Origin of the sequence: Alkaliphilus transvaalensis ATCC 700919, assembly GCF_000621485.1 — a bacterium.
GTDB classification, from domain to species: domain Bacteria; phylum Bacillota; class Clostridia; order Peptostreptococcales; family Natronincolaceae; genus Alkaliphilus; species Alkaliphilus transvaalensis.
Genome location: NZ_KK211288.1, coordinates 57,672 through 115,342, shown reverse-complemented (window position 1 = coordinate 115,342; position 57,671 = coordinate 57,672). Strand labels below are relative to the sequence as shown.

The 57,671-nt window shown below is 34.3% G+C and carries 50 protein-coding genes, 7 tRNA genes, 2 riboswitches and 1 other annotated feature (1 of these 60 only partly in view); of the genes, 50 read left to right on the top strand and 7 right to left on the bottom strand.

What is annotated here, in order from left to right; translation table 11 throughout:
* Nucleotides 1–190 precede the first annotated feature (190 nt).
* Nucleotides 191–1,411 (bottom strand): aspartate kinase, encoded by a 1,221-nt coding sequence (gene dapG, locus T335_RS0118815; RefSeq protein WP_026478894.1) that lies wholly within the window; start codon nucleotides 1,409–1,411, stop codon nucleotides 191–193.
* 216 nt (nucleotides 1,412–1,627) lie between these two features.
* Here dapG and T335_RS21375 point away from each other — a divergent pair, with 216 nt between their 5' ends.
* The 6 genes from T335_RS21375 (at nucleotide 1,628) to T335_RS21365 (ending at nucleotide 7,162) form a co-directional block, all read left to right on the top strand.
* Nucleotides 1,628–1,822 (top strand): hypothetical protein, encoded by a 195-nt coding sequence (locus T335_RS21375; protein ID WP_034328931.1) that lies wholly within the window; start codon nucleotides 1,628–1,630, stop codon nucleotides 1,820–1,822.
* Between the two features lie 122 nt (nucleotides 1,823–1,944).
* Entirely contained in the window at nucleotides 1,945–2,136 is a 192-nt protein-coding gene (locus tag T335_RS0118805; protein ID WP_026478893.1) for a hypothetical protein, read from the top strand.
* A 413-nt stretch (nucleotides 2,137–2,549) separates the two neighbouring features.
* The gene (locus T335_RS0118800) at nucleotides 2,550–3,131 is read left to right on the top strand and encodes a DUF3793 family protein (protein ID WP_034328930.1); all 582 of its coding nucleotides are present in this window, start codon (nucleotides 2,550–2,552) and stop codon (nucleotides 3,129–3,131) included.
* Nucleotides 3,132–3,337: 206 nt separating this feature from the next.
* Nucleotides 3,338–3,811, top strand: a complete 474-nt coding sequence (locus T335_RS0118795; protein ID WP_026478891.1) for a CBS domain-containing protein — start codon at nucleotides 3,338–3,340, stop codon at nucleotides 3,809–3,811.
* Between the two features lie 169 nt (nucleotides 3,812–3,980).
* On the top strand, nucleotides 3,981–5,462 hold the full coding sequence (locus tag T335_RS21370; protein WP_051569421.1) for a glycine betaine uptake BCCT transporter: 1,482 nt from the start codon (nucleotides 3,981–3,983) through the stop codon (nucleotides 5,460–5,462).
* A gap of 170 nt (nucleotides 5,463–5,632) precedes the next feature.
* A complete protein-coding gene (locus T335_RS21365; protein WP_084281504.1) occupies nucleotides 5,633–7,162 on the top strand; it encodes a DEAD/DEAH box helicase in 1,530 nt (509 codons plus the stop codon).
* A 566-nt stretch (nucleotides 7,163–7,728) separates the two neighbouring features.
* Here T335_RS21365 and T335_RS0118775 read toward each other — a convergent pair.
* Entirely contained in the window at nucleotides 7,729–8,214 is a 486-nt protein-coding gene (locus T335_RS0118775; RefSeq protein WP_156943732.1) for a DUF3997 domain-containing protein, read from the bottom strand.
* Between the two features lie 188 nt (nucleotides 8,215–8,402).
* On the opposite strand from T335_RS0118775, the gene T335_RS0118770 reads away from it, so the two are divergent.
* The 3 genes from T335_RS0118770 to ligA all read left to right on the top strand — a co-directional run bounded on the left by T335_RS0118770 (nucleotide 8,403) and on the right by ligA (nucleotide 13,033).
* Nucleotides 8,403–8,621, top strand: a complete 219-nt coding sequence (locus T335_RS0118770; RefSeq protein WP_026478888.1) for a helix-turn-helix transcriptional regulator — start codon at nucleotides 8,403–8,405, stop codon at nucleotides 8,619–8,621.
* A gap of 193 nt (nucleotides 8,622–8,814) precedes the next feature.
* The gene (gene pcrA, locus T335_RS0118765; RefSeq protein WP_026478887.1) at nucleotides 8,815–11,025 is read left to right on the top strand and encodes a DNA helicase PcrA; all 2,211 of its coding nucleotides are present in this window, start codon (nucleotides 8,815–8,817) and stop codon (nucleotides 11,023–11,025) included.
* Between the two features lie 19 nt (nucleotides 11,026–11,044).
* Nucleotides 11,045–13,033: an NAD-dependent DNA ligase LigA gene (ligA, locus tag T335_RS0118760; RefSeq protein ID WP_026478886.1), complete on the top strand. Its 1,989-nt coding sequence runs from the start codon at nucleotides 11,045–11,047 to the stop codon at nucleotides 13,031–13,033.
* A 135-nt stretch (nucleotides 13,034–13,168) separates the two neighbouring features.
* On the opposite strand, the gene T335_RS22545 is transcribed toward ligA, so the two are convergent.
* A complete protein-coding gene (locus T335_RS22545; protein ID WP_169735945.1) occupies nucleotides 13,169–13,342 on the bottom strand; it encodes a hypothetical protein in 174 nt (57 codons plus the stop codon).
* 152 nt (nucleotides 13,343–13,494) lie between these two features.
* Nucleotides 13,495–13,905 (bottom strand): rubrerythrin family protein, encoded by a 411-nt coding sequence (locus tag T335_RS21360; RefSeq protein ID WP_051569420.1) that lies wholly within the window; start codon nucleotides 13,903–13,905, stop codon nucleotides 13,495–13,497.
* Nucleotides 13,906–14,249: 344 nt separating this feature from the next.
* Here T335_RS21360 and T335_RS0118750 point away from each other — a divergent pair, with 344 nt between their 5' ends.
* The 4 genes from T335_RS0118750 to T335_RS0118735 are packed head-to-tail and all read left to right on the top strand — an operon-like array spanning nucleotide 14,250 to nucleotide 17,866.
* Entirely contained in the window at nucleotides 14,250–14,465 is a 216-nt protein-coding gene (locus T335_RS0118750) for a FeoA family protein (protein WP_026478885.1), read from the top strand.
* The gene (locus tag T335_RS0118745) at nucleotides 14,466–16,232 is read left to right on the top strand and encodes a ferrous iron transporter B (RefSeq protein WP_026478884.1); all 1,767 of its coding nucleotides are present in this window, start codon (nucleotides 14,466–14,468) and stop codon (nucleotides 16,230–16,232) included. It abuts the gene before it with no gap.
* Nucleotides 16,233–16,281: 49 nt separating this feature from the next.
* Nucleotides 16,282–16,917 (top strand): SAM-dependent methyltransferase, encoded by a 636-nt coding sequence (locus tag T335_RS0118740; protein WP_026478883.1) that lies wholly within the window; start codon nucleotides 16,282–16,284, stop codon nucleotides 16,915–16,917.
* Nucleotides 16,853–17,866, top strand: a complete 1,014-nt coding sequence (locus T335_RS0118735) for a lysylphosphatidylglycerol synthase transmembrane domain-containing protein (protein ID WP_026478882.1) — start codon at nucleotides 16,853–16,855, stop codon at nucleotides 17,864–17,866. Before T335_RS0118740 ends, T335_RS0118735 begins: the two co-directional genes overlap by 65 nt.
* A 146-nt stretch (nucleotides 17,867–18,012) precedes the next feature.
* Here the strand turns inward: T335_RS0118735 and T335_RS22425 are convergent, their stop codons facing one another.
* Complete coding sequence (locus T335_RS22425; RefSeq protein WP_156943731.1) at nucleotides 18,013–18,171, bottom strand: hydroxymyristoyl-ACP dehydratase; 159 nt, start codon at nucleotides 18,169–18,171, stop codon at nucleotides 18,013–18,015.
* An 89-nt stretch (nucleotides 18,172–18,260) separates the two neighbouring features.
* Between T335_RS22425 and T335_RS0118725 the strand changes: the two genes are divergently transcribed.
* The 14 genes from T335_RS0118725 (at nucleotide 18,261) to T335_RS0118660 (ending at nucleotide 25,851) form a co-directional block, all read left to right on the top strand.
* Complete coding sequence (locus T335_RS0118725) at nucleotides 18,261–18,845, top strand: hypothetical protein (protein WP_026478881.1); 585 nt, start codon at nucleotides 18,261–18,263, stop codon at nucleotides 18,843–18,845.
* 253 nt (nucleotides 18,846–19,098) lie between these two features.
* Nucleotides 19,099–21,159 (top strand): N-acetylmuramoyl-L-alanine amidase family protein, encoded by a 2,061-nt coding sequence (locus T335_RS0118720; RefSeq protein ID WP_026478880.1) that lies wholly within the window; start codon nucleotides 19,099–19,101, stop codon nucleotides 21,157–21,159.
* A gap of 179 nt (nucleotides 21,160–21,338) precedes the next feature.
* Nucleotides 21,339–21,899, top strand: coding sequence for a DUF2179 domain-containing protein (locus T335_RS0118715; RefSeq protein WP_330371307.1), 561 nt, complete (start codon nucleotides 21,339–21,341; stop codon nucleotides 21,897–21,899).
* A 94-nt stretch (nucleotides 21,900–21,993) separates the two neighbouring features.
* The gene (locus T335_RS0118710; protein ID WP_026478878.1) at nucleotides 21,994–22,986 is read left to right on the top strand and encodes a GerMN domain-containing protein; all 993 of its coding nucleotides are present in this window, start codon (nucleotides 21,994–21,996) and stop codon (nucleotides 22,984–22,986) included.
* 188 nt (nucleotides 22,987–23,174) lie between these two features.
* The gene (gene rph / locus T335_RS0118705) at nucleotides 23,175–23,915 is read left to right on the top strand and encodes a ribonuclease PH (RefSeq protein WP_026478877.1); all 741 of its coding nucleotides are present in this window, start codon (nucleotides 23,175–23,177) and stop codon (nucleotides 23,913–23,915) included.
* Nucleotides 23,916–23,937: 22 nt separating this feature from the next.
* Nucleotides 23,938–24,549, top strand: coding sequence for an XTP/dITP diphosphatase (locus T335_RS0118700; protein WP_026478876.1), 612 nt, complete (start codon nucleotides 23,938–23,940; stop codon nucleotides 24,547–24,549).
* Nucleotides 24,550–24,552: 3 nt separating this feature from the next.
* Complete coding sequence (locus T335_RS0118695; protein WP_026478875.1) at nucleotides 24,553–25,020, top strand: YfcE family phosphodiesterase; 468 nt, start codon at nucleotides 24,553–24,555, stop codon at nucleotides 25,018–25,020.
* A gap of 233 nt (nucleotides 25,021–25,253) precedes the next feature.
* Nucleotides 25,254–25,327 (top strand) — tRNA-Gly (locus T335_RS0118690).
* Between the two features lie 9 nt (nucleotides 25,328–25,336).
* A tRNA-Arg gene (locus T335_RS0118685) sits at nucleotides 25,337–25,413 on the top strand.
* Nucleotides 25,414–25,432: 19 nt separating this feature from the next.
* Nucleotides 25,433–25,508 (top strand) — tRNA-His (locus tag T335_RS0118680).
* Between the two features lie 10 nt (nucleotides 25,509–25,518).
* A tRNA-Gln gene (locus tag T335_RS0118675) sits at nucleotides 25,519–25,594 on the top strand.
* 9 nt (nucleotides 25,595–25,603) lie between these two features.
* Nucleotides 25,604–25,678, top strand: a tRNA-Gly gene (locus T335_RS0118670).
* 9 nt (nucleotides 25,679–25,687) lie between these two features.
* Nucleotides 25,688–25,764: transfer RNA gene (locus T335_RS0118665), tRNA-Arg, on the top strand.
* A 10-nt stretch (nucleotides 25,765–25,774) separates the two neighbouring features.
* Nucleotides 25,775–25,851 (top strand) — tRNA-Arg (locus tag T335_RS0118660).
* Between the two features lie 109 nt (nucleotides 25,852–25,960).
* Here T335_RS0118660 and T335_RS21355 read toward each other — a convergent pair.
* Together T335_RS21355 and T335_RS22890 are read right to left on the bottom strand one after the other, a co-directional pair.
* Nucleotides 25,961–26,590, bottom strand: coding sequence for a D-Ala-D-Ala carboxypeptidase family metallohydrolase (locus T335_RS21355; protein ID WP_051569419.1), 630 nt, complete (start codon nucleotides 26,588–26,590; stop codon nucleotides 25,961–25,963).
* 184 nt (nucleotides 26,591–26,774) lie between these two features.
* Nucleotides 26,775–27,404 carry a D-Ala-D-Ala carboxypeptidase family metallohydrolase gene (locus tag T335_RS22890; protein WP_034328925.1) on the bottom strand — a complete coding sequence of 210 codons (630 nt, stop codon included), beginning with the start codon at nucleotides 27,402–27,404 and terminating at the stop codon, nucleotides 26,775–26,777.
* A 308-nt stretch (nucleotides 27,405–27,712) separates the two neighbouring features.
* Between T335_RS22890 and T335_RS21345 the strand changes: the two genes are divergently transcribed.
* The 23 genes from T335_RS21345 to T335_RS0118520 form a co-directional block, all read left to right on the top strand.
* A complete protein-coding gene (locus T335_RS21345) occupies nucleotides 27,713–29,509 on the top strand; it encodes an ATP-binding protein (protein ID WP_051569418.1) in 1,797 nt (598 codons plus the stop codon).
* Nucleotides 29,510–29,853: 344 nt separating this feature from the next.
* Nucleotides 29,854–30,018, top strand: coding sequence for a hypothetical protein (locus T335_RS22420; RefSeq protein ID WP_156943730.1), 165 nt, complete (start codon nucleotides 29,854–29,856; stop codon nucleotides 30,016–30,018).
* A 176-nt stretch (nucleotides 30,019–30,194) separates the two neighbouring features.
* A complete protein-coding gene (locus tag T335_RS0118625) occupies nucleotides 30,195–31,415 on the top strand; it encodes a dicarboxylate/amino acid:cation symporter (protein WP_026478874.1) in 1,221 nt (406 codons plus the stop codon).
* Between the two features lie 44 nt (nucleotides 31,416–31,459).
* Nucleotides 31,460–32,179, top strand: coding sequence for a cysteate racemase (gene cuyB, locus T335_RS0118620; RefSeq protein ID WP_026478873.1), 720 nt, complete (start codon nucleotides 31,460–31,462; stop codon nucleotides 32,177–32,179).
* Nucleotides 32,180–32,276: 97 nt separating this feature from the next.
* Complete coding sequence (locus tag T335_RS0118615; protein WP_051569417.1) at nucleotides 32,277–32,492, top strand: small, acid-soluble spore protein, alpha/beta type; 216 nt, start codon at nucleotides 32,277–32,279, stop codon at nucleotides 32,490–32,492.
* Between the two features lie 250 nt (nucleotides 32,493–32,742).
* Nucleotides 32,743–32,847: riboswitch (glycine riboswitch) on the top strand.
* A 299-nt stretch (nucleotides 32,848–33,146) separates the two neighbouring features.
* Nucleotides 33,147–34,253 (top strand): glycine cleavage system aminomethyltransferase GcvT, encoded by a 1,107-nt coding sequence (gene gcvT, locus T335_RS0118610; protein ID WP_026478871.1) that lies wholly within the window; start codon nucleotides 33,147–33,149, stop codon nucleotides 34,251–34,253.
* 43 nt (nucleotides 34,254–34,296) lie between these two features.
* On the top strand, nucleotides 34,297–35,670 hold the full coding sequence (gene lpdA, locus T335_RS0118605; protein WP_026478870.1) for a dihydrolipoyl dehydrogenase: 1,374 nt from the start codon (nucleotides 34,297–34,299) through the stop codon (nucleotides 35,668–35,670).
* Between the two features lie 159 nt (nucleotides 35,671–35,829).
* The gene (gene gcvH / locus T335_RS0118600) at nucleotides 35,830–36,198 is read left to right on the top strand and encodes a glycine cleavage system protein GcvH (protein ID WP_034328923.1); all 369 of its coding nucleotides are present in this window, start codon (nucleotides 35,830–35,832) and stop codon (nucleotides 36,196–36,198) included.
* Nucleotides 36,199–36,240: 42 nt separating this feature from the next.
* Nucleotides 36,241–37,584 (top strand): aminomethyl-transferring glycine dehydrogenase subunit GcvPA, encoded by a 1,344-nt coding sequence (gene gcvPA / locus T335_RS0118595; RefSeq protein ID WP_026478868.1) that lies wholly within the window; start codon nucleotides 36,241–36,243, stop codon nucleotides 37,582–37,584.
* The gene (gcvPB, locus tag T335_RS0118590) at nucleotides 37,584–39,032 is read left to right on the top strand and encodes an aminomethyl-transferring glycine dehydrogenase subunit GcvPB (RefSeq protein WP_026478867.1); all 1,449 of its coding nucleotides are present in this window, start codon (nucleotides 37,584–37,586) and stop codon (nucleotides 39,030–39,032) included. The genes gcvPA and gcvPB overlap by 1 nt, the downstream gene beginning before the upstream one ends.
* Before the next feature lie 146 nt (nucleotides 39,033–39,178).
* Nucleotides 39,179–39,373, top strand: coding sequence for a hypothetical protein (locus tag T335_RS0118580; RefSeq protein ID WP_026478866.1), 195 nt, complete (start codon nucleotides 39,179–39,181; stop codon nucleotides 39,371–39,373).
* A 209-nt stretch (nucleotides 39,374–39,582) separates the two neighbouring features.
* On the top strand, nucleotides 39,583–40,242 hold the full coding sequence (gene lipB, locus T335_RS0118575) for a lipoyl(octanoyl) transferase LipB (RefSeq protein WP_026478865.1): 660 nt from the start codon (nucleotides 39,583–39,585) through the stop codon (nucleotides 40,240–40,242).
* Nucleotides 40,232–41,110, top strand: a complete 879-nt coding sequence (lipA, locus tag T335_RS0118570) for a lipoyl synthase (protein ID WP_026478864.1) — start codon at nucleotides 40,232–40,234, stop codon at nucleotides 41,108–41,110. Before lipB ends, lipA begins: the two co-directional genes overlap by 11 nt.
* Nucleotides 41,111–41,589: 479 nt before the next feature.
* Nucleotides 41,590–42,918 (top strand): helix-turn-helix domain-containing protein, encoded by a 1,329-nt coding sequence (locus T335_RS0118565; RefSeq protein ID WP_026478863.1) that lies wholly within the window; start codon nucleotides 41,590–41,592, stop codon nucleotides 42,916–42,918.
* A gap of 38 nt (nucleotides 42,919–42,956) precedes the next feature.
* On the top strand, nucleotides 42,957–43,115 hold the full coding sequence (locus T335_RS22415; RefSeq protein WP_156943729.1) for a hypothetical protein: 159 nt from the start codon (nucleotides 42,957–42,959) through the stop codon (nucleotides 43,113–43,115).
* A gap of 260 nt (nucleotides 43,116–43,375) precedes the next feature.
* Nucleotides 43,376–43,861, top strand: a complete 486-nt coding sequence (locus tag T335_RS0118555; RefSeq protein ID WP_026478862.1) for a hypothetical protein — start codon at nucleotides 43,376–43,378, stop codon at nucleotides 43,859–43,861.
* A 313-nt stretch (nucleotides 43,862–44,174) separates the two neighbouring features.
* On the top strand, nucleotides 44,175–46,163 hold the full coding sequence (locus tag T335_RS0118550) for a methyl-accepting chemotaxis protein (protein ID WP_026478861.1): 1,989 nt from the start codon (nucleotides 44,175–44,177) through the stop codon (nucleotides 46,161–46,163).
* A gap of 55 nt (nucleotides 46,164–46,218) precedes the next feature.
* Entirely contained in the window at nucleotides 46,219–47,922 is a 1,704-nt protein-coding gene (locus T335_RS21340) for a sensor domain-containing protein (protein ID WP_051569416.1), read from the top strand.
* A 342-nt stretch (nucleotides 47,923–48,264) separates the two neighbouring features.
* Nucleotides 48,265–48,349, top strand: a riboswitch (cyclic di-GMP riboswitch).
* A 102-nt stretch (nucleotides 48,350–48,451) separates the two neighbouring features.
* Entirely contained in the window at nucleotides 48,452–50,524 is a 2,073-nt protein-coding gene (locus tag T335_RS0118540) for a methyl-accepting chemotaxis protein (protein ID WP_026478860.1), read from the top strand.
* Between the two features lie 111 nt (nucleotides 50,525–50,635).
* Nucleotides 50,636–50,855, top strand: a binding site (T-box leader).
* Nucleotides 50,856–50,992: 137 nt separating this feature from the next.
* Nucleotides 50,993–54,091 (top strand): isoleucine--tRNA ligase, encoded by a 3,099-nt coding sequence (ileS, locus tag T335_RS0118535; RefSeq protein ID WP_026478859.1) that lies wholly within the window; start codon nucleotides 50,993–50,995, stop codon nucleotides 54,089–54,091.
* Between the two features lie 273 nt (nucleotides 54,092–54,364).
* Nucleotides 54,365–55,678, top strand: a complete 1,314-nt coding sequence (locus tag T335_RS0118530) for a helix-turn-helix domain-containing protein (RefSeq protein WP_026478858.1) — start codon at nucleotides 54,365–54,367, stop codon at nucleotides 55,676–55,678.
* 94 nt (nucleotides 55,679–55,772) lie between these two features.
* Nucleotides 55,773–57,200: an AmmeMemoRadiSam system protein A gene (gene amrA, locus T335_RS0118525; protein WP_026478857.1), complete on the top strand. Its 1,428-nt coding sequence runs from the start codon at nucleotides 55,773–55,775 to the stop codon at nucleotides 57,198–57,200.
* 187 nt (nucleotides 57,201–57,387) lie between these two features.
* A protein-coding gene (locus tag T335_RS0118520; RefSeq protein ID WP_026478856.1) for a LacI family DNA-binding transcriptional regulator crosses the window boundary here: on the top strand, nucleotides 57,388–57,671 show its 5' portion. The gene runs 706 nt beyond the window's last position; only the first 284 of its 990 coding nucleotides appear in the window; it begins with the start codon at nucleotides 57,388–57,390; the stop codon falls past the right edge of the window.

Genomic DNA, 57,671 nt, shown 5'->3' with positions numbered 1-57,671 from the left:
AAAAATATCAAAAATAAACAAGTGCCAAAAATAAACAAGTGCCAAAATTAAAGAAGTGACAAAATAAAAAAATCCTACTGATACTCTATGTATTGGTAGGATTTTTTCTATAATTACTTATGATTCTTATAAATACAATGCTGTGTAACATTGAAAATTTAATTGCAAATAGATAAATTATTTAATTGATTTACTGATTTAAACCAAAGGCTTCATGTAAGACATTAACGGCCTTTATTGCATCCTTTTTCTTTACAAGACATGAGATGGTAGAATGGGAATCGGAGCTTTGAAGAATTTTAATCCCTTCCTTTGCCAATGCGTGGACGATCTTTGCCATCACTCCAGGAATCCCTGTTATCCTACTTCCAATAATAGTAACCTTACTACAGTCCTTTTCAATTCTATATTGAAGGTGTAGTTTATCTAGAAGCTTTTCGATTCGTGTTGTTTGATTCTCTTCAATAACAAAGATCTTTTGATTAATGAAAAAATTTATCATATCAATGCTAATATTTGCTTCAGTTAGGGCAGATAATAACTCACTATCTCCTTGTAAATCATCCTCCATTATAATGGATACTTGGGCGATATGATCTTTGTGGGTTATTGCTGTTAAAAGCTTCTTGGGGCCTTCTGAAGAGTAGAGATTTTCGTTAGCCTTTCGATAGTAATGGATACTGGTACCAGGATGGTTTGACATGGTATTCTTAATTTTAACTAAAATATTCCCATTTTGGGCAATTTCCACTGCTCTAGGGTGGATTACTTTAGCGCCCTTTTCTGCCATCTGAAAAACTTCAGAATAATTTATCTCATCAATTATTTTTGCAGTTGGAACCACATTAGGGTCGGCAGTCATAATCCCATCAACATCTGTATAGATTTCTACTTGTTCTGCTCCAAGTGCAACTCCTAAAGCTGTTGCAGTTGTATCACTGCCACCTCGTCCAAGGGTAGTAATCTCTCCTTTTTCAGTTGCCCCCTGAAAACCACATACAACAACAATATAATCTTCTTCTAGATAAGATAATATTTTATTCTCATCAATTGAAAGAATCTCTGCACTACTAAAGCAATTATCAGTTATAATCCCCGCTTGGGCGCCTGTCATTACAACCACCTTGTGGGAAGATAATTCTAATAAAGATGCAAGCGTAACAGCAGAAATGATCTCACCACAACTCATCAAAAGATCTAAATTTTTCAAACTGCAGTTTGGGTTCTCATCTATCACAAGATTTCTTATTGTATCGGTAGCATAGGGGTCGCCTTTACGTCCCATAGCAGAAACGACAACAACAACAGAATGACCTTCTTTTTTTGTTGATAGAATCTTATCTACAACCATTTGTCTTCGATCAGGTGTGGACACAGAAGTACCGCCAAATTTTTGAACGATTATACTCAAAGGAATCACCTCATATTATTTTTACTCTTATCATTAAACTTAACTATATTATTTAATTTATGCTTAAATCTTGTAAGTGTTCATGATTATAGTCAATCAAATTATATCACACAATTGAAAAATACTACTAGAAAATTATCAAGCAATGCACAACTTTTATAGAGCTACATATCATGTAATGAGACCTGAAAATGATAATATTTGGAGGTGTACAATATGAGTGAAGCTGTAAAAGGAACAGGAATCATCGGTGGACTTTTTGGAGGGCAAAGCAGTATGTTGTTCTTCTTCTTGCTACTTGTGATTATATTCTGTAATTGTGGCATATTTAGAGGTAGTGGTGATAGCCTATTATTCTTCTTGTTACTACTAGTTGTATTGTTTAGTGGTGGAAGCTTCTGTAGGTTCTAAAAAACATAGTATTAACAATCGAAAATCCTGATATAAGGCAAGGAACACATTTAAAAGAAAATCATAAAATGTAAAGAACTGAAAAGTTCAGTAATATGAAATTAAAAAGGAAGGTGACATGTATGAGTGAAATAGCAGCTAAAAATATTCTTGGTGGTTTATTTGGTAAAGATACCAGCTTACTATTCTTCTTTTTACTATTAGTAATTATATTCTGCAATTGCGGTCTATTTGCAGATGCTGGTGATAGTTTATTATTCTTCTTCTTACTTTTAGTGCTTCTATTTGGTGGAAGAAGACTTTGGGGTTGCTAAATAAAAGCTATCCTTTACTGAAGGAAGGGGGAATTATTTCCTCCTTTTTTTTATGTAAAGTAAAGAAAAGGCTACTATAGTTGGATACATATTTAATCATATTTATGGTCAATATTTAATTGAGAAGTTGACAGTTAATTTTAGGTTTAATCGGTGGAAAATGAAAACTTTGCTGCTTGTGTTAAAGGGTTATCTCGACTCAGTTTTCATCGTTACATAAAACAAATATAAATTCATATTTATGGTATGATGAAAATTTTCTCAGTTATGCATGATGTAATTTTATCAGTTATATATAATGTAATTTACGCCATTATTTACGAAGATTATTTTGACATTTTAGTCAAAATAGTATATGATTAAAGTAGTAAATTGATAATGATAATCATTAATATTAATGTGAGGTAATGGAGATGAATAATTGCTTTTGTCTTTCTAAACATAATAATTTGTTAAGTTGGTATACAGAACTTTTAGGACCAGTCCTATTAGGGGCGAAACCTGCTGAAATCCTTAGTTTTCCACAGCGAAAAGATAATGATATGATCGTTACCCAAAAGGTAAAGGAGCTCTTTGGCGGTTCAAAACAAATTTATTTTAAAGAAATGTCCTATTGTGGAAAATGTATAAAGCTATTTTTTTATAATCCAGTGATTCTTGATAGAACTTTAAGAGAAAAAAGAAACTTAAAATTTCTACAACTTATGGGTTATCCAAAGGAATATTCCTTCGACTCCTACTTAGCTCACTTAATTAATAAAATCAATTTGGGGATAATTCCAGATGAAATAGGGATATTTTTAGGCTATCCCTTAAAGGATGTTTTGGGCTTTATAGGCCATCCATCTCTAAAACTAACAAAGGTCGATGCTTGGAGGGTTTATGGAGATACTAGACTTTCAGATCAGACTAGAAACTCTTTTAGAGAGGCTAGAGAAGAAATGAAAAGAATGCTTCAAGTTAAGTCTCCTGAAAGTATCGTTTTATCAGCTTAAATTATTTTATTTAATTTAACATCTACAATTGTAGGTGTTTTTTTTATGGCATATAAATGTTCTCTAGAGGAAATATTTATTACATAAAAGGGAAAATTAATATTAAGTGAAGAAATTCAATAATAATTTAATTAATTTGACTAATTTAAGAATTATACTCTATACATCTAATATAAACACTAAATAATAAGGAGGTCTATTTGTTGATGCTATGTAGAGATGTAATGACAAAGGATGTAATTACAATTGATGTTGATGAAACAGTAAAAACTGCAATAAAAAAAATAATGGATTATAAAATAAGTGGATTACCAGTGGTGGATCAGGAGGAAAAGTTAGTTGGAATCATAACAGAAACAGATGCAATACTTAAGAATAAAAAATTAGAGGTGCCAAGATTCTTTCCTAGTTTTTATCCTTTAGTATTTACAGAAAATTTTCCAGAGGGAGAGGGAGAATTAGGGGTACAAATGAAGGAATTGATTGAAGCGAAAGTTGTAGATGTAATGACAAAAAGGGTATATACAGTAACAGAAGAAGACCCTGTAGAAGAGGTTGTAAAAATTATGTCTCGAAAAGGGGTAAAGCGAGTTCCAGTCATTGATGAAGAACAACGAATAAAAGGGATCATAAGTCAGCGGGATATTATTAATGCCTATGCAAAGGATAAGGAAGTATAAAAGATAATGGAATATAAAGAAAACAGAAATCTCTATTCCTTTTTGGGGTATAGAGATTTTAATTTTCCAAGGGGATAAAAAATAGTATAAGTTAAATCAGCCATTCGAATAATAGAAATAACCTATTAATTAAATTATTGTATGTAGGTTAGAAAAAAGGAGGTAAAGTATGGTATTATATATCTCTATTGGTATCGTTCTATTATTCGTGTTATGGGGTATTTTTTTACCTAATCATTTAACAGCTACTGCAGATCAGTTGCTAGATATAACCATCGAAAAATTTGGGTGGTTTTACCTAATCGCTGCCTTCACCTTTTTGATAGTTTCTATCTATTTAGCCTTTAGTAAATATGGAAAAATACGTTTAGGTGCTGATGAAGATAGGCCAGAGTATTCAAATATAACATGGTTTGGCATGCTATTTAGTGCAGGAATGGGAATCGGCCTTGTTTTCTGGGGAGTGGCAGAGCCAATCTATCATTACTTAGAGCCGCCAATGGGAATCACACCTGAGACATCAGACGCAGCATCTATGGCAATGCGCTACTCCTTTTTTCATTGGGGGCTACATCCATGGGCTATCTATACAATTATTGCTTTAGCTTTAGCTTACTTCAATTTTAGAAAGGGACACAATGGGCTTATAAGCTATACTTTCTATCCTTTGTTGGGGGAAGGTGTGAAGGGAAGACTTGGTAAGCTAATTGATGTGTTGGCTATCATTGCGACAGTCTTTGGTGTGGCTACCTCCCTTGGATTAGGAGCCTTACAAATAAATGGTGGTTTAGCTCATATATTTGGCATAGCCAATGCTCCTAAAGTGCAATTAATTATAATAGCTATTGTTACCGTATTGTATATGATCTCTGCTACAACTGGGTTAGATCGTGGGATTAAAATATTAAGTAATGCAAATATTACTGTTGCGGCATTACTCTTGATATTTACCCTATTTTTAGGGCCTACATCTTTTATTTTTGATACATTTACCTCTACTTTAGGGGGCTATCTACAGAATATTATACACATGAGTTTAAGATTAAGACCTTTTGCTGAAAGTAGATGGATTGGTCAATGGACACTATTTTATTGGGCATGGTGGATTGCCTGGGCACCCTTTGTAGGAACCTTCATAGCTAGAGTATCAAAAGGACGTACCATAAAAGAATTTATTTTAGGTGTACTTCTTGTTCCTAGTATTTTTAGTTTTATGTGGTTTTCTGTATTTGGAGGAACAGCCCTAAATTTTGAAATATTTCAGAATCTTGGTATAGCCAATGCTGTTGAAGCCGATGTCACATCAGCATTATTCATTACCTTACAACAACTCCCCCTAGGAATGATTGTATCTCTATTGGCTACTTTACTAATTATTACTTTTTTTATCACCTCTGCTGATTCAGCGACCTTTGTATTGGGTATGCTCTCATCAAATGGGGATTTAAATCCTTCAAAGAAGGTAAAATATATTTGGGGTATTCTACAATCTTCTATTGCTGTTGTATTGCTACTAAGCGGAGGGTTAGAAGGGCTTCAAAAAATGGCTATCATTATTGCCCTACCCTTTGCAATTATCATGAGTTTTATGTGCTACTCATTATATAAAGGGTTATCTGAGGAATACGACGATATGAAAAGGAACAAGTAAAAAATATGATTGAACAACTTTAGAAAGTAGAAAATTGAATAAAAATCAGATAAGAAAAAAATAAAAATAAAAATTAAATAAAAAAATAATTTAGATGTTGATTACTCTAAAAATAGAGTACAATAAGTAGTAGACAAGTTGAGAAAGTATTTTAGTAAAGGAGATTTTAAATGGAATCAAATAAATTTTTAGCTTTAGGAATTAGGGAACAGTTAATTAAACGTTTACTGAAGCAGGGGATTTACGAGCCTACTCCCATTCAAGAGAAGGCAATTCCCCATGTTTTGGAAGGGTCTGATCTAATTGCCCAAGCTCAAACAGGAACAGGTAAAACCTTAGCCTTCATTTTACCTATGCTGGAGAAAGCATCGATGGAGGCAGATTATATACAGGGCTTAATTATAACGCCAACAAGGGAGCTGGCGATTCAAATTAAGAGTGAAACAGAAAAGATAGCCAATGCTCTAGGGATAAATGTATTGGCTGTTTATGGAGGACAAGATGTAGATGCCCAAGTAAGAAAATTAAAGAAAAAAATACATATTGTCATCGGAACCCCAGGAAGACTAATGGATCATTTAAGAAGAGGAACTATTAAATTTGATCGCTTAGATACATTGGTTTTAGATGAAGCTGATCAAATGTTACATATGGGTTTCTTAAGTGATGTAGAAGAAATCATAAGCCAGATTGCAACGGATCGTCAGACTTTATTATTCTCGGCAACAATGCCTAAAGAGGTTAGAAGGTTATCAAAACGATTTATGGTAGAGGCTAAAGAAGTACAAGCTAAAGGCAAAGAAATTACTTTAGATGAGATTCGCCAATTTGTGGTTGAAACGACTGATAGACAAAAACAAGCTTCTTTATTTAAAGTAATTGATGAGACCCAACCGTTTTTGGCAATCGCATTTTGTCGTACTAAAAGAAGGGCTTCTACCTTAAATGAAGCTTTAAAAGTCCATGGCTATAACTCGGAAGAACTACATGGAGACCTAACCCAAGCCAAAAGAGAAAGGGTAATGGATGCCTTCCGAAAAGCTAAGATTCAAATTTTAGTTGCCACCGATGTAGCTGCTAGAGGGATCGATGTAGACGGGATTACCCACATCTATAACTATGATATCCCTCAGGATTTAGAAAGCTATATTCACCGAATTGGGAGAACAGGAAGGGCAGGGGAAAAGGGTAAGGCAATAACCTTTGCAGCCTTAAAGGACAAGCAGGCCCTTAGAAATATTGAAGAAGGAATTAATCGTAAACTGGAAAGATACGACCTACAGATGGAGCTGGATATTGAAAAGCCCAAGGATGAAAGACCAAAGCAAAAGAAAGATTTTAAAGATAAAAAAGATTATAGAGACAAGAAAGATTTTAAAGACAAGAAAGATTTTAAAGAAAAGAATAATGACAGAGGTAGAAGTAAGGACAGAAACAACGAAAGAGGTAAGTCTAAAAATCGATTCAACAGTAAAGATAGAGATAGATCGAATTCTGGTAAAGGTAGAGGAAAAGATCAGGGATGGGCTAGTAATAGAGAAAAGCCTACCGAAGAAGGATGGTCAAATTACAAAGGGAAGCCTAAGGGGAAAGACTCTAATAAAGAAAGAGGAAATGACCAAGGAAAATCCTTTGGAAGATTTAACGATAAAAAGGGTAGTACTGATAGAAGAGGAGCAAATAAGGGTAGAAGGAAATAAATATAGGCTACACTAGCTTGTAAAATATTATATTGAATGAAATAAATCCTAGCAGAAATTCTACTAGGATTTATTTTTAATTATTAAATTAAACTTAATTCTTTTATAGACATTGTATAATGCTACTAAGAAGCCTAAACTCGAGAGCCCACCCAGTACACCGTCTATAAAATGCCAATTATTTACTTGAGAAGGTAAACTTGATTGTATGAAATAGAATACAACAAAGTAAGAAATAAAAAATATAGACATTAATAATATATGTAATTTTTTTCTATTTCTGTTTTTGTCAATAATTTTTAAGCAAAGTCTGAAAAAATAGGTAGAAGCGATGGTGTTTAAAATTGTCATTATAATTAAGGTATCCATTAGCTGTTATCACCATCCTTTCATAATAATAATATAGAATTAAAGCTTGTTTTGCATATTAATCTCTATTTCTACCTTCTGGGTACAAGTACTATTTGGCAAGTTAACCCAATCGGTTTTAAATATTTTTTTCTCTGTATGCTTATGGCAATTCCAGTAAGCATCGCCATAAGAAGTAAGAAACTTATCTTTTAAGTCTATTTATAGTTTATAGGATCGTCTAATCTAAGATTTTCTGGGATGTTTAACTCATCTCTAAGTCGATTAAACTCTTCAAGGTCAGATACTTCATGTAATTCAAGGGCAAAAGTGTCTAGTATGTAGTAAATAGTTATCATTTTATCAGGCATTTCATAACTAATATCTGATAATTTAGGAAGGTCTTTTACCAGTGCATGTCTTTTAGCAAGAACATACTGGTCATCAAATGCAATTTCAACTACTTTTGCAGGGATAGAAAGTTCTTGTTTTCTTTTAAAATCAAATTCAAAATTGTTTTTAGGTTCAATGCGGACTACATCTGCAGATAGCCTAACTAAGTGAAAATTTCCTGGAAGTTCGATACTATAATCTAATAAACCTGGGCCTATACATGCAGTTAGCATTGAACTTATTAGCAGTATCATTATAAAAAATAGTAGTTTTAAGACAAATAACCACCTCGCAATTATTAATACCTTCAATACCTATTTAAGTATATTATAGCGATATATACCATATCAATCAAATTTATTTAATTGTATTTGTAGTAGTAAGGAAATGGTCAGATTCATTTTACTTACTTTTAATTATTTAAGGAAGTGCCACTTTTGTGTTAAAATAGTAAATATAAATTAAATTGGAAGTTATTCCATGCTTTAGGAGGGAATCGATGTCTAAAGTTTCAAATGCACTTACTATGTATTTTTTGCTTTTATCAAGAAAGATGATGGGGGTTAATGAGATTGCAAAAGAGTTAGAAGTATCCCCTAGATCAATTAAGGAATATAAGAATGACTTAGAAAAGGCTGGCATCTATATAGGTTCGATAAGGGGAAGATATGGAGGATATTATATTGATACTAAGCGAAGTTTTGATGGCTTAAGTTAATAAAACAATTATTATCTAAAATATATTAAGCATTAGTGAGTTTTGTCCCAAATAAGGGTGACAATCAAAACAACTACTCCTTCTTCATCATTTAGAAGGAGTTTTTCTCTTCAATTATATAGATTATTGTATAACCTATTTAAATAAGGTAAGATATACATATGTAAAAAAAATGGTTGAAGGGAGCAAAAAAATGGATTTACGACACTTAAACCAACAACAGCGGGAAGCTGTTTGCCATACAGAAGGACCACTACTTATACTTGCTGGAGCAGGCTCAGGTAAAACTAGAGTACTAACCCATCGAATTGCCTATTTAGTTGAAGAAAAAGAAGTATCTCCCTATAAAATTCTAGCAATTACCTTTACTAATAAAGCAGCAAAGGAAATGAAGGAAAGAATACAGAGTCTTTTAGGTGATTATTGTAGAGATTTATGGGTTAGTACCTTCCACTCTTCCTGCGTAAGAATATTAAGGAAGGATATTGAAAACATAGGTTATCATAAAAATTTTGTTATTTATGATACCACCGATCAAGAGGTTGTAATAAAAGAGTGTATTAAAAAACTGGCATTAGACGATAAATTATTTCATCCAAGGTCAGTATTAGGAGAAATTGGTAGAGCAAAAGATCAGCTAATGAATTATAAAGAGTTTCAGCAAACCTATATGAGCGATTTTAGAATGTCGAAAATAGGTAAGCTATATGAAATGTATCAAAACAAATTAAGAAGCAATAATGCCCTAGACTTTGATGATCTCATTATGAAAACGGTAGAACTTTTCCAAACAAATCCCACAGTTCTTAGATTTTATCAAGAAAAATTTCAATATATTATGGTTGATGAGTTCCAAGATACAAATATGGCCCAATATCAATTGATAAGTCTATTGTCAAGAAGCCATAAAAATCTTTGTGTAGTTGGGGATGACGACCAGTCCATCTATGGATGGAGGGGTGCCGATATTAAAAATATTTTAGGCTTCGAACAAGACTTTCCAACATCAAAGGTAATAAAATTAGAGCAAAACTATCGCTCAACAGAAAATATCTTAAATGCTGCCAATTACGTTGTAGCCAATAATAAGCAAAGGAAAAATAAAAAGCTAGTTACTGAAAATCCACAAGGGGAAATTATTCAGTATCACAAAGCTGTTAATGAATACGAAGAGGCTCAATATATAGCTGCCAACATAAAAACCTTGCATAGGGAGGACGGTAAGGGTTACTCAGATTTTGCAATTCTATATCGAACCAATGCCCAGTCCCGTGTTATAGAAGAAATACTATTAAAAGAAGCTATTCCCTATAAACTTTTTGGAGGGACCCGCTTCTATGACCGTAAAGAGATTAAAGATATTTTAGCCTATCTTAAAATGGTGGAAAACCCTGTAGACGATGTTGCCCTACAAAGAATAATCAATGTTCCCAAAAGGGGAATTGGTCTAAAAAGTATTGAAAAAGTAGCAGACTATGCTGCAGAAAAGGGTGAAAGCCTATTTAGTGCCTTTTTAGATGTTGATCACATTAACGAACTTTCCACTAGAGTAAAAGTGCAGGCAGGTAAATTTACAGAAGTTATTGTAGATTTAATCCAAAGAAAACACGAGTTAACCGTTACAGAAATTGTTGCAGAAATTTATGAAAGAACAGGGTATATTCAAGCCCTAATTGAAGAAAATACAGTAGAGTCAAAAGGTAGAATAGAAAACCTTGAAGAATTTATGTCCTTAACTAAGGACTTTGATGAAAATGCAGAAGTAAAAACCTTAGAAGAGTTTTTAGCTAGAACTACCCTCGAGTCTCCTTTAGATCAGCTTGAAGAAGGACAAGAACAAGTTGTACTAATGACCCTTCATAGTGCTAAAGGGTTAGAGTTCCCAGTGGTATTTATTCCTGGAATGGAGGAAGGGATTTTCCCATCAAAAATGTCTCTAGACGAACATAACGAAGAAGAAGAGAGAAGACTATGTTATGTTGGAATAACAAGGGCGATGGAAAAACTCTATCTGTCCCATGCAGTAATGAGGACCCTCTATGGACGGACAGGATACAATAGTATTTCTAGATTTATCAACGAAATACCATCAGACCTAATAGCAAAAGAGAGTCAAAAACCCTATAACCGTAAGCAAGAAGTACGGCAGATGCAGACTTCACCCCTCTTTAGGGGAGACATGCTTAGAAGTCCTCAGCCCCAAAGGTCAGCTGCTACCTCTAAACCAAGCAATAATAGTGGAAACAGTGGAGATTTAAAGGCAGGAACAAAGATTAAGCATCCTAAATTTGGAGTAGGGACAATTGTGGCAGTTGATAAAGATATGTTAAGCATTGCCTTCCCAAATGGAGGTATTAAAAAAATTGCAGCAGGCTTTATACAGTTGGAAATCGTCCAATCATAAACAAAATAGAGGTGAAATGATGGATAAAATAGAAAGAATGAAAGGGTTAATAGCTGAAATAAATAAGCATAATTACCAATATTATGTTAAAGACAACCCTACAATTAGTGATCAAGAATATGATGCCCTATATGACGAATTAGTAGAACTGGAAAGAGAGATAGGTGAGATTCTACCCGATTCACCAACACAACGGGTTGGAGGGGCACCTTTAAAAAATTTTCAACCCCATACCCACTTAGCTCCCCTTTGGAGCTTAGATAAATCTAAAACAGCAGCCGAACTATTGTCGTGGGATACAAGAGTAAAGAAACTTCTAGATGGAACAAACCACCCTATAGAATATGTAATGGAACTGAAGTTTGATGGATTAACCCTTAACTTAACCTATGAAGATGGTCTATTGGTACAGGCGGCCACAAGGGGTAATGGTGTTGTTGGAGAAGGTATTCTAAAACAAGTTAAAACCATAAAAACTGTGCCCTTAGCGATAGCCCATAAAGGGAAAATAGAGGTGCAAGGGGAAGGGATCATGAAGCTTTCCGTACTAGAGAAGTATAATGAAACAGCAGCAGAACCTTTGAAAAACGCCCGTAATGCTGCTGCTGGGGCCCTAAGAAACCTAGATCCTAAAACAACAGCAAAAAGAAATTTAGATGCCTTCTTTTATAATGTAGGTTATTATGAGGAAATGGACTTCAATAATCATTTAGAAATAATTGACTTCCTTAAAAGCAATGAATTCCCTGTTAATGGATACTTAAAACATTGTAAGGATATCAACGAAGTAATAGAAGAAATAGAAGACCTTAAGGAAGAATTGAAGGATTTAGACTTTTTAATAGATGGAATCGTAATTAAAATTAATCATATAGCCACCAGAAAAGCCTTAGGATACACTCAAAAATTTCCCCGATGGGCAATGGCTTTCAAATTCGAAGCACAAGAAGTGACCACGAAATTAAAAGATGTTGTATGGCAGGTGGGTAGAACAGGGAAACTAACGCCATCGGCAGAGCTAGAAGCGGTTGATATTGGTGGTGTAACCGTAAGTCGAGCAACCCTAAATAATTGGGAAGACATCCAACGAAAACGAGTGAAAATAGGCTGTAACGTTTGGTTAAGGCGATCTAATGACGTTATACCAGAAATTATGGGAGCTATAGAAGAGACCTGCGAAGATGCAATACCAGTTACAAAACCTGTAGAATGCCCTGCTTGTGGAAGTGAAGTGGTAGAAAAAGGGGCCCATATCTTTTGTCCAAACTCATTATCTTGTAAGCCACAATTGGTTTCGAGAATTGTCCATTACGCCAGCAGAGATGCCATGGATATTGAGGGCTTTAGTGAAAAGACAGCAGAACAATTATTCGAGAGTCTTGGTTTAAAAGGGATTGCAGACCTATATGACTTAAACTTCCATGACCTTATCAAACTAGAGCGTTTTGGTGAGAAAAAGGCTCAAAACCTTTTAGATGCCATCGAAAAAAGTAAGGACTGTCAATTAGACTCCTTTGTTTATGCCCTTGGTATCCCCAATGTTGGAAGAAAAACAGCTGGAGATTTAGCAAAACATTTTAAGTCTTTAGAGGCTATTAGAGGGGCTAAATATGATGAATTAATTTTGCTACCAGATGTGGGTGATATTGTGGCAAAAAGCATTGTGGAGTTTTTCGAAGATGAAACCATCTCAAAAAGTATAGAAAAGTTATTAGAAGCGGGAGTAAAACCCCAATATGAAGTCCTAGAAGAAGTTGAAAATACAACCTTTAAAGATAAAACTGTGGTTGTTACAGGTACCCTAGAACACTTTAGTCGGAAAGAAATTAAAGACCTATTAGAAAAGCTAGGGGCTAAAGTTGCAGGTAGTGTCAGTAAAAAGACAGACTATGTTATCGCTGGAGAAGAGGCGGGTTCAAAACTGGAAAAGGCTCAAGAAATCATCGATTCAGGAGTTGAAACCAAGTTAAGAATCTTATCAGAAAAAGACTTTATGGATATGACTTAGAAGGTATTCTTATCCCCAATTTTTAATGATCGATCATTAATTAATTGGTTTCATTCATTATAAAGAGCTACTGGCACTCCAGTAGCTCTATATTTTTTCAATTCATTGTACCATTGTACTTTTTCATCTATTAAGTTACGTCCAGAAATATCTTCCTCCAAATAGAAGGACAAGAAGTAGGAAGAAGAATAGTAAACTATCACCAGAACCTCTAAAGATACCACAGTTGCAGAAGATAATAACTAGCAATAGAAAGAAGAATAATAAACTGGTTCTACCTCCAAAAATTGGGCTTACGCAACCTGACATATCTAACACCTCCTTCTAATAATAAGTTTCCTTTTGTACTATATACTATGAAAAGGTGAAAAAATGGTGACTAGGAACCTCAACTAAAAAAGGTTCATGGAAGTAACAATGGGTTACTCACCATGAACCTTTAATTCTTTGGTATGAACTTTTTACTTAGTTTCTTTTAATTCTTCCTTTAGTTTTTGCATTAAAGATAGATAGACCCTCTCGTGTTCTGCTTCTACAATTCTTAAACCTCTAAAATAATCAGCAATTTCATCAAAACCTTCTTCTCGGGCAACTCTTTCATATTCCTTATATAGCGTAGCTGTTTCGTAATGTTCGCCTTCGGCTGCTCTTCTAAGGTTAGTTAAGGTGTCTTGGATTACATTTAAATATTTCAAAATACCAGCTGCGTGTTGCTCTTCTTGATTGGCAGTATCCTGAAAAACCTTAGCAATCTCAGTATACCCCTCTGCTTCCGCTTTTTTCCCATAAAACCTATATTTATTTCTTGCCTGGCTCTCTCCTGCAAAAGCGATCCAAAGATTTTTTTCCGTTTGAGTTCCTTTTAAATTCATAGTAGCCCTCCTTTCACCTAACTGTATGTAATTATTTTAACATAGATTATAGATGCCTGTGGTAATAAATTTTATATAAGTAAAAAAAGTAATAAATGGCTCTAGAAAATTTTTAGTGATAAGTCAGATTAGATAAACATAGCATTAGATTTACACTAGGACTTATTTATTATACTCACTTGAAATTTTTATTAGAAGAATATTATAAATTAATTACTTACTACAAAAATTACAGGTTTAAAACACAGCTTATTGGGTAACCCCTTATTGACTGGGAAAGATTAGTATGATAGAATTATTTACAGATACTATCGAAAATCATTATCAAGTGATGGAGGTGCCTTATGAGTATATATCAATTAAAAAGAAAAAATAGCTGTACAATAGAAAAATTGCCTCAAATCGGTCTATTGAAATCTCTAGGTCTTCGTGAGGGAATGATAGTTAATATTATGTCAAAACAACCTTTTGGTGGTCCTATTGTCGTACAAATGGGAAAACGTAGTATTGCTATTGCAAGAAATATAGCGGAGCAGATCCAAGTTAGGGAGGTAAATTAATTGAGTTGTCATATAGAAGAAGCACAAATAGTTACCTCAGGCGATGAACTGAAGATCTTATTAATGGGTAATCCTAACGTAGGAAAGAGTGTTGTTTTTTCTAAATTAACAGGAATGGAAGTTATGACATCCAACTACGCAGGAACGACTGTAAGCTTTACCCAAGGTGGCGTTACATATAAAGGGAATAAAGGTGTTCTAATCGATGTTCCAGGAACATATTCATTAGAAGCCACATCACCAGCAGAAGAAGTTGCAGTTGCAATGTTAGAACAAGAAGTAGCAGATGTGATCATTTGTGTATTAGATGCCACTAACTTAGAGAGAAACTTAAATTTTGCTCTACAGCTACAGAAGTATAATTTACCAATTGTGTTTGCTTTAAACTTAACTGATGTAGCAGAACGACAAGGGATTTTTATTGATATAGAGGCTTTGTCAAAGGAACTGCAGTCACCAGTTATTCCTACAATAGCCATAAGAAATATTGGTCTGAAGGAGCTGGTGAAAACAACATGGGAAGCAGCTACAGGCGAAGAAAAAATTTATGATGAAGTACCACAAGACCAAGACGAACGTTGGAAAAGGGTTGGAAGAATTATTCAAAAAGTACAAAAGGTTGAACATCGCCATCCTACCTTCTTAGAAAAATTAGGTGATGCCCTTATTCGTCCCTTCCCAGGGATTCCCTTTGCTATCATTATTTTAGTACTGGCCTTAGGGGTTGTTGTAGGTGGTGGAAAAGGTATTAGAGCAGGTGTATTACTGCCCCTTTTGAATAATTTTTATGTTCCTTTTATTACATCCCTTGTGGCTAGATTCGGTATAACAGAGGGATTATTGTTTAATGTTTTAGTAGGGGAATATGGAATGTTAATTAAAGGGATCGAGTGGCCTATCGCACTAATATTACCTTATGTTTTCTTATTTTACGTTGCATTATCCTTTTTAGAAGATAGCGGATACCTTCCCCGTCTAGCTGTATTAGTAGATGGCCTTCTTCAACGGATCGGGATCCAAGGCGGGAATATCGTACCATTAATTATGGGATATGGATGTGCAGTTCCTGCAATATTAGGAACAAGAGCTGCAACAAGCCATAAAGAAAGGGTAATTGTAGCTTCAGTAGTCTCATTGGCTGTACCTTGTGCTGCCCAAACAGGAGCATTTGTTGCTCTATTAGGAGATCGTTCAATATTTGTTTTAATACTGGTGTATCTAATATCTCTTATAGCGATGTTTATCGGAGGTGTTACCTTAAATAAAATGCTACCGGGACATACAGACCCTATATTAATCGAAATACCTAACCTATTAATGCCTGATAGACAATCCTTTTTTAAGAAGATTCTATTACGAACCCGTCATTTTATGGTAGAAGCTGAAATACCAATGCTATTGGGAATTGGTTTTGCAGCACTCGTTGCAGAAACTGGGATATTAAATACTGTGGGAGTGTATATCGAGCCTGTTATTGAAGGTTGGTTAGGACTACCTAAAGAGGCCACTATTGGCTTAATCTTGGGTGTTATTCGTAGAGAACTGGCAGTTTTACCATTATTAGAGTTAGAATTATCGACACTGCAATTGTTGGTAGGTTCAGTAGTTGCTTTATTCTACCTTCCATGCTTATCAGTTCTAGGGGTATTAATTAAAGAGTTTAGAATGAAGACTGCACTTTTAATAGGCTTGTCTACCTTTGTACTTGCCTTCTTTATTGGAGGATTAATTAATCAAGTAGTAACATTATTGGCGATATTTATTTAGTGAAATTATTAAGATAAAAAAACCGATACTGAAAAGGAGAGAGGGCCAGATGAAGATTATACCAACATTTACGGTGGGATTGGAGAGGTTATTCTCTTCTTTTCCTTTGTTGATTAATATTTGCAGTCTATACTACAAAGAAATTGTAAAAAAAGAAATTAAACTAGGTGAAATTTCAAGTCATGAACGGGTACTTTGTATAGGTGGAGGTTCAGTTCCTTGTACAGCTTTAGAAATAGCCAAAAGAACTGGAGCCAAGGTTCAAGTAGTGGATATTGACCCAACAGCAGTTGAAAATGCTAAAAAAGTTGTTAAAAGACTTGGTATGGAGAGTCAGATTGATGTTAAATTAGCTTCGGGACAACAAATTGATACGTCTTCTTTTAATGTTATACACGTTGCATTACAGGCTCAACCCCATGAAGAAATACTTGAAAATGTTTGGAAAAAGGCTCCTTGTGGTACAAGGGTATTAATCAGAAGTCCTAAAGATTGTTTGAGGAAATTTTACACTGCTTTATCAAGGGACTATAGTTGTATTAATTGTAAAAGTATAGAACAAAAATATTGTACAATGAAGGAAACACTACTATTTACAAAGACTGAGGGAGGGCTAGATTATGAAAAAGATGGCTATGGTGCTGGTAGCCTTTCTTACAGTTCTGTTAATTCTATGGTGGGTTGATTATGAAGCGGTAATTCATTCATTGAAGGTTATTGATCTTAAGATTTTGCTAGGGGCTTGTCTAATGCAGGTATTTACTATATTTCTCATTACAAAACAGTGGGAAATGATGGGACGGGAGGTAGGTGTTAATCTACCTTTAAAGAAACTGCTACATGTAAATATGGCGGGAACCTTCGTAGAAAGCGTTACACCATCGGTAAAAGCAGGAGGAGAAGCAACTAAAGTTTATCTACTCAGAACAAAATGTAATATTTCCATTGGACAAGCTACAGCAATGGTGGGGTTGCAGAAGGCTGCCAGTCTTACTGCATTTGTTCTTATTAATCTAGTTTCGATTCTATGGTTTTTTATGACGGTGGGTTTTCAGGGGGCTTATGGTAAACTATTATTAGGGAGCTTCTTATTTTTACTGTTGTTTCTAATGACTTTAATTTTGTTTATGAAAAACCCAGCTAAGATCAAAGGGCTAATTAACCTATTTTTAAGTAAAAAGCTACAGAGTAAAGTATCTAGTGGATTAGAAAGTTTTAGAGAAAATGTTAAGATAGCCATAAAAAATAAAGGGATAAAAGCCTTTTTAAAGCATCTATCTTTTGCGGTGTTTATTTGGCTTTTCTTTGCCATAAAGGCATATATCATCAGTAGAGGCCTTAGTTTAGACTTAAGCTTTGGTATAATTAGTGTAATCACCTATTTAACCTATATGATTGCTATGGTACCTTTACTGCCAGGGGGTCTAGGCACCTTTGAAGGAAGTATGGTATTCCTTTTAAACCCCTTCAACGTAGCCCTACATCAAGGAATGGCACTGGCGCTATTAGTAAGGTTTGTTACTTTTTGGTTTGTCTTTTTATTAAGCTGTATCTACTTAGGTTGTCAATTAATCATAGATCAGTTCATGGAAAGACAACTGAAAAACTCAATGGAGAAAGGTGAAGGTATTTAAATTATAGGCCTTTAGTAGATTGCAGTTATCTAATCTTAGAAGCAATGATAAAATTTGTAGTAACATAGATTGATAAAAAAATTAACAGTTCAACTTCGAACTGTTTTTTTTATGCTTAAAAACTACATATTGCCTGTGGGAATGGCCTATAATAATTTTGAATATTTTTGTTGAGGCTTCTCTGTTTTTTTGATGAAATATGCACAGGAATTTTTCAGTGGTTGAGAGACTGATGTAACGTGGGTTAATGTACAGTTTCCATCCTTTTCATGAAGACAGGGATTGTTGCAACAAATTGTTATCATGAAGACCACCTCCTATGTATATTTTATGATTAATACTCAGGAGCATTCATTGTAATTATTGCTACTTTATAAAAAATCGGGGTGAGATAATGCTTTTTAAAGATTATACTGAAACTGGAGTTGTTTACCATATTGCCACTATTAATGATTTAAACAAAATCCTTCAGCAGGGTATTAAGTACGATGATAAAGTTACATACAAAGAAAAATATTACGATTTTCATCAATTTATAGACGATCACCGTAATCATAATATACCTATATGGGTTAGTAGGAAAAAGGCTATTTTTGCTTCAATGAATTATAAAAGTGTTCCAGTTTTTCATTCCCATTCAGTGGTATTAGCAGTAAAGATCATACCAGAACATTGTTGGATAGCCAATGAAAATAGAGGAAATCAGATCTATGAACCCTTTATACTAAAGGATGTAGAGATGTTTAAATCAGCTTCTAAATATATGAAAAAACAAGGCGTTGCTTCAGTAAGAGAATATTGGGATACTTCCTTAAGCTTTATAGATAATTTAGAAAAAAGATTTGATAAAAAAGATGGATACGATGCAGAAGTATTAATTTTACATTCGATTCCTCCTGAAAATATTGAGGTGAAATATATTATTTCTGATCATAGGGTTTTAACCTTAAGTGAGTGGAAAGAAATTTTCTGTCAATAAATATTTGCTGTTAATATAAGATAAAAATATAATATTTTCCAGTATTACAACTGAGGGTCATTATTACATGTTCATTACAATTGCTGGATTATGTTGAATATGTTTTTATGTAATGATATAACTATAGTAGAGTTGAAAAAATAGAAGGAAAATGTTGAAAATCGCTGGTTTGTAAATTAGTGTCGAAGGGATAAAAGTACGACATCAAGGCAGGATTCGACATATGTAGAAATCGTCAAAGGGGGACAAGTAAATGAGGAAAATTATGTCGATTGTTTTGATTATTCTGTTGCTATCATCTTTTATGGTAGTTAATGGTGCCACCACTGCTAATAGTATGATACAGATGTCCATGGATGGTAGAATGGTTAATTTTAGACCTGTAAAGTTAAGTATTAATAATCAATTAATACAATCGGATGTACCTCCAGTAATTCATGATGATAGAACATTAGTACCCTTAAGGGTGATCATAGAAAATATTAAGGCAGATGTTGTATGGAATGATGCCACAAAGGAAGTAACGGTAACAAAGGATGGTCAGATAATTGTACTTAAAATTAATGAAGGTGTAGCTCGAGTCAATGGCCAAAGTGTTAATTTACCAGATGGCGTTCCACCAAAGTTAATAGACAATCGTACAATGGTTCCGATACGTTTTGTTGCAGAAAACCTTGGGTTAGGAGTAGAATGGAATAGTGGAACCCAAACGGTTATGCTAACCTATGCACCGCCTGTACAAGAGTCGGTGAGGGCATCGGCAATTAACGTCATTTCAAATGGCTATTACCCAGAGGTAAGAATCAAAACTGGTAAAGAAGTTCAATTTAAAGAATCTTTTTTATCGAATCCTACCCGTTTAATTATAGATCTACAAAATGTTAGATTTGACCTAGAGGATAAAAGAAATCTCTTAGCTGACGGGAGCTATCGATTAGCAGTATCCAATAGCTTAGCTAAAGCAGTAAGAGTCTCACAAAACAATAGCCAGACCCGTGTTGTTTTAGAGTTAGAGCAAACTGTTCCCCATAAAGTTCATTATGATCAAGCTTCTGGAGAAATGGTAATTAGTTTCGCCAACAATGTAAGTAATGTAAGGGTAGAACAACAGAACATGAAGGAAGTAGTCGTAATTGAGGGTGGAAATGTAAGTAATTATAATGTTTTAAGACTGAATAATCCTGAACGGTTGGTTGTAGATATAATGGATGCAAACCTAAGTGGATCAAATTATCAACTTGATGTAAATGGTAAGGTGGCAAAAAGTGTTAGGGTCTCTCAATTTGATGCAGCACAGTTTTATACCCCCGATGATCAAGTCGTAAGAATTGTGATTGATCTACAGACTAAAGATAAATATGAAGAATTTCATGTAGATGTTAAAAATAATCAGTTGACTGTCCACCTAGAAGGGAAGCCCTATGAAAGACTATCTTATGAGGCCACCAGTTGGACCACTTCAAGATTAACCTTAAGGGGCAATACAACAACCCAATATCAAGTAAGACGAATTCCTAACACCAATACGTTAGAGATTTTAGTTCCTAAAAATGCAATCGACTTTGAGTTTAGTAATTTAGCTGTTAATGATCATTTAATTAAAAACGTCATAATTGATACTAATGGAAATAATAGTAACTATAAGTTGCTAATTCATCTTGAAAATGAAGTAGAACACCGGGTAGTTTCATCTTTAAATACAAAAGATTTAGTTTTAGAGATTAGGAATACCAATAAATATCGGGAAGTTCTAGTGGTTATCGATCCGGGTCATGGAGGAAATGATCCAGGGGCTATTTCACCTAGATTAAAGATTAAAGAATCTGACATCGTACTGGATGTATCCCAACGTTTAAATAAGCTATTATTAGAGGCTGGATTTAGAACCTATATGACAAGGACTGGAAATACAACTATTTCTCTACAAGATAGAGTTGCAGTTGCTAATCAGTTAAATGGAGATATTTTCGTAAGTGTCCATGCCAATTCTGCTACAAATCATAGTGCAGAAGGAATCGAGAATTATTATTTTGCAACATCTACAAACGGTAGAGACGCTGCCTTAAATAAGAGATTAGCAGAAATTTTCCAAGACGAAATGATTAAGGAGACAGGTGCCCGTAGTCGTGGGGCAAAAGCTCAAAATTTCCATGTCATTAGAGAAACAAGAATGCCTGCTGTATTATCGGAAATAGGTTTTTTATCAAACCAAAGGGAAGAGTCTCTAATGAACTCACCGGAGTATCGACAAAAAATTGCTGTATCAATGTTTAATGCTATTGTTAAGTACTTTGAAGAAACTAAATTTAAATAAAATTAAAATCTGTTAGAGTATTAAGAAATTTTTTTAGCAGGAGAATAGCCAGCCAAATAGTGTAGAAATACATGGGAGCTGGCTTTTCTCGGTAATTAATTGCTAAGATTAACAGATGATAAAGGTCATTCTTATGGGCCTTTTCTTTATGTCCTGATTAAAATGAAGTAAAAGGAAGAATATATAAAATAACAAATAATTTTTTAGGAGGAGCGATTATGGAATTATTAGGTGGATATTTATTTATTTTTTTCGCTAGGTTAACGGATGTTAGTATGGCCACCATTAGAATGATTATGGTGGTCAGAGGAAGGCGTAAACAAGCCGCATTAATAGGCTTCTTTGAAATTATTATTTATGTTCTAGCTATAGGGAAGGTTTTAAGTGGTTTAGATAACCCAATTAATGTAATCGTCTACGCTTTAGGCTTTGCTACAGGTAATTATATGGGGGTTTTTCTTGAAGAAAAGATGGCTTTGGGGAATATTATTGTACAAGTAATTACTGATCACGAAGTAATGAAGTTGGTAAGCACCTTAAGGGGTGAAGGTTTTGGAGTTACAGTGTTTGAAGGCTATGGAAGACAAGGGATGAGACACTTGATTAATGTTACACTGCAACGGAAAAGCTTAGGAAAACTTTATAAAACAATTGATGAGCATGATAAAAATGCCTTTATTACAGTTATGGATACCCGTTCAATACGAGGGGGATATTTTGCTGGAGCTAAGAAGAAATAAGCATACATAAGAAACCTCAATAATATAATATATAAAAGTCCTATGGGCTTTGATTCTAAATTGATCTTATATTAATTGAGGGGGACAATATTTAATGAAAAAGTTCAAATGGTTTAATGTTTTAATTGTCGTATGCCTTGTAACTTTGCTTGCAGCTTGTCAAAATCCCCTGACAATGCTTTTAGGGGATAGGGAAGACCTTGATGTAAGTCTAATCATTGATCATGGAGAGCACGCTCAAGATGGCATGAGGGAAACAGTATTATATTATCGTGATGAAAAAGGCATGTTGATTCCTGTCATGAAAAAAATCCCTTGGGAAGAAGGGATTGCAAGGGGTGCCTTAAGAAAATTAGTGGATGAAGAATTTTTAAGGGAAGATCTGCAAGCTGTGGGTTTACTACCAATTCTGCCAGAAGATACAGAAGTTATAGGCATATCTATTAATGATGGCTTAAGTAAAGTAGATTTTAATGAAAAACTACTTAATTATGCTACCGAGGTTGAAGAACAGGCAATTGTTCAATCTATTGTCTATACCTTAACTGAATTTGAATCAATTGACCAAGTACAGATTTTAGTTAACGGTGAAGTCCTAAATCAATTGAAATTTGGCACAAGGGTAGACCTACCATTACAAAGAGAAAACATTAATTTATCGGGTATTATAGATGATAATAACATTCCTGTTGTAGTCTATTATAAATCTACAAACAACGGAATGGATAGCTATTATGTTCCGGTAACGAAGAGAATACAAGGGTTAAAAGTAGATATAAAATCTGCCATCGTTGCTCAACTAGAAGGAGCACCAGAAGGGTCTGGTTTGTATAGTGAGCTACCAGAAGGTGTTTTAGTAAATGATGTCTTTGTTAAAGAAGGGATTGCCTATATTGATTTTACGGCAGAGATTAAAAGAATGCCCAATAATAAAGACTTACAGCAATCCTTAGTGTATGAGCTGGGTTTTACATTAAAGGAAATTGAGCCTAGCATTTCACAAGTAAGAATTTTATCTGGAGGAAGTGAAATAGAATTATCATCTGGAGTAAATTTAAATTTACCGTCATATACTAATCCCTTTTAATTTGTCTATATAATTTGATTACATATTAAGATACCGGCTATCTACATGTTCTAATACGTAGATTAAGCTGGTATTTCTTTTAAATTAGTGGCAATCTCTTAACTTTTACAACAAAAATATGGAAAGTATGATACAATACTAAATGATAAAACTATATAGGATAACATAAAGAGAGAGGATGGGGTAGTTTGAATAGGATAGATGGAAGAAAATTTGATGAGATTAGACCTGTTAAGATAACAAGAAATTATATAAAACACACGGGTGGTTCTGTTTTAATCGAGATGGGAGATACTAAAGTAATCTGTACAGCAACAATAGAAGATCGGGTACCTCACTTTCTTAAAAATAGTGGTAAAGGCTGGATTACAGCTGAATATGGAATGCTTCCTGGGTCAACCCAAGTAAGAAAAGTAAGAGAATCTAGTAGAGGTAAGGTAGAAGGACGGACCCAAGAAATACAAAGATTAATTGGTAGAGCTCTTCGTTCAGTGGTTGATTTATCAGCAGTTGGAGAACGTACCATTTGGATTGATTGTGATGTGATTCAAGCCGATGGGGGAACAAGAACAGCGTCAATTACAGGCTCTTTTGTGGCTTTGGTAGATGCATTAAATTCCTTAAAGGAAAAGGGCGTAATTGAAAAACTACCAATTAAGAATATGGTATCAGCCATAAGTGTTGGAATTGTAGAGGGACAACCGATGTTAGATCTTTGCTATCAAGAAGATTCTACTGCTAAAGTAGATATGAACATTGTAATGACTGATAATAATCAATTTGTTGAGGTTCAAGGAACCGGAGAGGAATCTCCTTATACTAGGGAAGATTTAATGGAAATGTTACGTCTAGGGGAGCTTGGAAACCAACATTTAATCCAGCTTCAAAAACAAGCCCTTGGAGGGATTATAGCTGAATTAGGTGTTTAAAATACATAGGTAGGTGATGGATATGAATACAAGCGTTGCAATTGTCGCTACAGGAAATCAGAAGAAATTAAAAGAGATAGCTAAAATATTGGAAGATTTCTCCCTTGAGATCAAGTCTATGAAGGATTTTGGTTTAGAGGGACTTGAAATTATTGAAGACGGAGATACTTTTGAAGAAAATGCAATTATAAAAGCTAGGACAGTTATGGAGAAAACTGGACAATTGGCAATAGCAGATGACTCGGGCTTAGAGGTGGATTATATTAATAAAGCCCCAGGGATTTATTCGGCCCGTTTTTCCGGTGAGGGTGCTACGGATGAAAAAAATAATGAAAAATTATTAGGTTTGCTAGAAGGTGTAGACCTAAAAGAGCGAACCGGTAGATTCGTTTGTGCTATGGCAGCAGTTTTTCCTAATGGAGAAACAATTGTTTTAAGGGGAGAGTGTGAAGGATTAATCGGTTTTCAACTCTCTGGAGAAAATGGGTTTGGTTATGATCCATTATTTATCGTGCCTGAATATCAAAAAACCTTTGGGGAGTTAGATTCAGAGATTAAAAACAAAATTAGCCATCGGGGAAAGGCGCTAGAAAAATTAAAGGTAGCATTAGCAGATAAGCTAGGAGGTAAGTAAAGGGTGAAGATTGCAGTCGTTGGGGATAGTCATGGCAAATTGCAATATATAGACGAGGCTATGAAGACTTTAGAAGGGATAGAATTAGTAATTCATACAGGAGACCATTTTTCAGATTTAGAATATATACAGAGGAAGTACAACATTAAGGCTTTGGGTGTTAGGGGAAACTGTGACGCAAAAGGAGAGGCAGAAATTATCGAAGAAATAAATGGTAATCGTGTCTTCCTTTGTCATGGTCATCAGTATAATGTAAAAAGTAATCTCCATACTATTTTTTATCGTGGAAAGGAAATTGGGGCTGATCTTGTCATTTTTGGACATAGTCATGTACCTTGTTATGGCAAGGAAGAGGATATGATTCTACTTAATCCTGGTAGCATTTCAGAGCCTCGAGGAGGTTCGAAACGTAGCTTAGCCATTGTAGAAATTGAAGAAGAAATAAAAGTTAGTTTTATTGAATTTGAATAAAGATAAAAAATGAAGAGAAATTAAGGATTATAGAGTATAATAATCTTATGATGAGTAAATCATATCTATTGGGGAATGAATTGTATTGACCATCCACCAAAAATTTTATATAATGAATTTCGTCCCTTCGATAGGATAAGAAGTTAAGGAAGTTAGATACAGAATTTACTTGACATAATCCTGAGATGGTGATAAAATTATTAAATGTCAGGAAAAAATATTTCTGCGACTATGCGGGTGTAGTTCAGTGGTAGAACTTCAGCCTTCCAAGCTGACCGCGAGGGTTCGATTCCCTTCACCCGCTCCAAAAAAATGTGTGTCCATAGCTCAGCTGGATAGAGCACCGGCCTTCTAAGCCGGTTGTCCGGGGTTCGAATCCCTGTGGACACGCCACATTTTATTATAAAATATGGTGGATGTAGTCAAGCGGTTAAGACACAGGATTGTGGCTCCTGCATGCGTGGGTTCGAATCCCATCATCCACCCCATTTTTATTATTGGGATATAGCCAAGTCGGTAAGGCAACGGACTTTGACTCCGTCATCCGCAGGTTCGAGTCCTGCTATCCCAGCCATTTAAATATGCGGAAGTGGCTCAGTGGTAGAGCATCGCCTTGCCAAGGCGAGGGTCGCGGGTTCAAATCCCGTCTTCCGCTCCAAATTTATGTGTGTCCATAGCTCAGCTGGATAGAGCACCGGCCTTCTAAGCCGGTTGTCCGGGGTTCGAATCCCTGTGGACACGCCATTTTTTTTGAGCGCCCTTAGCTCAATCGGATAGAGTTGCAGACTTCGAATCTGAAGGTTGGGGGTTCGAGTCCCTCAGGGCGCGCCAAAACATATAAAAGCTCGTAGTGGTATAAATTATACTATTACGAGCTTTTTTGTATTAAAGATTAGAGGTTAGATCTTTGCATATTTTATGGGTTTAAGATCTTTAACCATTAATAATTCCACCACCAAGACTGAGAACCATAGGGATATTCGATACGACTATCCATATGCACTGCGGTAGCCATATTATACATGCCGCTAAAACCACATGTTCTAGCGATATTATTAACTTGAGTAACCGTTCTGTTGGCAACAGCTAAATCTGCCGCGATACCATATACGTGCATACTATTACTAGCTCCCCCAACACTGGCATTGTGGCTAATGCTTCTAAAGCCAGATGTAATGGTAACAGGGTTGTTGCCAGCCTTTCGTCTTAAGGCTTCAAGCTTCCACATAAGACGTCTAACGTTTTCTTTTGTTTGGGCAGCACTTACCTTTCCACCAGAAAAACCACTGCCATCTTTAGACTGAAACTCACTCCAGTTAAAATGTCTTGTAGACCCATCGGCAGCTGTTAGCCAGTCTAACTGGGCGTGGGTTTGAGGGCCAACAACACCATCTACAGTCAAACCGTAGGAGCTCTGAAAGCGTTTTACAGCAGCTTCTGTCTGAGCACCAAAAGATCCATCAATACCTACATAAGTTTGTTGAGCACTGTCGGCCGCCCAACCAGCAACCTTAATCTGTAATTCCCTTACATCATCACCTGAATCTCCAACTCTTAATGTCCTTGCCATTTTAAATCTCCTCCTTAATTTTTTTTATGAAAGCACCTAATTGGTTAAGGGCTCTTCATATTAATAAAAAGAACATAGGGATATAAAATGTAAACTTGTAAGCTATTAATTAGAAAAAATAATTCCCCCCAACCCTCTATAAAAGAGAATCAGGGGGAGAATATCATCTTAAGTGATCAATAAACTAGTAATTCCACCACCAAGACTGTGAACCATAAGAATATTCAACACGGCTGTCCAGATGAACGGCTGTACTCATGTTATACATCCCACTAAAACCACATGTTCTAGCAATGTTATTAACTTGGACTACTGTTCTATTGGCAACTCTTAAATCTGCCGCAATGCCATAAAGATGCATACTGTTACTTGTCCCACCAACACTAGCATTATGGGAAGTACTTCTAAAGCCTGAAGTTATGGTAACGGGGTTATTACCAGCCTTACGTCTTAAAGCTTCAAGTTTCCACATTAATCTCCTTACGTTTTCTTGTACTGTAGCGGCACCTACCTTACCTCCCGAAAAGCTACCATTCCCTTTACAACGGAACTCACTCCAACTAAAATGTCTAGTAGATCCATCAGAAGATGTTAACCAGTCTAACTGAGCATGGGTTTGAGGGCCAACAATACCGTCAACAGTTAAACCATAGGAACTTTGAAATCTCTTTACAGCAGCTTCAGTTTGGGCTCCAAAAGATCCATCAATACCTACAAAAGTTTGTTGAACTCCGTCGGCTGCCCAACCAGCAACCTTTATTTGAAGCTCTCTTACATCACTACCAGAATCACCTCGTCTTAAAGTTCTAGCCATAAAATCTCCTCCTTTTAATTTTAATATGAAAAACAATAACCGGTTAAAAGCCTTTCATATTACATAAAAGTGGAGGTAGAGGAAAAATGTAAACCTAAATGAGGTAATTGTTGGATCAGATTTGTCTTCTTTAAAAATTTATAAAAAGGAAAAAATGGAAAAAAAAATATCAAGAAAAATGTAGGAAATTGTTAATAGATGATATAATATAAACTCAAGGGTAAAATTAAAAAACAGTTCAGCTTCTAAAATAGTTTTAGAATAGTAGCTAAAATTTAATACACAGGAATGGTTGGTGGGAGATTTTGTTGACGATTTTTTTACAAAATACAACGCTTATAGTAACATTTACTTTCATTTACATTAAACTACAAGTGTTTTTCGTAGAAAGTAAAGTAAAGAAAGAAATTTGGTTAGTGGTGGCTGTTATATTAGCAAGTACTTTATCGATACTTACCATGTTTAATCCATTTAAGCTTACAGGCTACATATTTGACTTGCGAAGTGTTCCAATATTTTTTATTAGTTATACTTTAGGGTGGAAAGTAGGCCTAGTTTCTATGATTGCACCGGCATTATTTCGCTGGAATGCAGGTGCGGTGGGAGCCTTCCATGGAATTTTTCAAGGAATTATACTTCCTGCAATGGTAGGGTCAATCTTTGCAATGGGGCAAGATCAATCTAACCCCTTTAAAACGATTAAAGTAAAGCGAATTTTAAAAGCCTTCTTTAGCTATAGTCTATTAAAATATCTTTTAATGGGATCTACATTAGACCTCCAACTAACAGAGTGGTTGATCATCACTTTTAATATGATATTATTTTCTACATTTACATTAATTTGTATCGTGGCAATTATAAATGATTTTAATAAAACTAAAAAGGCAGAAAAAACCCTACGCATTAGTGAAGAGAGGTATAAGAAATTAGTAGAGTTACTTCCAGACGGGGTCTTAGTTTATCGAAATAATAAAGTTGTATTAGCCAATACTGCTGCAGCAGAATTGATGGGACTTATCCCTAATGCTGGTGTAGGTCAGTTTAATGAAATTGAAAATAAAGAACAGATGAAGCAAATTACCTGTATAGTTGAAGACTTTGTTCAGGGTAAGATTGATGGTACTTCTGTAGAACATCAAATTGTTCTGAAGGATGGTAAAGAATTGTCTGTAGAGATTAGGTCAATAGCCTTTACATCTGTAGGAGAATTATTTATTATAAACGTTATAAGAGATATATCCAGCATACGTAGAGCCGAGCGGTTAGAGGAAATAGTAAAACAAGAAAAGAAATTGGTGGAAGAAATTGTCCAGTATGATCAATTAAAAACAGAGTTCTTTGCAAATTTGTCCCATGAACTAAAGACACCCTTAAACTTAATCTATAGCACTGTGCAAATTATGGAAATAGAGTCTAAGGATCATGACCAAATCCCTACAGAGAACCTAAACAAAAGAATGAAGGTTTTAAGACAGAATTGTAGTAGGATGATCAAACTATCCAATAACTTAATCGATATTACTAAAATTGATGCAGGTTACTTTAATTTAGAAATGCAAAGGTGCAACATTGTAAGTGTAATAGAGGATATTTCTATGTCGGTGGCTGAGTACATGAAGAATAAAAATATTACGTTGGTTTTTGATACTAATGTTGAAGAAAAATTTATTTTAGTAGACCCCAATGCAATGGAACGAATCATGTTAAATCTTTTATCAAATGCAATTAAGTTTTCTAAGGCAGATAATGAGATTACTATTAATTTGTGGGATCAAGGAGAACAAATCGTTATTTCAGTGAAGGATGAGGGGCAGGGGATTCCCAAAGATAAATTAGAGGTTATTTTTGAAAGATTCCGCCAGGCAGATAAGCTGCTTAACAGAAGACATGAAGGTAGTGGAATTGGTTTGTCTTTGGTTAAATCCTTAGTAAGTATGCATGGAGGAACAATCACAGTAAAAAGCGAATATGGGATTGGAAGTGAATTTATTATTGTATTGCCAACTCAAGATGACATTCCAGCCAATAATCACCCAATAGATGAACATAAGAGTACATCAGTAGAATCCATAAAAATTGAGTTTTCAGATATATATTCTATCTAAGATGGAAGGATAGACTTTTATTTAAAAAAATATTTAAGCGTTTATGTTTATAAATATTCAGGAATTGTGTAAAAATCTGTAAATTTCAATATCTATATTTAGGGTTTTTCATCTGATACTATATAAATATTATAAAAGGTGGCTATAATTATTTGTATAAATTTACTTGTATTGATTTATTGCAAAATTTGTCGACGAAAAAATATCTACTTTTTACAGGAATTCTAAAAGTTTTGCAGAATGTAATTATGCAGAATGTAAAAATACATAAAATTTTCGGAAATATCATTCTTGAGGGTCAGGCCATTTATTTCGTTTAGAAGATTTACTTTGGAGGTTAAAAAATGGAAAAGAGATCTGAACAAATTGAGGTAGAATTGAAAGTGCTTTGTATCAAGATGATTGACATGCTGGATAAGATGAGGGAACAGGGGATTACCTCAGAAGAAGAATATCAAAGGCATGTTGAATTAAAGAAAAAGTTTCTACAAGATAAAATAAATCTATAAGGCAGTAGAGCTGCTTTAAAATTAAATTATAGATTTTCTTGAGACCATAGGGATAGCCTTTGATTTCCTATGGTTTTTTATTTTTTGTAAATTAACTGAATTTTATGAAAAGTTAATATAATATTTCCCTATTTTATGAATAATTTATTAATGAATGAAAATAAAGGGGGTCTATTATGAAACTAACAACGAAAATATTAATCGGTTTAGTTGCAGGAGTTATACTTGGTTTAGTTTTGGGGGGAGCACCTCAGGTGGCTGTAACTTATATTGCACCCTTCGGAACTCTATTCCTAAACTTAATAAGAATGATTATCGTGCCCTTAGTTTTATCTTCTTTAGTTGTAGGAGCCGCCAGTATGGGAGATTTAAAGAAACTAGGGCGGGTAGGGGGAAAAACGATAGTCTTTTATTTAGCTACAACAGCAGTTGCTGTTATAATCGGACTGATACTTGGTAATGTTTTTAAGCCAGGAGCAGGATTATTACTATTGGAGGGGGTTACCGTAGAAGCAAGGCAGGCACCGCCTCTAGTAGAAACACTACTAAACATAATTCCTAGTAATCCTCTAAAGGCCCTTGTAGATGCCAGTATGTTACAAATAATTTCTTTTGCAATATTTATTGGAATCGGAATTACTTCCATCGGAGAAAAGGGGAGACCACTATTAAGTTTCTTTGATAGTTTAGCAGAAGTAATGTATAAATTAACTGCTCTAATCATGAACTTAGCTCCCTATGGCGTTTTTGCATTAATTACGCCAGTTGTCGCACAAAATGGTCCTAGTGTATTACTACCTTTAGGGAAAGTGGTTATTGCGGTATATGTGGGGGTAGTCATTCATAGTCTATTAGTTTATTCTTCCATCGTAAAGTTAGTAGCTAATATGAACCCATTAAAGTTTTTTAAAGGTATTTCACCGGCTGCAACTGTAGCTTTTAGTACTGCCAGTAGTGCAGGAACATTACCTGTTACAATTAAATCTGTAAAAGAAAATTTAGGGGTATCCAATTCAGTAGCAAGTTTTGTATTGCCTTTAGGGGCAACAATTAATATGGATGGTACCGCTCTTTATCAGGGTATTTGTGCCCTCTTTGTTGCACAAATATATGGTATCGATTTAACGATTGCACAACAAGTAAGTATTGTTTTAACAGCAACATTAGCTTCAATTGGAACAGCTGGAGTGCCTGGGGCTGGTTTTATCATGCTTACAATGGTCCTCACTTCGGTAGGGTTACCATTAGAAGGCTCAGCATTAATAGCAGGTATTGATCGAATATTAGATATGGCAAGAACAACAGTGAATGTAGTTGGAGATGGTGCAGTTGCTGTAGCCATTGCAGCTACAGAAGGAGAATTAAAAGACATAGAAGTAAAAGTCGGGTCAAAATAAATTTAAGCTGGTGAAAGCCAGCATATTATTATTAGAGGTGATCTATGAAAAAGGTAATTGGAATTCTAGGAGGTATGGGACCAGAAGCCACAGTCCTTTTATTTGATAAAATCATAAAATATACCCCTGCAGAAAAGGACCAGGATCATATCCCGATTCTAATCGATAATAATGTTCTTATCCCAGACCGTACAGCATTTATATTAGGGAAAGGAACAAGTCCCGTAGATCAATTAATTTTTTCTGCAAAAAGGTTAGAAAAAATGGGGGCAAACTGTATTGTGATACCTTGCAATACAGCCCATTACTTTTGCAATGAGATAAAAAAAGAGATCTCAATCCCCATAATTAGTATGCTTAAATCAACGACTGAAGAGTTGGTAAATCACAATTTGTATGGAAGGAAAGTGGCTCTATTAGCTACTTTGGGTACCTACCATACAAAGATATATGATAATATACTTAAATTAAAGGGAATTAATATACTTAATCTAAAGGATGACCAAAAAAATAGATTATTTGATATTATCTATCAAGTTAAGAGGGGGAATCTTGATTATAGGCAAAAAGAGATGATAAGTATCTTAAAATATTGTAAGAACAATGAATGTAACATCGTTATATTGGGATGTACAGAGCTATCGGTTTATTTTAATAAACTGCTAACTGTCGATGTTTTACAGGAATTAGACATGGACATTAAAATTGTAGACCCATTAGATATATTAGCAAAAAAGGCTGTTGAATATGCTATTTACTCTTAAGAATATTAAAGTCTTCAAAGGGAAAAATAGACTCAAAGGGTGAAAAAAAAGAAATAAAATAACAGACTAATCTATACGCTAATTAGGAGGAATGAAAATGAAACAGCCAGTCGATCCACGGGCAAGGGAAGCTTTAGAGAGGGCTAAAGCAGAGATTGCAGAAGATATGCGGTTATTTGATAGTTCTCAAAATAAAGGGGGACTAACCTCTAAAACTTCGGGATTCATAGGTGGAAGTCTTGGAGGTACCATGACAAGAAGGTTAGTAGAAATGGGAGAACATATTTTAGCTGAAGAATATAAGAAAAAATGATAGTCAAATAACAAACAATCTATTGAAGAAATATACAATTATACAAATATTGAAAAAAAAGCTCATACTCATTCATTTTGCTTAATCATAATAAATTCTAGAAGGGGAGATTGTAATAGTGTTTACAATACCTACATGAAATAGGACTTATTTGACAATAAAAAAGGTTAATATTTTAACTATTGTTTAAGTTTTCAGTCAATTATGCTAGAATTATGTTAAAATCTACTTGATTATATAAAATGACCAAATGAGGATGGCGAGAGATATCTTAATATTAAGATAGCCGAAGGAGCAATATAGAAAGAGCCCACTTTTTATAGAAACTCTCAGGCCCCCGAATCGTTATCTGATGGATCTCTGGAGAGTCCGTAACATCGGCGCCGAAGGTGAAATACATGAATGCATGTAGAAGCTCTCAGGCTAGTTACAGAGGAATGTAGTGGCACTTTTTGTGTTGTCATTACATTCCTCTTTTTCATAGATAAATATATAGATAAATAATATTATAAAATTTCCTAATATTTTTAAAGTAAGGACAATAAAATTCTCAATAAATGACATTCTTCTATCGTTAATGGGCTATATATTAAAAAGAGGAACTTACATCAAGAACAGTAATCGTTATTTGAAAATTTGAGAGGAGGAACAACTATGACAGAACCAAGAAAAACATCCCTATTTGATGTACATAAAAACCATGGGGGTAAAATTATCGATTTTTCAGGCTGGTCTTTACCAGTAGAGTACGACGGGATTTCAGCAGAGCACGAGGCAGTAAGAACAGCAGCAGGCTTATTTGATGTATCCCATATGGGAGAGGTAGAGGTATCTGGAAAAAATGCTTTTGAGTTTGTTCAATACTTAGTCACTAACGATATATCGGTGTTAGAGGATAATCAAATTATATATACCTTTATGTGTTATCCCCATGGAGGAATCGTAGATGATCTTTTAGTGTATCGATTCAATAAAGACCATTACTATTTAGTTATTAATGCTAGCAATGTTGATAAGGATTATCAATGGATGTTAGAGAATGCTAAAGAATTTGAAGTAGAACTTAAGAATGTTTCAGACGAAGTTTCTGAAATGGCTTTACAAGGCCCTAAGGCAGAAGAGATTCTTCAAAAACTAACAGGCACAAATCTTTCAGAAATAAAGTTCTTCTACTGTAAACGAGATGTTAATGTTGCAGGAGCCAATTGTATGATTTCAAGAACTGGCTATACTGGTGAAGATGGATTCGAAATTTATCTTAATCATCGTGATGCTGTAAAGGTATGGGATGCTATTATCGAAGCAGGTAAAGAATATGGAATTAAGCCTGCTGGGTTAGGGGCTAGAGATACCTTGAGATTCGAAGCCACATTACCCCTTTATGGTAATGAAATTAATGAAGATATCACACCACTAGAAGCCGGTTTTGGTATGTTTGTTAAGTTAAATAAAGATAACTTTATTGGAAAAGAAGCCCTTGCAAAACAAAAAGAAGAAGGCTTAAAAAGAAAAATAGTTGGTTTTGAGATGATCGATAAAGGGATTCCAAGACATGGCTATCCTGTTGTAGCAGATGGAAAGGAAATCGGGTTTGTAACGACAGGTTATCTATCACCAACTTTAAATAAGTACATTGGTTTAGCTTTAGTAGAAACTGCTTATACTGAGTTAGGAACTCAATTGGAGATTCAAGTTAGAAAAAGATTAATGAAGGCTAATGTCATTAGTAAAAGATTCTTACAAAAAAATTATAAGAAGTAGTTCCTCCATAATCTAGTGAAATTCAAAGGAAAAGAGGGTTAGTATGAAAATTACCGTTATAGGTGGCGGTCCTGGTGGGTATGTAGCAGCTATTAGAGCAGCCATGCTGGGGGCCGATGTTACACTAGTTAATAAGTCTAAAGTAGGCGGAACCTGCTTAAACTTGGGTTGTATTCCCACCAAGGCTTTATTAGCTACTACTGAAAAACTACAAACCATTAAAGACGCAAGGGATTTCGGCATTAAGGTAAATGGAGAGATAGAGATCGACTTTATGGCAATGATGAATAGAAAAAATAAGATCATTGGACAATTGGTTTCTGGAATAGAATTTCTTCTGGATAAAAGAAAAGTTAGGCTTCTTAATGGAACTGGTAGAGTCATTGAGAAAAATAAAGTACAAGTAAAGTATGAAGATGCTACAACGGAAATAATTGATGCTGACAAGATTATTATAGCAACGGGTTCGGTACCTATTGTTCCACCATTATTTCCTTATGATAGAATAAACGTTTTCACCAGTGATGAAGCTTTATTTTTAGAAGAAGTACCCGAGTCAATCATTATCGTTGGTGGAGGGGTAATTGGATGTGAGTTTGGCCAGTTCTTTACCAAAATAGGTGCTAAAGTAACCATTATTGAAATGTCAGACCAACTTCTCCCTTTTGAAGATCCCGATGTATCTAAGCAGCTACTTCGAGCCTTTAAAAAAGATAAAATTAAAGTCATGACAGGTGAAAAAATAGTTAAGTGTGAAGTTAAAGATAATCGTGTGATTGTCCATTTAGAAAATGGAAAAATAGTAGAAGCTGAAAAAATGTTGGTTTCTGTTGGTAGAAGACCTTATCTTGAAAACCTTGGTATTGATGATGTTGGTGTTAAGTTAGATAAAGGTAAAGTAGAAGTCGATGAAAACCTACAAACTTCTGTAGAAGGTATCTACGCCATAGGCGATGTGGTTAATAGCCCTTTCTTAGCCCATGTTGCTTCGAAAGAAGGGATGGTAGCCGCTGAAAATGCCATGGGTGGAAATAAAACAGTAGATTATCGTGCTGTTCCAAGATGTGTCTATACAGATCCTGAAGTGGCAGCTGTGGGGATCACAGAAAAAGAAGCAAAGGCGAAGGGCATCGAATATCACACTGGTCAATTCGACTTTAGAGCCTTAGGAAAGGCGCAGGCTATTGGAAGTTATCAAGGTTTTATAAAAATTATTGTTGATAAAGAAGATAAAATTATCGGAGCATCTATTGTTGGACCCCATGCAACAGATTTATTAACCGAACTAACACTAGCAGTACATCTAGGTATTACTGCAACACAATTAGGGGATGTAATTCACCCCCATCCGACATTATCGGAGGGGATCATGGAAGCGATCCATGCTGTTCATAATAGTTGTGTTCATGCATTATAGTTATTAATTAGAGGAAATTCCATGTTGAGTAATGCTATGTTAAGTATTAACAAAAATAATTTATTTTTGATATTAATGTGTAATTTCCTCAAATAAATGTATAAAAATAAGGAAAAATAAAAACCTAAAGGTTTAATAAAAATTAAGGAGGAATTTAAAATGTCAAATTTATTATTTTCAACAGATCATGAGTGGGTTAAGGTGGAAGGAAATGTTGCATACATCGGAATTACTGATTATGCACAAAAACAATTAGGGGAAATTGTATATGTTGAGCTACCAGAAGTAGATGATGCCTTTGAAAAGGGAGATTCTTTTGGAGTAATTGAATCTGTTAAAGCAGCTTCAGATGCTTATATCCCAGTGACAGGTAAAATTGTAGAGATAAATGAAGAATTAGTTGACTCACCTCAATTAGTTAATGAAGATGCTTTTGGAAACTGGATTGTTAAGGTTGAGATGTCAGATCTTTCTGAATTAGAGGAATTAATGAATAGCCAACAATATGAAGCTTATTGTGAAGAGTAGTAACTAAAGGTGAACCTTACAACAAGATAAAGGGGGATTAATATGCATAGGTACATACCCAACACTGATGCCGATAAAAAACGTATGCTTGATACCATTGGTGTAAACAGTGTTGAAGATTTATTCCATGACATTCCAAAAGAGCTTCGCCTAGAAAGACCTTTGAAGGTTGAAGGACCTTTATCGGAAATGGAAATGACAAAGCATATGAAGGAACTTACTTCAAAAAACAAAGGTGTTGATGAGCTAGTTTCTTTTTTAGGGGCGGGGGCTTACGATCATTATATTCCTTCAATCGTTAAACATCTTGCAATGAGATCAGAGTTCTATACAGCATACACACCTTACCAACCAGAAATTAGTCAAGGGACATTACAGGTGATTTTTGAATATCAAACAATGATGAGTAATTTAACGGGTATGGATGTATCAAATGCTTCTATGTATGATGGCGGTACTGCCTGTGTTGAAGCTGCCATGATGGCGGTTGAAGCAACAAGAAGAGCTTCAATTGTTGTTTCTAAAACAGTTAATCCAGAAGTTAGAAAAATCTTAAAAACCTATATGAAATTTAGAGAGGTAGAAGTAATTGAAGTTGATATGGCTGACGGAGTTACTGACCTTGATAAATTGAAGGCTGTTGTAGATAAGACCACTGCAGGAGTTATTATACAAAGTCCAAATTTCTTTGGAATTATTGAAGATGTAGTGGAAGTTGAAAAACTTGTTCATGAAAACAAAGCTAACCTAATTATGTCTGTTGACCCAATTTCATTAGGATTATTAAAAAGTCCTGGGGAATTAGGGGCTGATATTGTTGTAGGTGAAGCACAAGCTCTAGGAAACGCCTTAAACTTTGGTGGACCCCATTTAGGTTTTATAGCAACTAAATCTAAGCTTGTACGTAAGATGCCAGGCAGAATTGTTGGTCAGTCAGAAGATGTAGAAGGTAAAAGAGCCTTTGTATTAACCCTACAGGCAAGGGAACAACATATTAGAAGATTTAAAGCTACTTCAAATATCTGTTCTAATCAAGCACTAAATGCCCTTATGGCATCTATTTACTTAATTACAATGGGTAAAAAAGGACTTAAGGAAGTTGCACTACAAAGCACCCAAAAAGCCCACTATGCCTTTAATCAATTGACTCAAAATGGTAAAATAAAGCCTTTATTTAATAAGCCCTTCTTTAAGGAGTTTGCTGTTACCAGTGGGGTAGAAGCCAGTCACATTAATAATGAATTATTAAAGAATAATATCATTGGCGGTTACCAACTGGATCAAGCTTATCCAGAATTAAATAATGGGTTACTTTTCTGTGTTACTGAAAAGAGAACAAAGGCTGAAATTGACCAGCTAGTAGGCTTGTTGGAGGTGATTTCCTAATGAGAAAATACGATCATCTAATATTTGAAATATCTAAAGAGGGAAGAAAAGCCTATAGTCTACCTATTAATGATGTTGATATGGGCAAAGTTGAGGATTTGATTCCTGAAGCTTTTTTAGCAGAAAAGGAAGTTGATTTACCAGAGGTTAGCGAAATTGATGTTGTAAGACATTTTACTAATCTTTCAAATAAAAATTACGGAGTAGATACTGGTTTTTATCCATTAGGTTCGTGTACCATGAAATATAATCCCAAAATTAATGAAGATATGGCGGCATTAGATGGCTTTACTTCTTTACACCCCCTACAGCCAGAGGAAACTGTCCAGGGTGCACTAGAAGTAATGTATAAATTAGATGAAATGCTAGCTGATATCGCAGGAATGGAGAGGGTATCTCTACAACCAGCTGCTGGCTCCCATGGAGAATTGGCGGGATTAATGATTATTAAATCCTACCATGAAAGTAGAGGCGATTTGAAACGTAAGAAGATTATTGTTCCAGATTCTGCCCATGGAACTAACCCAGCAACTGCAGCGGTAGCAGGGTTTGAAATTATAGAAATTAAGTCTGATAAAAACGGGGCGGTTGATCTTGATGCCCTAAAGGCAGTTTTAAATGATGAAATTGCAGGTTTAATGCTTACAAACCCAAGCACACTGGGTTTATTTGAAACAAATATTAAAGTAATTGCCGACTTGGTACACGAGGCAGGTGGATTATTATACTATGATGGCGCTAATATGAATGCTATTATGGGCCTTTCAAGACCTGGAGATATGGGCTTCGATGTAATTCACTTTAACCTTCATAAAACCTTCTCAACACCCCATGGCGGAGGTGGACCAGGTAGTGGACCAGTGGGAGTTAGGGCAGATCTAGTCCCTTTCCTACCAGTACCTGTCATTGAAAAGAAAGATGACAAATATATATTAGATTATGATCGTCCACAGACCATTGGAAAAATAAAGAATTTTTATGGTAACTTTGGTGTGATGTTAAGGGCCTACACCTATATCTTGACAATGGGGCCTGAGGGATTAAAAGAAGCTAGCGAAACAGCGGTATTAAATGCTAATTATATGATGAAGCGACTAAAGGAATATTACTATTTACCAATAGATCAAACCTGCAAGCATGAGTTTGTGCTGGGGGGATTAGGTAAAGATTCGGAAGTAACGACTTTAGATATTGCTAAGAGACTATTAGATTATGGTTACCATCCACCAACGATTTACTTCCCACTGATTGTTAATCAAGCAATTATGGTGGAGCCAACTGAAACTGAAAGTTTAGAAACCTTAGATAGCTTCATTGATACGATGATTAAAATTGCTGGAGAAGCTAAAGAAGATCCAAATCTATTGAAAAATGCTCCCTATAACACTCTTGCTAGAAGAATAGATGAAGTTAAAGCAGCAAAAGATTTAATCTTAAAGTGGAGTTAAGTGGAGCTAATAGATAGGTAGTTGGAGGTGAACAAGTGGTATTTGGGAAGAACGGTAAGGTAGAAGAAGCCTTTAAAGAAAGTATTGAAAACTCCCTTAAAGATAGAAGAAGGAAAATGTGTTCAACCTGAGACCCCCAAAAGGCGATGGCCCTAGTTTGGGGTGTAGGTGAAACCATAGCTGTAGAACACTTAGAAGCAATAAGATCTTATATTGAAATAATTGTTGGAAAAACAATTAGATTAGATTCTGGGGAGATTGTAAAGATACTAAAGGCAGATATTCGAGAAAAGAAAAGTGATTCTATGTTAATCTATCGATACCAATTAGTCACCAATTAACATAATGCTATAAATATCCCCTAAAGGGATATTTATAGCATTGATTACACTAGGAGAATTTTTAAAAAAGTTATTTAATTCATATCTTAACAATTTATGATAAGCATCTTTTACCCTACTGTTAGAAATGAATGTTGAAGGGTAATTATGGTATTAGGTTGTTAATATATGAATTAAATATACGATATACTAGTAAGGAGTTGATCCCTTTGAAATTAAATATTGTTGAATTAGGCCGTTGCGATTATGAGAAGGCCCTAGACATTCAATTTAATACATTAGAAAAAAGACAAAATAAAGAAATAGAAGATACCTTGATTTTAGTAGAACATCCTCCTGTTATTACATTAGGTAGTAATGCAATGGTAAGTAATATTATTGCTTCAGAGGAATTTTTAAAGGGGCAAGGAATCCAATTACATAAAACCAATCGTGGTGGCGATGTTACTTATCATGGACCAGGGCAAATCGTTGGTTATCCAATTATTGATATAAAGTCTAGTAAAATAGGTATTAGAAATTTTGTTAGAAACCTAGAAGAAGTCTTTATTCAACTATTAAAGGAAGAATTTCAAATTGAAGCAGGTAGACATCCAGAACATACAGGGGTATGGGTAGGAGATGAAAAAATTGTTGCTATTGGGTTGGCTGTAAAAAAAGGAGTTACAATGCATGGCTTTGCCTTTAATGTAAATACAAATCTTCAGCATTTTAATTTAATTGTTCCTTGTGGTATAGCCAATAAAGGTGTAACTTCCGTGGAAAAACTAACGGGTAAAGAGACAGACTTTACTTTTATGAATCAATTAGTGACAGAATACTTTAGTCGTGTATTTGACTACACAATAGGAGGTAATTATGGAGGTTAAAAGAAAGCCCCAGTGGCTAAGAATCAAGTTAAAACAAGACCCAAACTTTGGTTATGTTAATAATGTACTCAAGAAGTTTTCTTTAAATACAGTTTGTGAAGAAGCAAACTGCCCAAATCGGCTAGAATGCTTCAATAAAAAGACCGCCACCTTTATGATCTTGGGAAGCCAGTGTTCTAGAAACTGTAGATTTTGTAATGTTACCCATGGAGAATTACAGGCGGTAGATCCTAATGAGCCTAAAAAAGTTGCTAAAGCAGCTCAAGAACTTGGACTGCGCCATGTGGTGATAACATCTGTAACAAGAGATGACCTTCCAGACGGTGGGGCGGCCCATTTTGCTGAGACAGTTAAGGCCATCAGAGAACTAGATCCGTCAATGGTGGTGGAGGTTCTAATACCAGATCTTCAAGGAAAGGAAGAGGCTATTAGAACTGTAGTAGAAGCAAAGCCAGAAATCATTAATCATAACATTGAAACGGTACCCAGATTATATGAAGCAGTTAGACCTATGGCCATTTATCAAAGATCATTAGAGTTATTAGAGCTAGTAAAGGAAATGGACCCTACTATTTATACAAAGTCTGGCATTATGGTAGGGCTAGGCGAAACCTATGATGAAGTTATCTCGACATTAAAGGATTTAAGGGAGGTTTCCTGCGATTTTTTAACGATAGGCCAATACCTTGCCCCAAGTAAGAAACATTATCCTATTGTAGAATATGTAACCCCTGAAATCTTTAAGCAATACAAGGAGGTAGGTGAAGATCTTGGCTTTGGATATGTTGCTTCAGATCCATTGGTAAGGAGCTCCTACTATGCAGCAGATGCATTAGAGAAAAATAGAAATGTAATTAAGTCACGATAAAATTTAAACATGAAAATATATTTAATTGGCTTGCCCTTAGGACATTTCTAAGGGCTTTTATGATGTAAATAGAAGCGTGAAATGACTTAATAAAATTACATTTTTCGACATAATTTTTATATCTTCTATGATATAGTTTTTTTACGTTAAACTTAATTAAATTTATAAGATTTTAGATATTGAAATTTTATTGTATAACTACTATGAGAGAGGATTGTTGACTTTATAAGGTTTAAAGATTTGTCTTAAGTTTGTTAACATGATCTTTCCTAATAGTAGTTTTATTATATAACTTATGTTAAATTTTATAGGGCTAAAGTTATAAAAATTAGAAAATTCTAACAGAATACTACTAAATGGTTGAAAAAAACATTTTAAATAGCTATTATATAATTATAGTATAATAATTATTTTAAATATAAAAAGTATTATATAAGTTATCAATACCCAGAAAAACTGGGGGAAGGAGTACAAAATAGATGAAGTTTTCAAATCCTGGAGAAAAGGTTAAACACTTACGCATGGCTATGGGGTTAACTCAAGAGGATTTAGTTAATGACTGTCTAACATTGGAGATTGTAAGTATGATTGAAAAAAATAAGGAAAATCTTACATGGAAGACTGCTGGTCTGATTGCAGATAGTTTGAATAATTATTACAAGGCTACAGGAAAAGAAATTACAGCCGAATATCTTATGGAAGTTTCAGAAGAAGAGGCGAGAGATAACATAAAACAAGACATAGATAAGCTACAAAGAGTAATTGATTCGGGCCATGTCGATGAATCATTTATCTATAATACTTTTGAAGAAGTGATGGATACAGTAAAAATGTGGGGGTTTAAAGAAGAACTGGTAGAACTACAATTATTAAGAGGGGACTACTATTACTATTCTTACCAATATAATGAAGCCCTACAAGACTATTTAGATGTACAAGAATATTATATGAAAAATGAAGATTATAGTAAAGTTGCTAGAATGTATATTATTTTAGGAACAGTTTATCAAATGCAAATGTTAATAGATACAGCTATAATCTACTTTGTTAAGGCGGAAGATATTGTTAGGACCTATGAAACTAATAATCGACAAAAAATTATTGCCCAGTCCCTCTTTAACAGAATTATATGTTATTCTCAAATTAAGCGATATGATCTGGTCTTCAGTCATATTGAACTTTTAAAAAGTCTTAAATGGGATGATCCAATTTTTAAAAATTACTATGACCAGGCCCTTCTAATTGAGGCTAATACTTATCGAGATTTAGATAAATATATGAAGGCGGCCAAAATATATGACGTACTATTATTAAAGAAATTTCAACTAGATAAAGATACCTTATTTTTGGTCTATGAAAATTACTCTGTACTACATAGAAAACAAGGGAATATAGATATGGCACTTGAATATATTCAAAAAGCCTTAGAAATTAAAGAAGAAGTAAATATTAATTATAGACCAGCGTTATATTTATATCAAGCCCAATGTTGTAAGTTACCCGAAGAATACGAAAAAATAAAAAAATTTCTAGAAAATGGTTTAACTCTCTCAGAATGGGTATCTAAACAACATATGGTAATAGACATGCACTTTGCCTTTGTAGAATTGTACTTAAAAATGCAAGATGTTGAAGAAGTTTTAAAACATCTACAGGAGGTTGAGAGATTATTAATTGAAAAGGATTTTAAACCTAGAATGTATGATCTCTATAGTTATTATATTGAGCTCTATACAGGTTTAGGGGATGTGACTAAAGTCTTAGAATATACTAAAAAGATCCGTTCTAAGAACTATTTAACTGATTAGTAAAAGTAAAAGTAAAATGAAAATGGAGGGAAGCACAAATGAAAAAGTTTAAAGGGTTAGCAACTTCTTTAATGATTTCAGTACTATTAGTAGGTAGTTTAGTAGTATTTTGGACAGATTTGAATGTTCAAGAAGGTGAAACGACTACATTAGGTTTGCATACCATCCAAGAAAATCCAAATCCGGTAAGAGACTAGTTGGTTTTACTAGGAAAATTTTACTATTTTTCTTAAGGTTTGAATAGGCGCAACCATTGTATGTTTATTACCAAAAAAAGATAAAACATAGTATTTTGCCGTTAATTTCACTACAAAATTTTTCGAATTCGTCTTTTTTCCTAAGTCATTTAGACTTTGAAGAAGGACGGATTTTTATTTGTTAAGAAAACTTTATATAATAAGTGCCTACTTTGATGTAGAATTATATTTGAAATAACAGAAAATGGAGGGTGTTTAGAATGAAAAAAGTTCTTACTTTACTTATAATACTATCAATGATGTTTGTAGTCTTAGGGTGCCAAAAAGATGAAAAAAACCTAACATTAAGTGAGTATAAGCATGGGTCAGGATGGAGCTTTCAATATCCTGCCAGCTATGATCAGATTGGGGATGATTATGTGCAGGAATCATCTTCTGGTAAGACCCTCCAGTTTAGAATGGGAGAAGGTAGTAAAGAAGAGCTAGAAGCTTGGATAGACTCAGAAATACTTAGAAAGCTTTTGGCAGAAGAAGCAGATAATTCAATGGTTGAACCAGTAACATCTAAAAGTGTAGATCAGTTAACGATTTATCGATATACCCTTCAGTCAAAGGGTGACGGACAAGTCCACATGCTAAAAAGTACCATGTTTCATGACGGAAATAAATGGGTAGAACTTCATACAGCGATAGGGCCTATGACTGAGGAAGAGTACAATACAATAGTAGATTCTTTTAATTTTTAATGGAGTTGTTTGGGAGGTTAGGAAAATTTACCTGGAAAGGACAATTTAAAGACTTGCTTAGATAGAAGATTATATTAATAATAAAACTGCTTAGAGACTGTAAAAATGACACTTTATTGTCAAAGTTGTAATTGAAAAATTTGTTGAAGAATGTAGAGTTTACAAGTATAATGAAATTAAATAAGGCATTTGTTAACAAATATTCTGGAAATTACTAAGGTATTGAAATCAGCTGATCTAAGGTTTTTTTGATAACAGATTGATTTGATAGATTACCTATTACAGCTAGCTCTAACATAAAAGGAGAATTCTAATGAGGAGTATTAAGACAAAATTAATTATGGCGTTTGTTATTTTAATTCTATTTTCTTCCATATCTATTGGTGTTAGGTCATTACAGAAGGCGTCGGATGCCTTAAGGAAGGAAGCTGAGTTTGCAGTTGAATTGATGGCTCAAGAAGGAGCTCGCCTAACTAAAAGCCGAATTGAGACACAGCAAGTGATGTTGGAAATGATGGCTAACAGAACAGATATCGCTACAATGGATTGGGAGATTCAACAGCCCATTCTACGAAGACAAGTTTTTGGTACAGATTTCCTTGATATAGCTGTAGTACATCCTGATGGGTCTGCCTATTATACAGATGGAACAACTGCAGAACTCGGTGATCGAGATTATATCCAAAAAGCTTTTAAGGGACAGTCTAATGTATCGGATATAATAATCAGCAGAGTCACAAATCAGCCAGTTTTTATGGTTGCTACACCAATCATTAGAGATGCCCGTATTGTTGGCGTTTTAATAGGAAGGAAGGCTGGAGATTTCCTAAGTACTATTACAGATGATTCGGGTTATGGAGATACCGGTTATGCTTATATGATCAATAAAGAAGGGCTTACAGTGGCCCATCCAGATCGAGACATGGTTATGAACCAAGTAAATCCCATAGAAATGGCTCAAAATGACGAAACATATAAACCTGTAGCCAATCTTTTTAATTTGATTTTCGAAGAGGAACAGGGGTTACATCATTATTCGTTTCAAAATGAGAAGCTTTATGCCGGCTTTTCACCTATAGAAGATACCGAATGGTATTACGTAACCATAGCAAATGAAGGTGAGGTTTTAGATGCAATTCCTGCTTTAAGGAGAGAAATAGTTTGGGTAGTAATTGCTATGTTAGTTATTAGTAGTATCATTACATACATTATTGGTAATTCAATTACCAAACCGATTATAAAAACAGTAGATCAATCGAAAAAGATTGCAGACTTAGATATTACACAAAACGTAGCAGAAATATATTTAAAAAGAAAAGATGAAATTGGTATATTAGCAGGATCTTTACAGAATATTACAGAGAACTTAAGGGAGGTTATTACCCAAATAAGTAGCTCTTCTGAACAAGTATCTGCCTCATCAGAAGAATTAACGTCAACTTCTCAGCAGTCGGCCAGTACAATAGAAGAAGTAGCAAAGACGGTACAGGAGATTGCAACTGGTGCTTCTAACCAGGCAAGAAATACAGAAGAAGGAGCTAATAAAGCTGCATTATTAGAAAAAATAGTAAATAAGGATCAAGAACTGATAGAAAACTTAAATGATTCTTCAAATAAAATATCAATGGTAGTAAATGAAGGGCTAGAAGAAATTAATAATCTATCTAAAATAACCGATGAAAGTAGTATAGCTACAAAAGAAATCTACAATGTGATTCTTAAGACCAATGACAGTTCTAATAAAATTGGAGAGGCTAGTAATGTAATTACATCAATTGCAGATCAGACAAACTTATTGGCGTTAAATGCAGCTATAGAAGCAGCTAGGGCTGGAGATGCTGGTAAGGGGTTTGCTGTTGTAGCTGAAGAAATTAGAAAGTTAGCAGAGCAGTCAGCAAGTTCAACAAATACCATTACTGAGATTGTTTACGAATTACAAAGTAATGCTAAAAATGCAGTCACAACAATGGAAAGAGTCTCAAGTATCACTCAAGAGCAATCGGCCAGTGTAATTAATAATAAAAATAAATATACTGCCATAGCCCAAGCCATAGAAAGTACCCTTGAAGTAGTGGCAGAGCTTAACATTTCAAGTGATGAATTAAAGGAAATAAAGGATGAAATTAACGATCTAATGGATAATATATCTGCTATTGCACAGGAAAATTCTGCAGCAACCCAGCAAGTATCAGCATCTATGGAGGAACAGACAGCTTCCATTGATGAAATCGCCAGTTCCAGTGAGGATCTTTCAGAGTTGGCTCAAAACCTACAATCAATCATTATGAGATTTAAAATATAAAAAAACCCAAAGTGGCAAATGATAGTGGAATTTGGGAGATTTGGAGTTAATCAATATGATTACAAAGAAAAATATCATAAGAAATGAAGCCTTAGGGATTCAAGAGAAAACCATAGAAGAAGATGGAATTAAAGAATTTTTAGATATAATCTTTGAAACAACCCATGACATAATTGTACTATCAGACCCCCGTGGGAGAGTGGTTGAGTGTAATAAACAACTAGAAGAAATTACGGGATATAAAGATGAAGAAATTATAGGAACCAAATGGATAAATTATTTTGATGAAGATTTTAATGTTGAGGAAACCTCTATTAGCAGGATAGTAAATAAATTTGGGCAAGAAATAGAGATTCAATGGAAACATAAGTTGCTTTATTATAAAAATGGAGGCGTAAAAGGGATTCTTTCAGTTGGACAAGATGTGACTTACTTAAATACAATAGAAAAAAAGTTGCATTATATGACTTACTATAGTCCCTTAACAGATATGCCTAATCGCACCTACTTTGAAGTACAAACCAACAGGATTATTCAAGAGAAAAAGTCTAAAGAGAAGTTAATTTTACTCTATATAGATATTGACAATATTAAGTATTTGAATGATACTTTTGGGCACTTTTCAGGAAATAAGCTACTTCAATATGTTAGCAATGTATTAAAGGGGCAAATTAAAAAACCAAACCTTATCGCCCATCTAGGGGGAGATGAGTTTGCTATTTTATTTAATGATATTAACAAATTAAATAATATACTAAAAATTATCGAAGATACCCAAAAACTATTAAAGCAACCTTTACTTTTTAATGAAAATGAGATTTTTACTTCGGCAAGTATTGGGGTTGCCATTTACCCAGACCATGGAACTGATGCAGTTACCCTTTTAAAGAATGCAGAAACAGCCATGTATCTTAGTAAGGAATCGGAGAAGGGTAGTTATAGTTTTTATTCAAAGAGTCTTGAAAATAAAATTGTTCAAAGTACTTGGCTCACCAATGAACTTAGAAAGGCCATTAAAAAGGAAGAATTTGTTCCCTATTACCAGCCTTTAATAGACCTATCTACTGGAGGGATCATTGGCGTAGAGGTATTATTAAGGTGGAAACACCCTATAAGAGGCTGGATATCACCGGAAGAGTTTATTCCAGTGGCCGAATCCAGTGGATTAATTTTAGACATAGGTAAATGGGTATTTGAACACGCATGCAAGCAAAAGCAAATCTGGAATCAAAAAGGACATTCAAATATCAAAATGTCAATCAATTTATCCAATAAAGAATTAAGAAAAAAAGAACTATTGATAGATATTAAACAAATGATAGAAAAATATGCCTTAGATTATACGGATATTCAGGTGGAGATTACAGAAACAGCTGCGATAATTAACTTAGATATTGCCGTTAGTATACTTCAACAATTAAAGGCATTGGGGATCAAAATAGCACTAGATGACTTTGGTAAGGGCTATTCATCTTTAAACTACTTAAAGTCTTTACCTATCGATATTATTAAGTTGGATCGAAGCTTTATTAAAAGTATTCAAGATGAGAATGAGAAAGAAGAGATTATTCATACTGTCATTCAGCTAGGTCATATTTTAAATTCTAAGATCGTTGCTGAAGGGATTGAAACAAAAAATCAACTAAATTTTTTAATGAAAAATAATTGTGATATTGGACAGGGTTATTTGTTTTCTAAACCTTTGCCAGCTGAAGAAGTAGAACTATTATTAGTTTCTAATAAAGCTTATATAAGATGACCTGTATAAAAAGAATTTTTCTTATAAAAACCCATCAAAAATGGGTTTTTTTTGAGGAAATTGATAATACAATAACTATCCATGTTAAAGTTACGTTGCAATTACATAAAAATAAACTTATAAAAAATTAAGGTTAATTATGCAATTTACTTATTACATTAATAACCAAAAGGTATAAGTACTGTTATTCTTTAAATTGCAAGAAAGTTAGTTAAATAAGTAACTTGCTAAAGATTACCACGGTATTTTTAAAGAAAGGAACATTTACTTTTTTGTCGAAATATGTTATATTTAAATAAGCGGTTTGAATAATTATTTAAGGATTCTAAATAATTGGAAAAATCTCGACAATAGCAAACTTATTGAAAGATAAGGACGCAAAGCCATGGGTCTAAGGAAGAAATTCTATGATTGCCAGGTTGCCGAGAATATGGACATAATTCGTTCGGCACCTATAAAACTTGGTTGTAGGTGTTATTTTTTTACAATTACCTACCCGTTGATTCTATTAATTTGAGGAGGAGTCTTTATGGAAAATGAAAAGGGAAAAGAAAAGAAGAAGGTAAAAGTTAAAAATAGTGGGTCTAAAAAGTTAAAAAGTAATAAGGTTAGAAATCAATTAATTATTTCGATGGTGTTAATTGTTATGTTACCTATTAGTATATTAGGGGTTCTAACCTATCAAAAATCCTTTAGTATTTTAGATGAGAAGCTTGCATCGACTACAGAGCAAATTACTAGAGAAGCCGGGGAAAACTTAAATGAATACTTAAGAGGTATTGAAAAACAGGTAGAAGCCCTATCTAATAACTCAATAATTGCTGAGATAGCAGCAGACCATGAAGAATCTGATCTTCCTTACGATTCTATGGAATTAGGAATGGAGCTTTTAGGAAACTTTGCTGATAGCAATGCTACAGTTATTAATACATATGTAGGAACCCAGAAGGGTGGCATGTATATTTATCCTGCTACAACTTTACCGGAGGATTTTGACCCAAGAGCAAGACCCTGGTATGATGCAGCCCTTAAGAATAGTGGTAGAGTTGCCTGGTCTGAGCCCTATGTTGACACAGCCAGTAATGAAATTACCATAACGGCAGCTAAAACAGTGGTTAAAAATGGACAAACCTTAGGGGTAGTGGCCTTTGATGTCGATTTAAAAATGATTACAGAAAAATTAGCGCAAGTTGAATTGGGCGACAGTGGATATATAGTAGTTGCAACAGGCAGTGGAAGGGTTTTAATTCATCAAAATGCTGATATTGTTGGTACAGATGATATAAAAAAACAATCTTTTTGGGAGGAAGTAAGTTCAAATCATAGGGGCTTTTTAAGATATGAATTTAATGATAGTAATCGTTTTGCTAGTTATGTAACTAATGGAAGTACAGGGTGGAAAATTTTAGGGATTCTTTCTGAAGAAGAGTTATTAGATGATACTAAGATTATTAGAGATTATATTATGTTTGGATCTCTGTTGGCTATCATTGCTGCAAGTTTATTTGCCTTATTTATTGCTAGAAGGATATCTACACCGTTAAATCTAATTAAAGAAGCCTTCGGAAAAGCAGCTACAGGAGACTTAAATGTTAAGATTGAAATTAAGAGAAAAGATGAGTTTGGTGATTTAAGCGATAGCTTCAATCTTATGATTACAAATATTAAAGCTTTAATTTATGAGGTAACAAATTCTTCTAAGACGGTGGTGGAAACATCAGCTGCATTGGCAGATATTACAGAACAAACCAGTGTAGCCACCAATGAAGTTGCATTAACTATTGAAGAAATCGCAAAGAGTGCTGGAGAGCAAGCTAGGGATACAGAGTCGGGTGCAACAAAAATTGATAGTTTAGCTCATAAAATTGAAGATGTTCAAAGATCCACAAAACAAGTATATGATGTATCAGAAGAGACAAATGGTTTAAGTGAACAAGGATTAAAGGCAGTTAAGGTTCTATTGGAAAAAGCAGCAGAAAGTAGTAAAGCATCAGAAGAAGTAGGGGCAATTGTTTTCGGTGTTAATGAAAGCTCAGAAGCTATTGGTGTTATTACTCAAACAATAACTCAAATTGCTGAACAAACAAATCTTTTAGCCTTAAATGCAGCGATCGAGGCTGCAAGGGCAGGTGAAGCAGGAAGAGGATTTGCAGTAGTTGCTGACGAAATTAGGAAATTGGCAGAGCAATCTGGCAAAGCAACTGATGAAATTAGAGCAATTATTGAAGATATTCAAGCAAGATCTCAATCGGCTGTTAATGCAATGGAATTGGCTAATGATGTTGTTGAAGAACAAAATAAAGCAGTTAAAGAAACAGAAGAAGTCTTTAACAAAATTTCCTCTGCAATTACGACTGTGTTAGATAACATGAAGGCTGTTAGAGAATATACTAAAGAAATGGCACAAGAGAAGGATGAGATTGTAGTCGTAATTCAAAACGTTTCAGCTACCTCAGAAGAAACATCAGCAGCAACTCAGCAGGTATCAGCAGCAACGGAAGAACAATTGGCTTCAATTGAAGAAGTTTCAAGCCATGCCACCGATTTAAAAAATCTTGCTATTCAATTACAAGAATCTATTACTAAATTTAAGATAGACTAGGGTTGGATAATAGAAGGTAAATTGGCAATAATAGAAAAATAATAGGATAAATCTTGTCGGTTGCCTTGACACAATTACAAAGTTAAGTGTATAATCATATTTAAATTAATAATAATAGCGAAGATAAGGACAGTAATAAAAAGAGGGATTTACAGAGACATAATCAGATGCTGAAAGATTATGATGAGGGCTTTTTATGAAGATCACCTTGGAGCTGAAAACTTGAAGCTTTAGTAGAGTTTTCCGTAGACATACGTTATCATGTAATGAGTGACAGGTAGATTTTTTAGGCCTGTAATCAGGGTGGTACCACGGTTAATTCGTCCCTAAGCATATGCTTAGGGACTTATTTTTTTATCAATAATAATCTATAAATCTATAAAACTTAATAGGGAGACTTTGACCTATAATAGTGGGAAAAGAAAAATAGTTCTTTAAAAATTAGATAAATGAGAGGAAGATAAAGTTATGGAAAAGTATAAAGCATTATCCAATTTACCCGTGGCTCAACGGGAAAATGCTATTGCTGATCAATGGGATCAAAATGATATCTTAGGTAAAAGTATCTCTACCCGTGAAAATGGTAAGTCATTTGTGTTTTTCGAAGGGCCTCCAACTGCTAATGGAAGACCTGGTATTCATCACGTTATTTCAAGAACATTAAAGGACTCTGTGTGTCGTTATAAAACGATGACAGGCCATCAGGTGAAACGTAAAGCTGGATGGGATACCCATGGGCTTCCTGTAGAAATTGAAGTGGAAAAACAACTTAAATTATCCAGCAAGCAAGAAATTGAAGATTATGGTATTGATAAATTTAATGAGAAATGTCGTGAATCCGTATTTACTTATGAAAAATTATGGAGGGATATGACTAAAAGAATGGGTTATACAATAGATTTAGATAACCCCTACATTACATTAGATAATAATTATATCGAGTCTATCTGGTGGATTTTAGACCAGTTCTTTAAAAAGGATTATATCTATGAAGGGCATAAAATTCTACCCTATTGTCCTCGATGTGGAACAGGATTAGCTTCCCATGAAGTTTCCCAAGGGTATAAGGAAATTAAGTCTAATACAGTAATTGTTCCAATGAAGCGTAAGGATGCCGAAGAGTACTTCCTTGTTTGGACTACAACTCCTTGGACATTAGCTTCTAACGTTGCCTTGGCAGTTCATCCAGAAGTAGATTATGTTAAAGCAAAACAAGAAGATAAAGTATATTATGTTGCAGCAAAGTTAGCGGGTAAAGTACTAGGTGAAGATTTTGAGATTTTGGAAGAATTAAAGGGTAAAGATTTAGAGTACATTGAATATGAACAACTAATGCCCTTTGTTGAGCCAGATAAAAAAGCCTTCTTTGTAACATTAGCTGAATACGTTACAACTGAAGATGGTACAGGGATTGTTCACATTGCTCCTGCCTTTGGGGAAGATGACTACCAAGTAGGTAGAAAGTATGATCTACCAGTACTACAGCCAGTTGATGAAGGTGGTAAATACACAACGACTCCTTGGGAAGGAAAGTTTGTAATGGACTGTGATGTAGACATTATCAAATGGCTACATGGGGAAGGTAAATTATATAAGAAGGAAAAAGTAGATCATAATTATCCCCATTGTTGGAGATGTTCTACGCCACTTTTATATTATGGAAAGCCAAGCTGGTATATAGAAGTTACAAAAATGAAGGATCAATTAATTGCTAACAATAATAGTGTTAACTGGTACCCAGACTATGTTGGTGAGAAACGATTTGGAAACTGGTTAGAGAATGTTAATGATTGGGCCCTTTCAAGAAATCGCTATTGGGGTACGCCGTTAAATATATGGAAATGTCAATGTGGTCACCTAACATCAATCGGTTCGAGAAAAGAATTAGTGGACAGAGCTTTAGAAGATATTGATGAAACAATTGAACTTCATAGACCATATGTAGATGATATTCATCTAAAGTGTGAAAAGTGTGAAGGAACAATGACAAGGGTAACAGAAGTAATTGATTGTTGGTTTGATAGTGGCGCAATGCCTTTTGCCCAACATCATTACCCATTTGAAAATACAGAGAATTTTGATGAACTTTTCCCTGCTGACTATATCTGTGAAGGAATCGATCAAACTAGAGGATGGTTCTACTCGTTATTGGTTATATCAACCTTTGTTAAAGGTGTAGCACCTTATAAAAATGTACTAGTGAATGATTTAATCTTAGATAAAGATGGCAGAAAAATGTCTAAATCAAAGGGGAATACAGTTGATCCATTTCAATTATTCGATCAATATGGAGCCGATGTTCTAAGATGGTATCTTTTATATGTATCACCAGCATGGACACCAACTAAGTTTGATATTGAAGGATTAAAGGAAGTTCAAAGTAAGTTCTTTACCACTATTCAAAATGTATATACCTTCTTTACTCTATATGCTAATACCGATGGAATAGATGCTAAAGGATTCTTTGTACCTTACCAACAACGACCAGAGTTAGATCGTTGGATTCTTTCTAAGTACAACAGTTTATTAGGGGCAATTGAATCAGACTTAGGAGCATTTGATTTAACTAAGGCAGTTAGAAAGATTCAAGAGTTTGTAAATGAAGATCTTTCTAATTGGTATATTAGAAGGGCTAGAAGACGTTTCTGGGCTACAGAGCTTACAGATGATAAAAAATCTGTATATAATACTACCTTTGAAATTTTAGTAGGAGTAGCTAAAATGGTGGCACCTTTTGCTCCCTTCTTATCAGAAGAAATGTATCAAAACCTAACAGGAGACCTATCTGTTCATTTGGCAGATTATCCAGTTGTTAATGAAGAGTTAGTGGATAAGGATGTAGAAGAAAAGATGGATCTTGTAAGAAATCTAGTAGGCTTAGGTCGTGCAGCAAGAGCCCAAGCTAAAATTAAAGTTCGTCAACCTTTACAAAAGATATTAGTCGATGGCAAGTATGAAACTTTAATTAATGACCTTGTACCATTAATGATGGAAGAGTTGAATATTAAAGAAGTTGTATTTGAAAAGAATTTAAAGGATTACATGAACTTTAATTTAAAGCCAAACTTTAAGGTGGCTGGGTCTATATTAGGACCTAAAATAAAATTATTAGGTAAAGTATTGGCTCAATTAGATGCTGCTGAAGTAACGGCAAAACTTGAGGCTGGCGAAACAATTACAGTAGAACTTGATGGTGAGCAAGTAGAAATACAGAAGGATTATGTATTAATTACAATTGCTGCAAAGGAAGGTTTTACTGTTGAAACAGAAAATAACTTATTTGTTATTTTAGATACTACTTTAACACAAGATCTACTAGATGAAGGTTTTGCTAGAGAGTTTATCTCTAAAGTTCAGCAAATGAGAAAAAATAGCAATTTTGAGGTAACGGATCAAATTAAGGTTTACTTTAATGGAGACGAAGAAATCTCTAATGCTATAGCAGCCTTTAAAGATTATATTATGCAAGAAACATTGGCGGTATCAATTGAAACGGTATCGGATGCTGGTTTAGAAAAGCAAAATCTAAATGATCATGAAACAGGTATAAAAGTAGAAAGAATTTAATTAATAATGATAGGGGCTTCAGCTATTTTCTTAGCTGGAGCCTCTATCTGTTTATTATGAACCTTTATTAGAAACCTTTTTAAAAAGCTTATAGTTTGGTATGTAAAGTTAATAAAATAAATGATGTAATGTAAATTTAATTTTAATTTCCTTTAGGGAACATTGAAATATCTATTAATATTTAGTATAGTAAATTTATGGAATGAGTGGATGTATAAGGATTTAAGCTAAATTGACATAAGATTAGAAATATTAACGAAAGGAGTTTTAAAGATGGAAATCTTAAAGGCTGGAGACAAAATTAAGCGGCTAAGAAAAGAATTGGGACTAAAGCAAGATGATATCACCAATGCAGCAGTAACAAGAAGCCTAATTAGTATGATTGAAAATAACAAACGGACTTTAAGTTGGCAAACTGCACAAATTATTGCAGATTGTCTTAATCAATATTACAAAAATGCAGGAAAAATAATTACCCCACAATTTTTAATGGAAACCGAAGTAGACCAAGCAAGAAATATTATTAATACTCAAGTGAAGCTTATTGAAGCTAGTCTTCTTTCTCAATCTATAAATTCTATACACTTATATCAATCAATTGATCGTTTGATGAAATTAGCGGATGAATGGAATGTCGAAAAAGAAATGGCAGACCTATTAAAGCTAAGAGGAGAAATACACTATTATGATATTCAATATAATGACGCCCTAAATGACTATTTCAACGCCTTAGAATATTACCTTTCAGTTAAAGATTTAGAACAGGTTGCAAGCATATATCGTTTAATAGGAATGGCTTATGAAAAGCAAGGCCTGCTTCAACAGGCATTAATGTATTATTTTAAGTCTAATAAAGTTGTAATAGAGAATAACACTACAAATAAAGATACTGTAATGCTTTCTACAATAGTTAATATTATTATTTGTTATCGAAAACTTAAAAAATATGATATGGTTTTTGAGTATATAAAATTATTTAATAATTTACCTTATTATGACGATATTTCTTATAATGAGGTACTCATTATGGAGGCTAATACCTATCGTGATCTAAAGAATTACCATCAGGCAGAAAAAATTTATGATAAACTTTTATTACGAGTTGATCGACTAGATTCTAATACCCTATTTAGACTCTACAATAACTGTGGAAACCTTCATAGAAAAAAGGGGAACATATCCCAAGCAATAGATTATATCGATGAAGCCTTAAAGTTGGAGGGTAAAATAAGGCCCCCTTACTTATTAGATTTATATCGAGAAAAAGCCAAATGTCTAATTTTGATAAAGGAATATAATAAAGCCCTCTCCGTCTTAGAAAAAGGTTTACAGATTGCAGAAGGGGTGGTTGCAATTGAATCAATTATTGATTATCATTTAGCCTTAGCAGAGGTATATATGCTTCTTAGGGATTTTCATAATGCAAAAAAACATTTAGAGATATCAGAAAGTTTAATTTTGGGTCGAAACATCAAATCTAAAATCCATCAGTTATATAGTCGATATGCCGAATTATATTGCCATTTAAACCAGCAAGATCTTTGCCTAGAATACATTATTAAACTACAAGTTAATCGGATGAGTTAAGGATCATTAGATATCAGGATTATAGGTAAAAACCACATGAATTAGTTAAAACTGTAGCATAATAACAAAAATAGCTTTATATGGAGGCGATTAGATGGGTAATTTACTCGGAGTCGTAATAGTTCCTCATCCACCAATCATCTTACCACTAATTGGGCAAGGAGAAGAAGATAATGCAAAAGCTACAATTGTCGGGCTACAGGAAATAGCTTCTTTAATTAAAGAAAAAGCTCCTGAAATGATCATTTGTATCACTCCCCATGGAAATGTTTTTGATGATGGGATATGTATATTAGATGAGAATGCAATTAGTGGTAATCTAGGAGAATTTGGAGCTGAAGAAATAAAAATAGAGAAGGCTTTAGATCAGGATTTTATAGATCGACTAGTTGATTTTTTCCTAGAAAAGGAAGTTCCCAGTGTTTTTCTAAGTAAAAATCTTGCCAAAGAATATGCCACCGCCCTCACCCTTGATCATGGGACGATGATTCCCCTTTGTTATATTGATCAAGAATATAGTCAATATAAACTAGTCCACATAACGATTGGCATGATGGAGTTGTTAGATTTGTACGAAATTGGTACTTTTATTAGAAGCGTAATAGAGGACTATCGTAAGTCAGCCCTTCTACTTATTAGTGGAGATTTATCCCATGCCTTGTCTGAAGATGCACCAGCAGGATATCACCCTGAAGCTAAAGAATTTGATCATTTAATTCTTCAATCCTTAAAAAATGGTAAAATTGAAGATCTTTTATGGATACCTGATGAAGTTAGCAATACAGCTGCTGAATGTGGTTTAAGGCCCATCATTATGGGACTTGGGTTTTTGGATGGATATCGAATAGATGCTCATATACACTCCTATGAAGCTCCCTTTGGAGTAGGGTATCTAAATGCCAGTATTGAAGCCAATGAAGTATCGGAAAGTTTATTAGCTAAAATGCAAAGGAAAAGACACTTAGCTTACCTAGGGAAAAAGCGCACAGAAAGTATACCTGTATCCCTTGCAAGGGCCACTATTGAAGAATGGGTTGGTAAAGGTCAGCAGTTAGACTGGGAAACATTTCAAGAATTAATACTGCAAAAGGATTTTGTATACGAGTTGGATCGTAATAGGGCAGGGGTTTTTGTCTCAGTCTATAAGAAGGGGGATTTAAGGGGGTGTATGGGGACATATACACCTAACCAGCAAAGCATAGCAGAGGAAATTATTCATAATGCCATTATGGCAGTTACTGAAGACCCAAGGTTTTATCCATTGCGAAAAAATGAATTAAAGGATATAGAAATAAAAGTTGATATTTTACATAAATTAGTAAGGGTGGAAAGTATAGAAGAGCTAGATGCTAAAAAATATGGGATCTACATAGAAGGAAAGGGTAAAAGTAGTTTGTTACTACCTAATCTAGAGGGAGTTGAGACCCCAAAAGAACAAATAGAAATAGCTAGAGAAAAGGCAGATATTGGTCTAGCAGAGGAAATTGATCTTTACCGATTTGAAGTCACAAGATATGAATAAGTGAGGCAAGAACTCCCTCTTAGACTTCAATTAGTTCAAGAAATCTTAATGAGATTAATTAAAATGCTTAATCAAACAAATTGTTGAAGAATTAAGAAAAATAGTGTATAATTATAAGTTATAAATAATTAATTATTAGCATGAATAATTAACTACAAATGAAAATTTTTGCAGGGGAGGGAATCAATTGAAGTTTAACATAAAGGATGTTGCAAGAAAAGCAGGCGTTTCGATCTCAACGGTTTCTAGAGTTGTAAATGATAGTAAAGTCGTAAAGCCAGAGACCCACGAGAAGGTAATGAAGGCCATTGAAGAGTTGGGATATAAGCCAAATGCTATTGCCAGAAGCTTAAAAGTAAAGAATACAAAGACCATAGGAATTTTAATACCAGATATATCTAATCAATTCTATCCAGAAGTAGTAAGGGGGATAGAAGACATTGCAAATATGTATCAATATAATATCTTTCT

What these genes read in the sequence shown, in the direction of transcription:
- T335_RS0118540 (WP_026478860.1), top strand. Translation starts at nt 48,452, where the DNA reads ATGGAAAATGAAAAGGGAAAAGAAAAGAAGAAGGTAAAAGTTAAAAAT.
- T335_RS0118750 (WP_026478885.1), top strand. Translation starts at nt 14,250, where the DNA reads ATGAGTATATATCAATTAAAAAGAAAAAATAGCTGTACAATAGAAAAA.
- T335_RS0118615 (WP_051569417.1), top strand. Translation starts at nt 32,277, where the DNA reads ATGAAACAGCCAGTCGATCCACGGGCAAGGGAAGCTTTAGAGAGGGCT.
- T335_RS21340 (WP_051569416.1), top strand. Translation starts at nt 46,219, where the DNA reads ATGATTACAAAGAAAAATATCATAAGAAATGAAGCCTTAGGGATTCAA.
- cuyB (WP_026478873.1), top strand. Translation starts at nt 31,460, where the DNA reads ATGAAAAAGGTAATTGGAATTCTAGGAGGTATGGGACCAGAAGCCACA.
- T335_RS0118720 (WP_026478880.1), top strand. Translation starts at nt 19,099, where the DNA reads ATGAGGAAAATTATGTCGATTGTTTTGATTATTCTGTTGCTATCATCT.
- T335_RS22415 (WP_156943729.1), top strand. Translation starts at nt 42,957, where the DNA reads ATGAAAAAGTTTAAAGGGTTAGCAACTTCTTTAATGATTTCAGTACTA.
- lpdA (WP_026478870.1), top strand. Translation starts at nt 34,297, where the DNA reads ATGAAAATTACCGTTATAGGTGGCGGTCCTGGTGGGTATGTAGCAGCT.
- T335_RS22420 (WP_156943730.1), top strand. Translation starts at nt 29,854, where the DNA reads ATGGAAAAGAGATCTGAACAAATTGAGGTAGAATTGAAAGTGCTTTGT.
- T335_RS0118725 (WP_026478881.1), top strand. Translation starts at nt 18,261, where the DNA reads ATGCTTTTTAAAGATTATACTGAAACTGGAGTTGTTTACCATATTGCC.
- pcrA (WP_026478887.1), top strand. Translation starts at nt 8,815, where the DNA reads ATGGATTTACGACACTTAAACCAACAACAGCGGGAAGCTGTTTGCCAT.
- T335_RS0118625 (WP_026478874.1), top strand. Translation starts at nt 30,195, where the DNA reads ATGAAACTAACAACGAAAATATTAATCGGTTTAGTTGCAGGAGTTATA.
- T335_RS0118565 (WP_026478863.1), top strand. Translation starts at nt 41,590, where the DNA reads ATGAAGTTTTCAAATCCTGGAGAAAAGGTTAAACACTTACGCATGGCT.
- gcvH (WP_034328923.1), top strand. Translation starts at nt 35,830, where the DNA reads ATGTCAAATTTATTATTTTCAACAGATCATGAGTGGGTTAAGGTGGAA.
- lipA (WP_026478864.1), top strand. Translation starts at nt 40,232, where the DNA reads ATGGAGGTTAAAAGAAAGCCCCAGTGGCTAAGAATCAAGTTAAAACAA.
- T335_RS21360 (WP_051569420.1), bottom strand. Translation starts at nt 13,905, where the DNA reads ATGAATTTAAAAGGAACTCAAACGGAAAAAAATCTTTGGATCGCTTTT.
- T335_RS21375 (WP_034328931.1), top strand. Translation starts at nt 1,628, where the DNA reads ATGAGTGAAGCTGTAAAAGGAACAGGAATCATCGGTGGACTTTTTGGA.
- T335_RS0118580 (WP_026478866.1), top strand. Translation starts at nt 39,179, where the DNA reads ATGGCCCTAGTTTGGGGTGTAGGTGAAACCATAGCTGTAGAACACTTA.
- gcvPA (WP_026478868.1), top strand. Translation starts at nt 36,241, where the DNA reads ATGCATAGGTACATACCCAACACTGATGCCGATAAAAAACGTATGCTT.
- T335_RS22545 (WP_169735945.1), bottom strand. Translation starts at nt 13,342, where the DNA reads ATGTCAGGTTGCGTAAGCCCAATTTTTGGAGGTAGAACCAGTTTATTA.
- ligA (WP_026478886.1), top strand. Translation starts at nt 11,045, where the DNA reads ATGGATAAAATAGAAAGAATGAAAGGGTTAATAGCTGAAATAAATAAG.
- T335_RS21365 (WP_084281504.1), top strand. Translation starts at nt 5,633, where the DNA reads ATGGAATCAAATAAATTTTTAGCTTTAGGAATTAGGGAACAGTTAATT.
- T335_RS0118700 (WP_026478876.1), top strand. Translation starts at nt 23,938, where the DNA reads ATGAATACAAGCGTTGCAATTGTCGCTACAGGAAATCAGAAGAAATTA.
- T335_RS0118795 (WP_026478891.1), top strand. Translation starts at nt 3,338, where the DNA reads ATGCTATGTAGAGATGTAATGACAAAGGATGTAATTACAATTGATGTT.
- T335_RS0118555 (WP_026478862.1), top strand. Translation starts at nt 43,376, where the DNA reads ATGAAAAAAGTTCTTACTTTACTTATAATACTATCAATGATGTTTGTA.
- T335_RS0118805 (WP_026478893.1), top strand. Translation starts at nt 1,945, where the DNA reads ATGAGTGAAATAGCAGCTAAAAATATTCTTGGTGGTTTATTTGGTAAA.
- T335_RS0118735 (WP_026478882.1), top strand. Translation starts at nt 16,853, where the DNA reads ATGAAAAAGATGGCTATGGTGCTGGTAGCCTTTCTTACAGTTCTGTTA.
- gcvT (WP_026478871.1), top strand. Translation starts at nt 33,147, where the DNA reads ATGACAGAACCAAGAAAAACATCCCTATTTGATGTACATAAAAACCAT.
- gcvPB (WP_026478867.1), top strand. Translation starts at nt 37,584, where the DNA reads ATGAGAAAATACGATCATCTAATATTTGAAATATCTAAAGAGGGAAGA.
- T335_RS0118530 (WP_026478858.1), top strand. Translation starts at nt 54,365, where the DNA reads ATGGAAATCTTAAAGGCTGGAGACAAAATTAAGCGGCTAAGAAAAGAA.
- T335_RS21370 (WP_051569421.1), top strand. Translation starts at nt 3,981, where the DNA reads ATGGTATTATATATCTCTATTGGTATCGTTCTATTATTCGTGTTATGG.
- T335_RS0118550 (WP_026478861.1), top strand. Translation starts at nt 44,175, where the DNA reads ATGAGGAGTATTAAGACAAAATTAATTATGGCGTTTGTTATTTTAATT.
- T335_RS0118710 (WP_026478878.1), top strand. Translation starts at nt 21,994, where the DNA reads ATGAAAAAGTTCAAATGGTTTAATGTTTTAATTGTCGTATGCCTTGTA.
- T335_RS0118740 (WP_026478883.1), top strand. Translation starts at nt 16,282, where the DNA reads ATGAAGATTATACCAACATTTACGGTGGGATTGGAGAGGTTATTCTCT.
- T335_RS22425 (WP_156943731.1), bottom strand. Translation starts at nt 18,171, where the DNA reads ATGATAACAATTTGTTGCAACAATCCCTGTCTTCATGAAAAGGATGGA.
- ileS (WP_026478859.1), top strand. Translation starts at nt 50,993, where the DNA reads ATGGAAAAGTATAAAGCATTATCCAATTTACCCGTGGCTCAACGGGAA.
- T335_RS0118800 (WP_034328930.1), top strand. Translation starts at nt 2,550, where the DNA reads ATGAATAATTGCTTTTGTCTTTCTAAACATAATAATTTGTTAAGTTGG.
- T335_RS21355 (WP_051569419.1), bottom strand. Translation starts at nt 26,590, where the DNA reads ATGGCAAGGACATTAAGAGTTGGAGATTCAGGTGATGATGTAAGGGAA.
- amrA (WP_026478857.1), top strand. Translation starts at nt 55,773, where the DNA reads ATGGGTAATTTACTCGGAGTCGTAATAGTTCCTCATCCACCAATCATC.
- T335_RS22890 (WP_034328925.1), bottom strand. Translation starts at nt 27,404, where the DNA reads ATGGCTAGAACTTTAAGACGAGGTGATTCTGGTAGTGATGTAAGAGAG.
- T335_RS0118770 (WP_026478888.1), top strand. Translation starts at nt 8,403, where the DNA reads ATGTCTAAAGTTTCAAATGCACTTACTATGTATTTTTTGCTTTTATCA.